We start from the raw sequence: 53749 nt of genomic DNA, 5'->3' as shown, positions 1-53749 counted from the left end.
CGTCGCCTGCAAGGGGCGAGAGCCATTTCTGCCGCGCCCGCCCCTTGCAGGCGGCGCTCGGCGGGCTTATGTCAACCTTCCCGCAATGAGAAGGTTCCGACATGCGCTATTCCGTCCTCGATCTTGCCCCGGTGCCCGAAGGCACCACCACGGCGCATGCGCTGAAGAACAGTGCCGACCTGGCGCAGCAGGCCGAGCGCTGGGGCTATCATCGCTTCTGGCTGGCAGAGCATCACAACATGCCCGGCATTGCCAGCGCCGCCACCGCGGTGATGATCGGCCATATCGCGAATGCCACCACCACGCTGCGGGTCGGCGCTGGCGGCATCATGCTGCCGAACCACGCGCCCTATATGGTGGCCGAGGCCTTTGGCACATTGGCGGAACTCCACGGCCCCCGCATCGACCTCGGTCTCGGGCGCGCACCGGGAACGGATATGGCGGCGATGCGGGCCATGCGCCGGGGGCTTGAAAGCTCCGGCGACCGCTTTCCCGAAGACGTGCAGGAGCTGATCGCCTTTCTCGGCCCGCGCGGCGCCAACAGCGCCCTGCGCGCCATTCCCGGCGAGGGCACCGAGGTGCCGGTCTGGATGCTTGGCTCCAGCCTGTATGGGGCCCAGCTGGCGGCGATGCTCGGCCTGCCCTACGCCTTTGCCAGCCACTTCGCGCCCCAGGCGCTGGATCAGGCGCTGGAGGTTTACAGGCGCCAGTTCCGCCCCTCGCCGCATCTGGACAAACCGCATGTGATGCTGGCGATCAATGTCTTTGCCGCCGAAACCGACGCCGAAGGCCAGCGCCTGCGCACCACCATGCAGCAGGCCTTTGCCCGGTTGCGTCTGGGCACCCCCGGCAAACTGCCCGCGCCGGTCGAGGATATTCACGAGGTGCTGAGCCCGGAGATCCTCGCCGGGGTCAATCAGGCGCTGACCATTTCCGCCACCGGCAGCCCGGCGACGGTTCGCGCCGATCTGAGCCGGCTGATCCGGACATATCAGCCGGACGAGCTGATCCTGACCGGCCAGATCCACGATCACCACGCGCGGCTGCGCTCCTTTGAAATCGCCGCCGGGATCCTGCGAGATCTGCCGCTTCCTCCCGAGACCATGCCCGATCAAAGGCCGGGCCGCAGCGACGGTGCCGCCTGAAGCATCGCTGAAAAAGGGCGCGCCGCAATTTGCGTCGCGCGGGGGGGGTTGGGCCGCCCCAGTGCCCCAAGCCGCAGTCCGCAGTCCGCAGTCCGCAGTCCGCAGTCCGAGCGGTTAGGGGCGGGCAAGCGCCTTGGCAATCCGTGGCAGGCGCGCCTTTTTCAACAGCGGCCGCATCTCCCAGCCTTGCCCGGACAGGCGGTTGGCCTCGGCCAGTACTTTGTCCGCGAGCGCAGCCATCCCGTCGCGATCCTTCAACCAGATCTCGTAGAGCAGCTGATCCGGCCCCAAACGGTCAAGGCCTTCCTCAGACAGCAGGTTGCGGGGAAAATCCTTGGCATTCAGCGTGACAATCGCATCCGCATGGCCGCTGACAGCGGCGGCCAGAACATGGATGTCATTGGGATCGGGCAGCCACAGCCGCGCGCTGAGACCGGCATGGGGCGCAACCACGGCTCCCGGCCAGGCGGCCCGCAGCAGGGCGATCTCCGCCTCGGCCTGCGCCGCGCCGGCCGGCCCCAGCTTGAGCGCCGCGCGGGCCCATTCGCCCAGAATACGGTCTGACCACAGCGGCGTGAAATGGCCAAGGGCAGCAGCCCCCAGCAGCATTTCCCGCATCACTGTTGGATAGAGCACACATGTGTCCAGCAGCAGCTTCATCGGCCGGGGCGCGCTCAGTCCAGCCGGAAGAAAACGGACTTCAGATAGCCGCTTTCCGCCAGTTGCGGCAATTGCGGATGATCCGCCCCCGCCGACCCAGTATGCAAGAGCTGCGCCCGACGCCCGCCCTTGCCGATGCCCCGCGCCGAGGCGTTGCGGAACCGGGTCAGATCCGCCGCATGGGAGCAGGAACACAGGCCCAGATAGCCACCGGGTCTGACCAGAGGGGCGGCCAGTTTCGCCACCCGCTCATAGGCGCGCAGGCCAGCCTCCAGTGCCTGTTTCGACGGTGCAAAGGCCGGTGGATCACAGATCACCACGTCAAATTGCGCGCCCTCCTCACCGAGGGCCGTCAGCACGTCAAAGGCATCGCCCTGCCGGGCGGCAAACCGATCTGCGAAGCCTGAAGCGTCGGCGCCGGCCTGTGCCAGCTCCAGCGCGGGCGCCGATCCGTCGACGCAGGTGGCATGCCCGGCGCCGGCGGCCAGCATCGCCAGGCCAAAGCCTCCGACATGGGAAAACACATCCAGCACCCGGGCCCCCGGCGCCACAAGACGCGCGGCAAAGGCCTGATTGTCCCGCTGGTCATAAAACAGGCCGGTTTTCTGACCGCCGGTCAGATCCGCCATATAGGTCGCGCCGTTCATCACCACGGGCACCGGCGCCGTCGGGGCGCTGCCTTTCAGAACCGCGCTCTGATCGTCGAGCCCATCGAGCGCCCGGGTGCGACCGGAGGCGTTTTTCAGGATCACCTGACAGCCGGTGACCTCGGCCAGCGCGTTCGTCAGCAGTTCCAGATGCACTTCGGCCCAGGCCGCATTGGGCTGCACCACGCAGGTATCGCCAAAGCGGTCGATGATCACGCCCGGCAGGCCGTCGGCCTCAGCATGGACCAGCCGGTAGGCCGGGGCATCATAGAGCTGCGCCCGCAGGGCCTGCGCCTGCGACAGGCGGGCCACGAACCAGGCGTGATCAATCTGGGCGTCGGGGTCGCGGTCCAGCATCCGGGCAATGATCTTGCTCGCGGTGTTCATGGCCACCAGCCCCAGCGCCCGCCCGGCCTCGTCTTCCAGCACCGCAAGGCTGCCGGGGGCGAGGTTGCGGGTGCGGCGGTCGGTCACCAGTTCATTGGCATAGACCCAGGGAAACCCATGGCGCAGGGCGCGGGCATTCGACTTGGGTTTCATCTTGACGCGCGGGCGCGGCAGCGGTGCGGGCGTCGGGTCGGGGGCGTGAGCATGATCTGTCATGCCCTGCACATAGCCTGCCCCGCGCCAATGCCCAAGATGGAAAAACGCGGCGCGCCCCCGACGCGGCGCTTTCTTTGCGGTGTTTTGCGCGGCCGCCCCCTACGTTTGCGCTGTACCACCCGCCAATGCGCCCAGAGGCTGATCCGAGCCCGCCCCGGAGCAAGTCCAAAGCGGATCCAGCGCGCTGTGACCGCCGGCTCCAGGCCGGGACCGAGGCTGCGGTGTCAGCTGTCGTCAAAGGTCTCCAGCTGGTCCAGACGCGCCGCGCGATAGGCATCCGGGTTCAGCAGAACCTGCCGGATCACCTGTGCCAGATGGTCGGTAATGCGGGCCTTCTGGGTCTGTCCCCGGGCCATGGCCCGGACGGCGGCCTGACCGCCCAGACCCTTGAGGTCCGCATCGACCCGGCGCATGTCGGTCAGCGGCAGACCGGTCGCCGCCTCCACCAATTGCATATCAAAAGACACGCTGTGCACGCCGCCTGTGGTCGACCGCGCCTTGTCGGTCAGCGCGTGAAAGCGGGCGACCTGCACCTGAAGCCGGGCATCGACCGGACCGCTCAGCCCGGCCACCCCGCGCGTCATGCCGTCGGCGACGATGGCGCGCACCTGTTCGTGGCGGTCTCCGTCGGGGTCCTCGCGCCAGACAATATCCCCGGCCGGCAGGAAACGATCCGCCTCGAAAACCTGCAGGCTACGCGGCACCACCACGTCAACGCCGGTGACGGTCACGGCCGGGGCGGGAAAGGTGCCGATCACCGGGATCACATTGACCAGCGGTTCCAGCTGTGCATTGCGCGTGGGCAGGTCGACAGAGCCGCAGGCCATGACCGACAAGCCCAAACCAAAACCAATAGCGAGCCGAGCGAATGTCATCGGGTGCCTCCTTCACATGACTGTCCGTGGCTCCGTTTTGCCGGGAAAACGGGGCGGAAATCCGACCAGAACGGGCCATTTTAAGGAGTTGTTAACCTTGTTTGCGGCAAGGCAAAGGCATGAAGGACACCGCACGCAAGGCACAGGGGTGCGGGTCTGAGGGGCAGAGGACGGAGGGATGGGGGACTGAGGGATCCGGACCTGAGGGACGCAGGGCTGGCGTGTACAGGGCCAATGCGCGCCGTTAGCTGCGCGGACGCGACCGCCAGCCGCCCCGCCGTTTGGGCCGCTGGTCGCTGACCAGCCCTTCGCGCAGCACCGCTGTCATCGGGTGCGTGTCCTGGGCGCTGCCGTAGTGATCCAGCAGGGCCGACAGGGCCGCCTGCATATCCACCTCCATCGGCATCGACAGCGCCCAGTCCAGGAAAATGCTGCGGCACTGGCTCGCGTCGATGCCCGCGATCCGGTAGGATTCCCGGATCAGCCCCTTGGGGTCGAACTGTGAAACCGCCGGTTCATCCGCTGCGGTCGTCATCGCGGTCTCCTTTGTCTGCATGTCCCGGCGCCCCCGCCAGGCAGGCGTCGATACGGTTGGCGCAGGTCTGATAGGCCTCTTCCAGGGCCTGTTGCAGACGGCCAATACGGTCGAAGCCGGTGCTGCGCAACAGGAAGGCCGCGCCGCCTTCGCCGCGCACCTCTGTCGCCGGGGCCCGGCCGGAAATCAACCGCATCGCGCTTTGTACCGACCAGAATAGCGCATAGGCCTGCTGCAGGGTCTGTGCATCCGCGTCATCCAGAATGCCAATGGCGACACCGGCAGCCAACCCGGCGGGGGCGCGGTGGCGGGCGGCGCCGCTTTGATGGGCCTTGTCCGCCAGCAGCATACCGGCCTGCGCCAGAAGTTCGATGTCCAGCATGCGGCCCGGACCGGTCTTGGCGTCCCAGCAACTTTCGGGGATCTTGGCGGCGGCAAGGCGGCGGCGCATCTGCGCCACCTCGGCCAGAACCTCGGCCCGGTCACGCGGGCGTTGCAGCAGCCCGTCGCAAAAGGCGGTGACATCCGCCGCCAGCGCCTCGTCGCCCGCAATCGGGCGGGCCCGGGTCAGGGCGAGATGTTCCCAGACCCAGGCGTCCTTTTGTTGATACTGGGTGAAACTGGCCCAGCTGGTCGCCACCGGTCCCTGGCTGCCAGAGGGGCGCAGCCGCATGTCGACCTCGTACAGTCGGCCCTGCGCCATCGGCGCTGTCAGCGCCGTGACAATCGCCTGGGTGAGCCGCGCATAATAAGGACGCACCGCCAATGGGCGCTTGCCATCGGAGGTTTCGGCCGCCTCCGGGTCATAGATCACCACCAGGTCGAGGTCAGAGGTCGCCGTCAACTGCGCCGCGCCGAGAGAGCCCATGCCGAGGATCACGCAGCCGCGCCCCGGCATCGGGCCGTGTTTGGCCGCAAACTGCGCTGCCACCCGTGGCAAAAGACCGGTGATGACCGCATCGGCCAGATCCCCGTAGTGCTGGCCCGCATCGCTGGCGTCGATCAGGCCGCGCAGGTGGTGCACACCAATGCGAAAATGCCATTCCCGATGCCAGCTTCGGGTCAGGTCCAGTTGCCGCTCGTAATCGTCTTCGGCCTGCAACGCCTTGTTCAGGTCGTCGATCAGCGCCGCCCGACCCGGCCAGGGCGCAAAGAACCCGCCATCCAGCACCGCATCGAACACCGATGCATTGCGCGACAGGTATTCCGCCAGCGCCGGCGAGGTGCCGACGATATCGACCAGCAGATCAATCAGCTGGGGATTGGCCTCAAACAGTGAAAACAGCTGAACTCCTGCCGGCATGCCGGCCAGAAACCCATCCAGCGCCAACAGCGCCTCGCCCGGGTTGGCCGCCCGCGACAGGCGGCCCAACAGTTCGGGTTGCAACCGCTCAAAAATCCGCGCCCCCCGGTCCGACCGCAATGCCGGATAGGTCGGCCAGCGGGCAATCACCGCCGCGTCCAGCCCGTCCGGAACTGCGGGCGTTGCGGGTTTGGCAGCCGCGCTGCCGCTTGGAGCGAAGAAATCCTCGGTCAGCCGATGCACCTCTTCCAGCCGGTCACGCAGGGTCGCCACCAACAGCTCTGGCGTCTCGTCCATCAGGCAGGCCACGCGGGCCAGCCCTTCTTCGGTCGAGGGCATTCGGTGGGTCTGGGCGTCGTGGATCATCTGGATGCGATGTTCGACCTCGCGGTGCTGGCAATAGCGCCGCGACAGGGTCTCGGCGACCTCCTGCGGGATCCACTCCGCGGCCGACAGGGCTGCCAGCCCCTCGATGGTGCCGCGCAGACGCAGCGCGGGGTCGCGACCACCGGCAATGAGCTGCCGGGTCTGGGTGAAAAACTCGATCTCGCGGATCCCGCCCCGGCCCAGTTTCATATCATGGCCCAAAACCGAGATCGGCCCGCCGGTGCCCTTGTTCTCGCGGATGCGCAGGCGCATGTTGTGGGCGTCTTCGATGGCGGCGAAATCGAGATGGCGACGCCAGACAAAGGGGGTCAGGGTCTTGAGGAACTGTTCGCCCGCCGCGATGTCACCGGCGGCGGCGCGGGCCTTGATATAGGCGGCGCGCTCCCAGGTGCGGCCCAGGCTTTCATAGTAGCGTTCCGCCGCAACCATCGCCAGCGCCACCGGGGTCACCGCCGGATCGGGGCGCAGCCGCAGATCGGTGCGAAAGACATAGCCCTCCGCGGTGCGGTCATTGAGCGTCGCGCTCATGTTGCGGGTGGCGCGGACCAGCGCCTGGCGGGCCTCGGCGAAATCCTCGCGGTCAAACCGCGTCTCGTCAAAGAGGCAGATCAAGTCGATATCAGAGCTGTAGTTCAGCTCGAAGGCGCCCATCTTCCCCATCGCAAAGACACAGAGCCCGCCAGCGGTCTCCAGGTCGTCCTCGCTCATGCCCGGCAGTTTGTTGCGCCGCAGCAGCACCGCGATTTCGGCCTTGAGCGCCAGATCGACCGCCAGATCGCCAAAGCGGGTCAAGGTGCCGGTGACCTCCATCAACGACCAGTGACCAGACAGATCGCACAGCGCCGACAGCAGCGCGATGCGGCGTTTGGCCTGCCGCAACCCCGATCTCAGCTGGTCCGGCGGACAGGCGCGACAGGCCTGAAACACCGCCTCGCGCGCGGCCACCGGATCGTTCAGCGCCTCTTCGATCCAGCCCTGTTCGGACTCGATCAGCGCCTTCAGATAGGGGCTGCTCCCGGCGGTGCCCGTCAACAGGGCCCGCCATTCGGGAGACACATGGGCCAAGCCCTGCACCGCCTCCGCTCCGATCGAAGGGTCATAGGGGCGCGGGGATCGAAAGACCTGAAGCATTTTTGACATGGCCGCAGAGTGGGTTGCACCGCGAGGGGCGTCAATGCAAAAGCGCCGCGCCACATCGCAAAGGCAGCGCAAATATTTCGCAAACTTAAAGTTAGAGCCGCGAGCGATTGGCCAAGGCGTCTGTCCCGCCTTCCGGAAAACTTCGAAATTTCATCTTTGACGGTGCAAAACCTCGTTAAATTCCCCCTATCCGCCACTTCCACAGATGCAAAAGCACAGATATATTCGACACAGTGGTCGCGTTCCTGTTTCGGGGACCGAGTGAAACGTAGAGAGTACCCCATGTTCGCGGGATTGTTCCGCCGAACGTTATTAAAGAGTCACACGTGGTTTTTGGAGCGTGACCACGCTTGCGATTCTGACGTGTCGTCGCCGCTCGTTTTCTGACTGTTTTATGATCCCGCATATGATCGCACCGATTTCGCCATCGGCACTGAATGTGTGTTCGGGCCGCTGCCTGCTGTGGCCAGCGGATCATCAAAGACCGCCCCCTGATGCCTCTGTCGGCGGCATCCCCCCTGCCCCATATCCCAAAGCACCCGACGATCTGTTTGCGACAGGTCGCGAAGTGAATGTGAAAAACATTTACATCGCCCCTTGAAGCAGCCAGCCCTGCGCCACATATGGGTGATGTAAATGATGTTTACATACACCCTCAAACCAACCCTAACGTTGTGGAGACACCAGATGACGAGTTACACGACCAACCTTCCGCCGGCCCCGCAGCAGGGCTGGTTAGCCAAAGGCGAAGCCTGGCTGGATGCAAAGGGCAAAGGTGCCTGGATCGCGGCCATGGTTCTCGGCTTTGTGTTCTTCTGGCCAATTGGCCTCGCCTTTCTTGCCTATATGATCTGGAGCAAACGTATGTTCAAATCTCACTGCCGCTCGCGCTCGACCCATATGCACCGGGGATTTCACGCGATGAAATCCAGTGGAAACACTGCTTTTGATGCCTATAAGGCCGACACGCTGGCCCGTCTGGAACAGGAGCAAACCGATTTCGAGAGCTTCCTTGCCCGTCTGCGGGCTGCCAAGGACAAGGCCGAATTCGATGAGTTCATGGACGAACGCGTCCGGCGCGGCGACTATGAGGCCGCCGACAGCGACACGGACCACGACGAGACCTCGAACCGCGCCCCTGGCCAGGCCTGATACAGACCCGCGCACCCCGCCGTATCCTGCGGCGGGGGCTGCCCCTTTTTTCTCTTTCAGGAGACCCAAATGACCGCCCTGCCCGATCCTGATGTTCAGGCCGAATTTTACGAAGGTGTTGCGCTGAAACGGCTAATTGCCTTTCTGATCGACGGTGTTTTGATCTTTGCACTTGCCGCCCTGGCGGTGCCCTTCACGGCCTTTCTGGGCCTGTTCATGTGGCCGGCGCTCTATCTGATGGTCGGGTTCGTTTACCGTGTTGCAACCCTGTCGAACGGATCGGCGACGCTGGGAATGCGGTTCTGTGGCATCGAGTTGCGCGAATACGATGGGGCGCGGCTGGATGGGGGCAGCGCCTTGCTGCATACGGTCGGGTTTACCGTGTCGATGGCGGTCCCGGTGCTTCAGGTGATTTCGATCCTGCTGATGCTGACCACCGCACGCGGTCAGGGACTGACCGATCATATGCTGGGCACGGTGATGTTGAAACGCCGCGCCTGAGCCGCAGTTGAGCGGCAGCTGACAGGTCAGAACCCGGGATCGACGCCGCATTGCAGAAAGGCGGCGTTAATCCCTTTTTCACAAGCCCACTTGTCAGCCACGGGACGGTTGGTATCATCGCGCTATTCTTCGACCGCCAACAGAGCATTTCCACCCGACACACACGCCTCACCGATACGTCCAGAAAGTCACCGACACCCGTATGCGCCATACGCTTCCGATTGCCCCCCAGTTCTATGTGACCGCCCCGCAACCCTGCCCCTATCTTGAGGGGCGGATGGAGCGCAAACTGTTCACCGCGCTGCAAGGCGACGGGGTCGATCAGCTGAACAGTTCGCTCAGCCAGCAGGGGTTCCGGCGCTCGCAGAATGTGCTGTACCGGCCGTCCTGTTCGGATTGCTCGGCCTGTATGTCTGCGCGCATCAACGTGGAGGCCTTTGCCCCCACGCGCAGCCAGCGCAAGACCCGCAACCGCAACAAACATCTGGAACGGCGCGCCACCTCGCCCTGGGCGACCGAGGATCAATACGCACTGTTCCGGCGCTATCTCGACCGGCGCCATGCGGATGGCGGCATGGCGGATATGGATGTCTTTGAATATGCCGCGATGGTCGAAGAGACGCCGATCCGCACCCGCGTTGTCGAATATATCGCCCCCGACACCAATGGGCTGACCGCCGTGTCGCTGACGGATGTGCTCGATGACGGGCTGAGCATGGTCTATTCCTATTACGACCCCGATCTGCCGCAGCAATCGCTGGGCACCTTCATGGTGCTTGACCATGTGGAGATCGCGCGGGAGGCGGACCTGCCCTATGTCTACCTTGGCTACTGGGTGCCGGGCAGTCAGAAGATGGGCTACAAGGCGAATTTTTCCGGGCTTGAGGTCTATGTCGCCGGCGAATGGGTGCCGGTGAAAGACCCCGCGCAGTTTGATGCGGCCCAGCACCCGCTGTGCAACGCGCCGATTGCCGAACAGGTGGCCAATATCCAGTTGCCGCAGGACGCTGCGCCCAAAAGGTAGCCCGCGCGACATGCAATCCCTTCATGCCATCTCGCTTGTGGTGCCGGACTATGAGGCCGGACTGGCCTTTTATTGCGGCACATTGGGCTGGACCCTGGCCGAGGATATCGACCAGGGGCGCAAACGCTGGATCCGCATTCTGCCCCCCGGAGCCACAAGTGGCAGCCTGATCCTGGCCCGCGCGGACGGCCCGCAGCAGGAGGCCGCCGTCGGCAACCAGTTCGGCGGGCGGGTCGGGCTGTTTCTGTCCACCGACGATTTCGCCCGCGATCACGCGGCGATGCTGGCGGCAGGCGTCACCTTTGAGGAAGACCCGCGGCATGAGCCTTATGGCACCGTGGCGGTCTGGCGCGATCCCTTTGGCAACCGCTGGGACCTGATCCAGTTCCGGTGACCGCCCCCCCCCGGCGCGGCGACGCGTCCCGGGCGAAGGCGCAACAGTGCCGGACCCGCCCCCGCGCCGAGACCAATCCCAGATCCGAAATTGCCTCCCCACAAAAAAGGGCCCCCGATTGGGAGCCCTTTGTTTTTGTCAGGTCGGCGCCTGGCGTCGATCAGTTCGGGATCAACGCCGGGACAATGGTCACGATCGCCGGGAAGAACCACAGGATCGCCAGTCCGAGCACCTGGATCAGCACGAAGGGCAACACCCCGCGATAGATGTGGCCGGTTGTGACCTCCCTTGGTGCCACGCCACGCAGGTAGAACAGCGCGAAACCAAAGGGCGGTGTCAGGAAGGACGTCTGCAGGTTCACCGCCACCATGATGGTCACCCACTTGGGGTCAAACGACCCGCCGTAGATCACCGGCCCCACGATGGGGATCACGATGTAGATGATTTCCAGGAAGTCGAGCACGAAGCCGAGGATGAACAGCACGATCATCACGATCAGGAACACCGTCAGCTCGTTGTCAAAGCTCTTGAGGAACTGCTGGATATAGTGCTCGCCGCCAAAGGAGATCACCACCAGGTTCAACAACTGTGAGCCGATCAGGATGGTGAACACCATCGAGGTCACCTTGGCGGTTTCCCGGACGATGGGGCTCAGCACGCCACCTTTGAACAGCACCCAGCAGCCATAGAGCAGACCGAACAGGGCAAAGAGGTAGCAGCCATAGGCGAAGAAGAACGCCGCATAGCTTTCTGCCGGCACTTCTTCCTGATTGATCCGGAGGTCAAAGTTCACCCCGGTCAGGATCGCCAGCGCGACCGCGAGGGTTGCCCAGATGATGATATTGCCGGTCTGGCCTTCGTCCTTCAGTCGACGATAAGCGGCCAGCATGATGGCACCACCCGCCCCGAGGGCCGCGGCCGGCGTCGGGTTGGTGATCCCTCCCAGGATCGACCCCAGCACGGCAACAATCAGGACCAGCGGCGGGAACACCACCCGGATCAGATCGTTGCGCGCACAGCGGATCGCCGCTTCCTTGCAGCCATAAAGCGCCAGCAGCGTCGGCAGCAACATCAGCACCACAGTGGCCGAGGGCGATGTCGTCGGCGAGATGGCCACGATATCGACCAGAGCCAGCGCCAGCAGACCGATGGCCCCCAGGATCAGCGGTTTTGGATCGCGCGAAGGCGCGACACCGCGACCGACAGCCAGGGTCAGCCCGAACAGCACGATCATGGTGGCGATACCGGTCCCGATGGGCGCGGCATTGGCGATCTTGTCCGTCAGCGCCGTCGCAAGCTCGTCCTCGGTCAGGCGGGTCGCTTCGGCAACGCCGCCGGCCTCGTCGATGGCGGTTTGCTCGGCAACGGCGGCGTCCCAGGCCGATTGACCGTGCAGATCAATCATCGCCGCCTTGCAGTCCGCGCCGACATTGGTGCGCAGCGATGCCGTCTGGCCCGCGTCAGAGAAGCTGGAGACGGTGACGCTCTGGCTGCCAACAAGCCCGAGATTGCCCAGAAGCACGGTGCCGACGACCAGCGCGACCGGTACGCCAAGGAACCAGGTCAGGCTCTCGCTGCGGGTGATCGGCTCTTCGTTGGCGGCGCCCATGGACACGGCCGGGGCCTTGTGCGGGTTCAACAGCGCATAGCCAAAGGCGTAAAGCGCATAGAGCAGCGCCAGCATGATCCCCGGCAGCAGTGCCGCCTGGAACAAGGTGCCGACCGAAACCACCGCCGGTTCGCCGAGATAGGTCAGAGCATCGGAACAGCCGACATCCTGCGCCCGCGATTCCTGCGCGGTGGAATAGAGATCCCCCGCCAGGGTGCCGAGCAGAACGATCACGATAGAGGGCGGAATGATCTGCCCGAGCGTGCCGGAGGCGGCAATCACACCGGTGGCCAGTTCCGGGCTGTAGTTGTTGCGCAGCATGGTCGGCAGGGCCAGCAGGCCCATGGTGACCACGGTGGCGCCGACAATCCCGGTCGAGGCCGCAAGGAAGGCCCCCACGACGACAATCGACACCGCCAGACCGCCGGGCAGCGGGCCAAAGACCCGTGCCATGGTGGTCAGCAGATCGTTTGCGATCTTCGACCGTTCCAGCGTGATGCCCATCAGAACGAACATCAGCACCGCCAGCAGCGTCTCGATCGAGGCGCCGGCCAGAACCCGTTCGTTGATCCGGTTCACGATGAAGGACACGTTGCGGTCCATCGCCACTTCCCAGCCCTGCGGGAAGACCGGTTCGGCCATCCGGGGCAAGTCCGGGTATCGGAATATCGAGATCACATCGGGTTTGACGCCCGAGTTGACCACATCACGATAGGCCTGGCTCGACGTGTCGATGGCCTGGTGAATGAGGAGCCCGCCGCTGTCGAGCGCGGCAATGATCCCGAAGGAAATGACCCCGGCCCCGCCGATGGCAAAAGCCACCGGGAAACCGGAAAGGATGCCTCCGAAAAGGCAGAAAAAGACGATGATCAGGCCGATTTCGACGCCATCAAGTCCGAATAGCATGTGAGCTGTCCCTTAGTTAATGAGCGCCTTCATAGGCTTCTTCACCTTCGCCAAGCGTATCCTTGTCGAGGTATTTCCCTTCCGATTCTTCGCCTTCGACGAATTCAAGGAAGGAGCGGTAGAAGAAGGCCACAGCATGCAGGAACACCAGTCCCGCAAAGGTCACCAGAAGGATCTTGAACAGGAAGTAACCGTTGAACCCGTTCGGCGAGAACCCGATTGTCTCGACGTTCCACCGCATGGCGCGCGCCTTCATCACGAGGCGGTCGAGCGCATCAGAGGCGGAGGGTTTCGGCACGATCAGGTGGCGCCAGAGGAAGAACCAGCCATACATCCATGTCAGCACGGCCACCGGCATCATGAAGATCAGCGAGCCGATCATGTCGATCACCCGCTTGGCCCGGTGAGAGATCCCGGCATAGATCAGATCAACCCGCACATGGCCGCCCTGCACAAATGTGTAGGTGACGCAGAAACACACCACGAGGGCGTTGTAGAGCTTCAGCTCTTCGGCGAACCAGGAGATGTCTTTTTCCAGCCCGATCCCCAGACCAAAGCTCATGTCGGGGCGGGCAAAGACCCGCTGCATGAACACGATAATGATCTGCTGGATCACCATCAAAAGCCCGGCCCAGGCAAAGAAGCGCCCGCAGGTATTGGCAAAGCCTTCAAGCGCCCGCACCATACCCCACATGAAGCCGCGGAAATAGAGACCGACGGCCGTCAGAACCAGGAAGATGGTGAAGACGACAAAGAAGAATTCGACCGACCCACCGTAATAGACAAAGCGCATCACCGCCTCTTTGTCCTCGGTGCTGTTGGTCCAGGTTATCCAGCCCAGCCACAGTTCGGGATGGGTGATGGCATAGCCAAGGTTGTAAAAGGCGCCGAAAATACTCTGGATCAGCCACCACAGGAAGCCGCCAACCGCGCCAAAAAAGGAAATACTCATGTCGTCCTGCATGGCTCCCCCGGAAGTTCAGAAAACGGTCTGTCGGGTCTGACAACGGCAAGGCCGGAGACGCAGACAGCGACCGCAAGTGCAAAGAGATCCCCCGCGTGAACAGCGGGGGATCCATGATGTGTCCGCAAGGGACCCTTAGCCGAGAACGCGGTCGCGCTGCGCGGTATAGGTGCCGGACGACTGGTTGATCCAGGACGAGGAGGACTTCATCGAAGCCATCGCGCTGTCGTAGACCTTCTTGTAGAGGTCGTCGCCCAGGTTTTCTTCGTGCACTTCCATCGAGGCCTTGCCGAAGGCATCCCAAACGGAGTCAGGGAAGGACATGACCTTGACGCCACCGGCCTGCAGACGCTGCAGCGCTGCACCGTTGTTGGCGAGGAACTGGCTGAGGTTCCACTGGTGGGCTTCGGCGGAAGCGATCTCGATAACCTTCTGGTGCGCGGGGGACAGGCCCTCGAACACTTCGCGGTTGGTCGCAACCGACAGACCTGCGCCCGGCTCGTGGAAGCCCGCAGCGTAGTAGGTCTTGGTGATTTCCTGGAAACCCGCCTTTTCGTCCGCCCAGGGGCCGATCCACTCGGTGCCGTCGATGGCGCCGGAGGACAGGGCCTGGTACACTTCGGAACCGGGGATGTTCTGAACGGAAGCGCCCAGTTTACCCAGCGCCTTGCCACCGAGGCCGGGCATGCGGAATTTCAGACCGTTGAAGTCGTCGGGGCTGTTGATTTCCTTGGAAAACCAACCGCCAGCCTGCGCGCCGGTGTTGCCGCCGAGGAAGGATTTCAGACCGAAGATCTGACCCAGCTCGTCGTGCAGCTCCATGCCGCCGTCCTGGTAGTACCAGTTGGCCAGTTCCTGCGCGGTCATGCCGAACGGCACGGCGGTGAAGAAGGCATAGGCTGGGTGCTGACCAACGAAATAATAGTCGGCACCGTGGTACATGTCAGCCTGACCGGCGGTCACGGCGTCGAACACTTCAAACGCGCCGACGAGTTCGCCAGCTGCTTTGAGGTCAACGGTCAATTCGCCATCGGTCATGGCGGTGATGCTGTCCGCAACGCGCTGTGCGGAGTCATGCACGCCGGCAAGGCCACGGCCCCAGGTGGTGACCATGGTCAGGGTGCGTTTGCCCTGCGCATAGGCCGGAGCGGCCAGTGCGGCGGATGCGACAGCAGCGGAGCCGCCCATTGCAGATGTTTTCAGAAAGGATCGACGATCCATGTGGTATTCCTCCCAAAACGTAATGACCGCCTCGGTGCTTGACGTATGCACCCTACCTCGCGCGGCCTTCTTGAAGTGTGCACAACCCTACTCTGCCCGTGAAACATGTGAATACCAATTACTGCGTAGAAATGCCGCTTTTTTGCCTCCCGCTTGTGCATTCCGGGAATGAAATGTCTTCGGGCCGGCCTGCTTTGGTGTTTTTGGCCTGTCCTGCCTCTTGTTCTGGGGTTTGATTTTCCACCCGCTTGCCGTAACGATTCGAACCGCGCACCCCAGCCCCCCGGCGCCCCCTCGTGCGCGGGGGCGTACATCAGGACGAGCGTTGATGATCCGGTTCCTGTTTCGACCGAATTATGCCCAGAAACTGTCGCTGCTGGCGACGCTGCCGCTGATCATCGCCTGCCTGGCGATTGCGGCGCTGGTGGCATCGCAATCCCGGTCGATGGCCGAACGCGAAATCCAGGTGCTGGAGCGCCAGCTGATCGAGGCCAAGAAGGCCGAGCTGCGCAATTACGTGACCCAGGCCCGCAATGGGTTCATGCATGTCTACGGTCCCGCCGCCCCGGACGATGCCGAGGCCAAACAGCGGGTGACCCAGACCCTCAGCGCGATGATCTATGGCAAGGATGGGTTCTTTTTTGTCTATGACTACGATGGCACCAATCTGGTCAGCCCGCGCCAGACCGAATTTATCAACCGCAACTGGAGCGGGCTGACGGATGCGCGCGGGGTGCCGGTGGTGGATCGTTTCATCGACATCGCCCGCGAAGGGGCCGGCTGGCACAGTTTCATGTGGCAGAAACCCTCAACCGGGGAAGAGGCGCAGATGATCGCCTATGTGGTCGGGCTGCAGGATTGGCAATGGGCGGTGGGCACCGGTGTGTTCATCGACGATGTACTGTCCTCTATCGCCATATCGCGCGCCGAGGTCGAAAACCGGGTGCGGCGGACCTTTCTTTATATCGGGGCGATCACCCTGGTGGCGCTGATCCTGGTCTTTGCCTCCGGGATGATGCTCAACATCCGCGAGCGGCGGCTGGCGGATGCCAAGCTGAAGGAGCTGACACAGCGGGTGTTTGATGCCCAGGAAGAAGAACGCGGCCGGGTGGCGCGCGAGCTGCACGATTCCATCAGCCAGCTGCTGGTCGGGGTGCGCTACGCCTTTGAAACCGTGCGACGGCGGATCGGGAATGAAGAGTATGAGGCAGCGCAGGAGCCGCTGGCAAAAGGCGTCAACAGTCTTGCCACCGCGATCTCCGAGGTCCGCCGCATCAGCCGGGACCTGCGCCCCGGTGTGCTGGACGATCTCGGGCTGGGCCCGGCGCTGAAGGCGCTGACCAGCGAATTTGCCCTGCGCACCGGCATCGAGACGGAATTCTCTACCGTGGTGTTTCGCAACCGCCTGGATCAGGAGGCCAAGATTGCGCTCTACCGGATTGCGCAGGAAGCCCTCACCAATATCGAGCGCCATTCCGGCGCCACCCGTGTCACCATGGATCTGCGCGGCCACGCCAAGGGGGCGACGATGCGGATCACCGACAATGGCACCGGCCTGCCTGCACAGCAGATGCGCAGCGGGCCGGGAATCGGGCTGCGCAATATGCAGGAGCGGATGGAACAGCTTGACGGCACCCTGCGCATTCTGTCATCTCGCAGCGCCGCCACCGGCAGCGGGAGCGGCACCGTGATCGAAGCCAGCCTGCCGCTGAGCCACTTGTTGCCCCCCGGAGACGACGCGCTGGCGCATCGCCTGCCCTAGCCGAGGGCCGCGCGCCACGCGAACCGGGCGTATCTGGCGCCGGGTCAGCCAGGCGCCTCGCCGCCCCCGCGCGGCGGCCAAAGAGGAAGAGACATGCAAAACCCGATGACCCGCGTACTGGTGGTCGATGATCATCCGATGGTGGCCGAGGGAATTCAATCCATCCTCGAAAGCTATAGCGATATCGAAGTGGTCGGGGCCGCCTCTGGCGGACGAGAGGCGATTGCCCAGGCCGAAGACCTGTCGCCGGATGTGATCCTGATGGATCTGAACATGCCGGATGTCGGCGGTCTGAGCGCCACGGAGATCATCCTGGAGCGCCGCCCCCAGATCCGGGTTCTGATCCTGTCGATGCATGACAGCCCGGAATACATCACCACGGCGCTCAGCCATGGCGCTGTCGGCTATGTGCTGAAGGACGTCCAGCCCGAAGAGATCAAGATCGCCATCGATGCGGTGATGCGGGGGGAGCAATACCTCTGCACCGGCGCGGCGGGATCCCTGGCGCCGCGCGACGACCGGATCAACCGCGAGGCCCTGACCGGCCGCGAACAGACCATCCTGCTGGAGCTGGCGCAGGGCAAGTCCAACAAGGAAGTGGCGCTGACGCTGGATATTTCGGTGCGCACGGTGGAGACCCATCGCAAGAACCTCAAACGCAAGCTGGGGATTTCCTCGACCGCCGGTCTGACCCGCTATGCGCTGGAACATGGCGTGCTGCAGGGCACCGGACGCGGCATATAGGAACAGGGGCGGGCTCCCGCCCGTCGCAGGATCGGCGACACCCCGATCCGCGCCCGTTGGGCCGGGCGCCGGGCCGAGGCCCGGCGCGGGCGTGGCTTGGCCCGGCGCGGCGCTCCCTTTGATGACAAAGAGATGCCGCGGCATGGACTTCCCCGCCCTGAACGCTCCAGATTCGCACCTCGAGAACAGGAAAGTGTCGCGATGAGGTGCTCGCGGGTAATAAAATGTCCAAATCTACCCCGAAAACAGTTCTTTTCCCTGTTGACCCTCCCTGCTGTCGCCCATAATGTCCCCGGCAACGCATGATGGAGACCTTTGGGCGATGGCAAGGCTAGTCGTAATTGTAGGACACACGCGCATGGGCCGGTGACGGTAGACCATAATCGAACCCATGCGCCTCCGATCAAAAATCGGGGGCTTTTTTATGCGAAGACTGAGGCGAAGAAAGACGATGTCGTGAACTGGAGCAAAGCAGATGACACGTGAGATGACCGGCGCAAAGATGATTGTTCAGGCCCTTCGGGATCAGGGCGTGGATACGGTATTCGGCTACCCCGGCGGCGCTGTCCTACCGATTTACGACGAGATCTTTCTGCAAAATGACATTCGCCATATTCTGGTCCGTCACGAACAGGGAGCGGTTCATGCCGCCGAAGGCTATGCCCGTTCGACCGGCAAGCCGGGCGTTGTGATCGTGACCTCCGGCCCCGGTGCCACCAATGCGGTGACCGGTCTGACGGATGCCCTGCTGGATTCGATCCCGCTGGTGGTTCTGACCGGTCAGGTTCCGACCTTCATGATCGGCTCCGACGCCTTTCAGGAAGCCGATACCGTCGGCATCACCCGGCCCTGCACCAAGCACAACTGGCTGGTGAAAGACACCGACAAGCTGTCGAGCACCATCCACGAAGGCTTCCACGTTGCCACTTCGGGCCGTCCGGGTCCGGTGTTGATCGACGTGCCCAAGGATGTGCAATTCGCCACCGGCACCTATCAGCCGCCAAAGCCCTCGGCCTCGCATTACCAGCCCATCGTCAAGGGCGACATGGAAGAGATCACCGAGCTGGTCGCCGCCATCGAAACCGCCAAACGCCCGGTGTTCTACACCGGCGGCGGTGTGATCAATTCCGGCCCGGCCGCCAGCCAGCTGTTGCGCGAACTGGTGGAGGCCACCGGCTTTCCGATCACCTCGACCCTGATGGGGCTTGGCGCCTATCCGGCCTCGGGCAAGCAGTGGTTGGGCATGCTCGGCATGCACGGTCTCTACGAGGCCAATATGGCAATGCACGGCTGCGACCTGATGATCAACATCGGTGCGCGTTTTGACGACCGGATCACTGGCCGCATCGACGCCTTCAGCCCGAAGTCGATCAAGGCGCATATTGATATCGACCCTTCCTCGATCAACAAGGTGATCAAGACCGATATCCCGATTGTCGGCGATGTGGCCCATGTGCTTGAGGATATCCTCAAGGTCTGGAAATCCCGCGGCCGCAAGGTGAACCACGAGGCGATTGCCAAGTGGCAGGGTCAGGTCGAGGAATGGCGCAGCGTCAAATGCCTGACCTATGCCACCTCTGAAACCACCATCAAGCCGCAATATGCGCTGGAACGGCTCGAGGCGCTGACCAAGGATCGCAACCGGTATATCACCACCGAGGTGGGACAGCACCAGATGTGGGCGGCGCAATTCCTCGGGTTCGAGGATCCGAACCGCTGGATGACCTCCGGCGGCCTCGGCACCATGGGCTATGGCACGCCAGCCTCCATCGGGGTGCAGATCGCCCATCCCGACGCGCTGGTCATCAACGTCGCGGGCGAGGCCTCCTGGCTGATGAACATGCAGGAAATGGGCACCGCGACCCAGTACAATCTGCCGGTGAAGCAATTCATCCTCAACAACGAACGCCTTGGCATGGTGCGCCAGTGGCAAGAACTGTTGCACGGCGAACGTTACAGCCAGAGCTGGTCCGAAGCCCTGCCCGATTTTGTGAAATTGGCCGAAGCCTTTGGGGCCAAGGGAATTCTCTGCACGGATCCCAAGGATCTGGATGACGCGATCATGGAAATGCTCGACTATGACGGGCCAGTGATCTTTGACTGTCTGGTAGAAAAGCACGAGAACTGTTTCCCGATGATCCCCTCGGGCAAGGCGCATAACGAAATGCTGCTGGGCCAGGCGGAAACGCAGGGCGTGATCCAGTCCTCCGGCGCGGTGCTGGTCTGATCTGAACAGGTTTGTTGCGGGGCGCAGTTGCCGCCCTGCCCCGATATTTCGAGGAAAGGGACTGACATGTCTGCCCTACACATCAAAAAAGGTGCCACCAAGCACTCTGCCTATAACCTGCGGCCGAATTTCTCCGACACGCAGGAACGCCACACGATCACCGTGCTGGTGGAAAACGAACCCGGGGTTCTGGCACGGGTCATTGGCCTGTTTGCCGGGCGCGGCTACAACATCGACAGCCTGACCGTGGCCGAGGTGGATCACACCGGGCACCTCAGCCGGATCACCATCGTCACCACCGGCACCCCGCAGGTGATCGAGCAGATCAAAGCCCAGCTGGGCCGCATCGTTCCGGTGCATGAGGTCACCGACCTGACGGTTGCAGGCCCGTTTGTGGAGCGCGAACTGGCGATCCTCAAGGTGGTCGGTGATGGCGAAAAGCGGGTCGAAGCGCTGCGGCTGGCGGATATTTTCCGCGCCAAAGTGGTGGACAGCACCTTGCACAGCTTCATGTTCGAGCTGACCGGCGCGCCAGACAAGATCGACGCCTTTGCGGATCTGATGCGGCCCCTTGGCTTGACCAAGATTGCCCGCACCGGTGTCGCCGCCCTGTTGCGCGGCGAGTAACCCGCGCGGCGGCCAGCACCAGGCCGCAACAGGCCGGGCCGGACTGTCCTGTGGCAACAAGATGACAAAGCGCAAAACGCACCCTGAATCGGGGTGCGTTTTGTGATTTCAGGATGCCAGTTGTGGCGGTTTGATCCATCCCGACGACCGCCATCGATCTTCGCAAGTGAATGAAATCTCATCAGGATTTCAGGTCACGCCCGCATCAACTCAGGGAACGGGAGGATGGTTGCAGAGACGGTTCGGCGCTCTGGTGCGGCACCGTCGGCGTGCAGAGCCCCCTGCCCTGTCGCCCCCTGCCCCGACGCAGCTTGAGAGACCCGCCGTTCCGGGTTTGCCTCGCGGGATCTCGCGGCGTCATGCTGTGCCAGGTCGCACATCTCGCAGACCTCGGGATCTGCCCCCTCGTGCACCGATCCACGCCCGCCATTGCGCGTGGCGACCGGCAAAGTCGTGACCTCAGCACCGCGAAAACTGCTGTCGTTTTCGTCGCGGTCGCTGTTGGCCTCCTCTCGTCGGTCCGCCGCCTTGCTGTGACGCAATGCATCGGCCAGACCGCTGCGGCTGTCGGTTTCGACAATCTGAACATTCTCCGCAATACGCATCCTGTTTTCGTACCGCGTTTCGAATTCAACCAGATCGCCCTTGCCAAACCGCATGGGTTCTGTCGCCGTTTCCGGCAACAGACAATAAGCCAAATCTCTTTGGTCTTCACACCAGATAACCGCCTTTTTCTTGGCGGAATCTGACCAGACGACAACCCCTATCATGGCGCACCTCGCGTTTGCCTGATCCTATTGTGCGTCAATTCCCTGAATTCAAAAATCCCAAAGTCGCGCTTTGGGAATTGCAATTTGTGTCGAGCTTGATACGCTATGGCGTCAGGTACACTCATTTTGGTGCGAGTTAGCATCAGGACGTGACGCCAAGTCGAAACAGATGCTAGCGAATTGTGGCCCAACATGCTGAAACACAACCGATCTCCTGCCGAACTGAGAACTGTCTTTGGTGAAAATCTGCGCAAACTCTCGCGCGCTTATCCTTCGATTTCAGAACTCTCCCGGCGCCTCGGCATCAACCGGACCCAATTCAATCGCTATATCTCCGGCGAGAGTTTTCCGCGCCCCGATGTGCTGGACCGGATTTGCAGTTTCTTTGCCGTTGACGCCCGCATTCTGCTGGAGCCGGTCGATACGCTCGATCCGCCCAAGGAAACTGTGGTGCACAGCCAATACCTCAAGGATTTCTTTGACACCGGGATCACACGGGTCACCGAGGAGGTTTTTCCCACCGGGTTTTATCGCTTCACCCGCCGCAGTTTCATCAGCGATGACAGTTTTGTCGTCGGCATCGTACATGTGCACCGGATCGAGGGGATCACCTATATCAAGGGCTATGAACCGCGCGCGGGCATGCAGTTTCAGGGGCTGTCCACCTCAGGCCCGACGCGCGAATACCGCGGCTACATGACCTGCCACGAAGATGGCGTCGCCTTTGTGCTCAGCCGTCGCAATACCTTGACCTATTCCTTCAATTACCTGGCGCGGGTCTCGGCGGCAGAAAACAGCCTCTGGATTGGCTATGTCGCGCGCACGATCCGCGAAAGCGAAGGCGGCGAGCGGGTGACCCGGATGCTGTATGAATATCTCGGCCCGACCGTCCGCGACGCCTTGCCCGCGGCGCGCGGCTGCGGCTTTACCAATGCGCCCGACATCATTCCGTTTCACAAGCGGATGCTTCAGCTGGGCACCCCGTTCAGGTAGCGCAGCCGTCGCGCGGTTCAGGTCGCTCGGCCCTCTCGCGCGCCGACCGACGCCTGATGGTAGCATTGGCCCAGCCCGAGCAACGCTGCGTCGCTGCCGGCAGGCCCGATCATTTGCACACCGATCGGCAGCCCCTGCGGGCCGCGCCCTGCCGGCACCGCCAGCGCCGGAAGCCCCAGCAGGCTTGCCGGGACCACCACTTCCATCCAGCGATGATAGGTATCCATAGCAACCCCTGCGATTTCACGCGGATAGTCCCAGTCCGCCGGGAACGGCCAGCACTGCGCCGTGGGCAAGAGCAGCGCATCGTAGGTGTCGAACAATCCCGCCGCCACCCGCATCCAGTCGGACCGCAGATCAGAGGCGTCCTGGATGTCCTGCGCGGTCAGCGCCAGGCCGCGCTCCAGTTCCCAGATGGCGGTGTCTTTCAACTGCGCCCGCCGATCCAGCAGCGGGCGCAGCCCTGCCGCAACCGCAAAGGAGCGCAGGGTGATCCAGGAGTGCCAGATCTTTTCGGCGGCAAAGGGCGGCGCGAGACGGTCAACCCGGTGGCCCTGGCTTTCCAGGGTCGACAGCGCCGTCTCGCAGGTCGCAAGCACACCGTCCTCCATCGGATAGGCACCGCCCCAATCGCCGAGCCACCCCAGCCGCAGGGCGCCTGGATCCTGCAAGGGCTGCACCGGACGGGCGCCACGATGAAGCGGCAAGCGCGGGTCGCCGCCCGCCATCACATCCAGCAAAAGCGCCAGATCCGCAGGGCTGCGCGCCATGGGGCCGTTGGTCGCCAGCGGATGCAGGAACAGGTCGCCTTCAGGTTCGCCAGGGACCCAGCCCCAGGTCGGGCGAAAGCCATAGACCTCGCTCCAGCCGGCCGGGTTGCGCAGCGATCCCATCATGTCTGACCCATCGGCCAGGGCCACCATGCCCGCCGCAAGCGCCACCGCCGCCCCGCCCGAGGACCCGCCGGCCGAGCGGCTCGGATCAACCACGTTGCGCGTGGCGCCATAGACAGGATTGAACGTATGGGAGCCGAGGCCGAATTCGGGCGTATTGGTCTTGCCGATCAGGATCGCCCCTGCGGCACGCAGGCGCGCCACAAAAAGATCGTCCTGCGCCGCCACCTGTCCGGCAAAGATCGGCGACCCCTGCGCGGTGACCAGCCCCTTGGCATTGGCCAGATCCTTGATCGCCATCGGCAATCCATGCAGGGGGCCGCGCGCGGCCTCGGGCACGCGGTCCGCCGCACGCGCCTCGGCCAGAAGCGCGTCGCGCTCCCGCAGGGCAACAATGGCGTTCAATTCCGGATTGCGGCGTGCGATCCGGCTCAGTGTGGCCTCCATCAGCGTTTCCGCTGTCAGGTCACCGGAACGGATGTCTGCCGCCAGATCCCCGGCTGACCGGTCGCAAAGCGTCATGGCGTGTCCTTGTCATTCGCGTCTGATCATCGGATCCTAGGCCGCCGCCAACGCCCTGCAACGCCCCCAAAAAAAGCGTGCAACATCAGCGTCGTGCGCACAGCCGACCGATCGGTCGGCTGCCCGGCCCAACGCCGGGCGGGCCTCTGCGAGGCTCAGGCCCGGTGGCGGGAGAGCCCCCTGGCGTTCAGTCCAACCGGCGCGTCATGGGGCAGGTTTTGTTCTGGATCAGTCGTCGCCCTGGGCGTCGGCGCGGCTCTTGCCGGAGACCTTCATCGCCAGGGTCGCAGCCATGAAGCCATCAAGATCGCCATCGAGCACGCCCTTGGTGTCCGAGGTCTCATGGCTGGTGCGCAGATCCTTGACCATCTGGTAGGGCTGCAGCACGTAGGATCGGATCTGGTTGCCCCACCCCGCATCGCCCTTGGCCTCGTGGGCGGCGTTGATGTCGGCGTTGCGGCGATCCAGTTCCTGTTGGTACAGGCGCGATTTCAGTGCCTTCATGGCGATGTCGCGGTTCTGGTGCTGGGATTTCTCGGAAGAGGTCACGACGATTCCGGTCGGCATGTGGGTGATCCGCACTGCCGAGTCGGTGGTGTTGACGTGCTGCCCCCCCGCCCCGGAGGACCGGTAGGTGTCGATGCGGATGTCGGCCGGGTTGACCTCAATCTCGATATTGTCGTCCACCACCGGATAGACCCAGACCGAGCTGAAGGAGGTATGCCGCTTGGCCGCCGAATCGAAAGGCGAAATTCGCACCAGCCGGTGCACGCCGCTCTCCGACTTCAGCCAGCCATAGGCGTTGTGGCCTGAAATCTTGTAGGCAGCGGATTTGATACCGGCCTCTTCGCCTGCGCTTTCGGACTGCAGCTCGACTTTGTAGCCTTTTTTCTCCGCCCAGCGGACATACATCCGCGCCAGCATCGAGGCCCAGTCGCAGCTCTCGGTGCCCCCGGCGCCCGAGTTGATCTCGAGAAACGTGTCATTGGCGTCGGCTTCCCCATCCAGAAGCGCTTCCAGCTCCTTTTCGGCGGCCTTTTCCCGGAGCAGCTTCAGCGCGTTCTCGGCATCGATGACGACTTCGGCGTCCTCTTCCATTTCGCCAAGCTCGATCAGCTCGATATTGTCGGCCAGATCCTGCTTGATGGTGGAATAGACCTCGATGGCATCCACCAGCATCTGCCGGTCGCGCATCAGTTTCTGCGCCGCCTCCGGGTCGTCCCAGAGGTTGGGATCCTCGACCCGCGCATTGAATTCTTCCAGCCGGAACTGCGCGGTTTCCCAGTCCATCCGCTGGGAAAGAAGGTCGAGCGATTTTTCGATATCAGCCACGATGTTCTGGATCTCGGCGCGCATGGGTGTTCCTTGAGGTCTGGTTTGAAACTGGGTGATACCGCACGACCGGGACCACTACAAGAGCGCGGCAAGGCGGCCAACGCCGCATTGCCGCCCCGGTCAGATCATCGCTGACTAGTAAAGCCCACCGGAGCTGACATCGCCAAAGGTTGCCTTGGGACCAAGCACCGCCGTGCCGCCGCTGGAGGTGGTGACCTGACGGCCGGATTCGCTGACTTCCTCGATCAGCGGCAGATCCGACCCCATGCCAAAGCCACCGTCAAACGCCAGGCCAAAGATCGGCTCTTCGCCATCGCGGAAATATTCCGCCACCACATAGGCGCCGTTGGCCTCGTCCGGCAGACGGCCACCGGTGTAGCGGTCGATCTTGATGAAATGCCCGCCCGGCGGCACTTCGAACGGGCCACCGCCGAATTTCTCCACCGCTTTGGTCATGAACTGCTGAAACACCGGACCGCAGAGTGTGCCACCATAGGCGCCCCGCCCCATGGGCCGGGGTTGGTCATAGCCGATGTAACAGCCGGCCACGATATTGGAGGTGAAGCCCACGAACCAGGCGTCGCGGCTGTCGTTGGTGGTACCGGTCTTGCCGGCCGTCGGCACCGGCAGATCAATCACGCTGGAGGCGGTGCCGCGGTCCACCACGCCCTTCATCATCGAGGTCAACTGATAGGCGGTGATCGGGTCCATCACCTGTTCGCGGTTTGTCACGATCCGAGGCGCGCGGCCCGGGTCCAGCTCGGCCCAGGAACAATCGACGCAATCGCGGTCGTCATGGCGATAGATCGTCTTGCCAAAGCGGTCCTGAATACGATCCACCAGCGTCGGCTCCACCCGCTCGCCGCCATTGGCGAACATCGCATAGGCCGCCACCATCTTGTACAGGGTTGTCTCTTCGGCCCCCAGCGAGTTGGCGAGAAAGGTGCCCATGTTGTCATAGACCCCGAACCGTTCCGCATAGCCCGCAACCACCGGCATGCCGACCTCCTGCGCCAATCGAATGGTCATCAGGTTCCGGCTCATCTCGATCCCGGTGCGCAGCGGGGTCGGGCCATAGAATTTGTTCGAAGAGTTCTTGGGGCGCCACAGCCCCTGCGGCGTGTCGATTTCAATCGGCGCGTCAATCACGATCGTCGCCGGGCTATAGCCGCTGTCGAGCGCCGCCGCATAGACGAAAGGTTTAAAGCTCGATCCCGGCTGGCGCTGCGCCTGGGTGGCCCGGTTGAACACCGAATGCTGGTAGGAAAACCCGCCCTGCATCGCCAGAACCCGGCCGGAGTTGACGTCCATCGCGACAAAACCGCCCTGCACTTCGGGCACCTGCCGCACCGACCAGTGTTGCAGGGTATCGCCGTCCCGAATGGCCATGGCATAGATGACATCGCCAACCGCAAAGTTGTCGCTGAAATCCCCCTTCATCCATTTGATGTCGGAGCGCGGGACCGTTCCGGTGCCACTGACGCTCTCGATACCAAGGGTCAGTTCGTTCTCCGACAGGCCCAGAACCACCGCGGGCAGCCAGGCCCCCTCCATCGTGAGGATATCCCGTGCCACATCCGCCTCGCTCAGCGCGGCGCGCCATTGCTCTTCGTCCTGCAGCACCTCGGCTGGCAACGTCACGTCGGTGCCGCGCCAGACCTGACGGGAGCGGTCAAATTTCTCCAGCCCCTTGCGCATGGCAAGCGCGGCCTCGGTCTGCATTTCCTCGTCGATGGTGGCGCGGATGGTGAAACCGCCGGTAAAGAACTCGCCCTCGCCGAAATCTTCGGACAGTTGGCGGCGAACCTCATCGGTGAAATAATCCCGCGGGGGCAGCGCGTTGCGGAAGCCGTCAAAATCGCCGTTCTGAACCGAACGCAGCGGTTCGGCCACTTCGACCTCGTAGACGGCGTCCGAGATATAGCCGTTCTCTTTCATCTCGCGCAGCACGTAGTTGCGCCGCTGCATCAAACGCTCCCGTTCGCGGACCGGATGGTAATCCGACGGCGCCTTGGGCATCGACGCCAGGGTCGCCGCCTCATGCGGGGCCAGCTCTCCGAGGGTCTTGTTGAAATAGGTCTGGGCCGCCGCCGTCACCCCATAGGAGTTCTGGCCGAGGAAAATCTCGTTCAGGTACAGCTCCAGAATTTTTTCCTTGCTGAGGGAATCCTCAAGCCGGGTGGCCAGAATGATTTCCTTGATCTTGCGTTCGGCCTGCCGGTCGCCAGAGAGCAGGAAGTTCTTCATCACCTGCTGCGTGATCGTCGAGGCACCGCGCACATTGCGCCCGCGCGACTGCACCGCTTCGACGGCGGCGGCCAGAATACCGCGCGCGTCATAGCCGGCATGGCTGTAGAAGTTCTTGTCCTCGGCCGAGATGAACGCCTGTTTCACCAGATCCGGCACCTCGCTCGAGGGGGTGAACAGCCGGCGTTCTTTGGCAAATTCGTCGATCATCTGCCCCTCGCCGGAGTAAATCCGGCTGATGGTCGGTGGCTGGTACTGGGCCAGCGATTCATGGCTGGGCAGATCGCGCCCATAGACCCAGAAGATCGCACCAATCGACAGGGCCAAAACCCCGATTCCAAGGGTTATGGTGCTGAAAACAGCGCCAAAGAAGGACAGAATAAACCTAAGCACTATGTGGGCCTTTCTCGCACGGTGCCGCTTATATAGAGCGCAACATGACAAGCGTCAAAACGTGATACGGCGGCGCAGACGTCGTCTGCGCACGTGGTCGGTGAGATCATAGCAGAGCCTTGCCCGGCTGTATTGTCACTTTCAGATGTTTGGGGCGGGACGGCAAGAAGCAGCACAAGTCGCTGGTGCGCGCCCGGCCGGGACCAGCCGGGTCGGTGGATTTTCGGTCGGTGTCACTGCCGGACCAGCGCGCGCCGCGCCGCATCCGCCTCGCGCCAGTTCAAAAGCCCGTTCAGGATCCCCTGCGCCGCCCGTGCCCGCCATTCCGGATCGGTCAGATGCTCAAGGTCGCGCGGGCTGGACATGAAACCAAGTTCGATCAGCACCGACGGAATATCTGCTGATTTCAGCACCGAGAACCCGGCAGAGCGCAATGGGCGGCGATTGACCGGCCCGCCCTGCTCCATCAGCGCCTCGATGACCGATTGGGCCAGGGCCGCGCTGCGCGGGTGGGTTTCCTGTCGCGCCAGGTCCAGCAACACATCCGTCACCTCGTCATCGACCTTGCTCAGGTCGCTGCCAGACAGCAGATCCGCCCGGTCGTGCCGTTCGGCCAGTTTCGCCGAGGCCACATCCGAGGCCGCTTTCGACAGGGTATAGACGACGGTGCCATGGGCCATCCCCTCGGACACCGAGTCGGCATGCAGCGACAGGAACAGATCCGCGCCCTGACGGTGGGCCATTGCGATGCGGCGTTCGAGCGAGACAAAATAATCGCCCTCGCGGGTCAAGAGCACCTCGAACCCGCCCGAGCGCACCAGCCGTTCGCCCAGATCATAGGCGAAACTCAGCATCAGGTCCTTTTCGGCAATGCCCCCTTCGGCTTCGGCACCGGGGTCGAGCCCGCCGTGGCCTGGGTCCAGCATGACCAGCAGCGGCGCGTCCGCGTCTCGGGGTGGACGGGTCTTTATCGGCGCGGGCTGGGGCAAATCCAGACGGGGGTCATAGGGGGCCCCGGCACCAGCGGCAAAGGCCGCGGCCTCTATCGGTTCCAGCTCCACCACAAGCCTGGCCTCGGCGGATACCGTGTCGATCGTCATCGCCGCTGCGGCGATCTGCATCGGCGTTTCCAGCTCCAGGACCATCCGCGACCAGCCGGGCACATATCCGCCATAACGGATATCTCGTACAATATCCGAGACAATAAAGGGGTCAGCGCGCAGTCCGGTCCAATCCACCTCCTGAAAATCCAGCACCACCCGGCGCGGATCGTCGAGGGTAAAGATCCGGTAAGGCACCCCCTGGCTCAACCCCAGTTCAAGCCGCGCGCCGGCGCGATCGTCCACCAGGCGGCTGTGCTCCGGCAACACCCGCGCGAGGGCGGAAAACCCCTGCGCGCTGGCGCCGATAGGCAGACACATCAGCGCAACAGCGACCGCGAACAGACCTGGTAAAAGGCGCATCAGAGGCGACCCCGCATAAAGATTTCAAGGCGTCTCAGGCCCTCTTCGATGTCCGATGTCGCCCGGGCATAGGAAAACCGCAGCGTGGTGGCCCCGCGTTGAGGGTCGAAATCCAGCCCCGGAGTAACCGCCACGCCCGCCTGTTGTAGGATCTCTGCCGCCAGCGCACGGCTGTCCGTCGTCAGGTCGGAAACATCCGCATAGACATAAAAGGCACCGTCCGGCGGCGCGATCTTGGTGAAACCGGCGCGCGGCAGCCCGTCCAACATCAGCTGTCGGTTGCGCGCATAGACCGCAAGGTTGGCTTCCAGCTCTGTGGTGCATTCCATCGCTGCAAGTGCGGCAACCTGGCTGGCGTGCGGGGCACAGATGAACATGTTCTGGGCGATCCGTTCCACCGTGCGGATGTGATCCTCGGGCACAATCATCCAGCCAACGCGCCAGCCCGTCATCGAAAAATACTTTGAAAAGGAATTGATCACATAGGCCTCGTCCGAGATTTCCAGCGCAGTGACCGCCTTTGCCTCGTATTCCAGCCCGTGATAGATCTCGTCCGAGATGAAGCTGGCGCCTTCGGCCTGCGCCGCCTCCATCAGCGTCGCAAGCGCCGTTCGGTCGAGCATGGTGCCGGTTGGATTGGCCGGCGAGGCCACCATCAGACCGGCAAGATCCAGCCCGCGCAGATCCGCCGCAACCGGCTGCAGGCGGTTTTCCGGAGCCGTTTCAATATCCACGGGCTGCATCCCGAGCGCGTGCAGGATCTGACGATAGGACGGGTAGCCGGGCGCGCCGATGCCAACCCGGTCACCGCTGTCAAACAGCGCCGTGAAGCTGAGAATAAATGCGCCCGAAGAGCCAGGCGTGATCACCACCCGTTCGGGGTTGAGATCGACATTATACCAATCGCCGTAATGCTGCGCGATCCGTCGGCGCAGGGCAGGCAGACCCAGCGCCACGGTATACCCCATGGCGTCCGTTTCCAGCGCATCCGACAGCGCCTGCCGGGCCGCCTGCGGCGCCCCTGTCGAGGGTTGTCCGACCTCCATATGGATGATGTGACGCCCGGCGTCCTCCGCCTGACGGGCGGCCTCCATCACGTCCATCACAATGAAGGGATCGACTTTTGACCGGCTTGAGTTTCGCATGCTGATCTCCCATTGTGCGGCCATGAGTTTTGACCGCGTATTCCCCTCCACGTCAATCCCGGGCGGGTTCTTCCCGGCGCTTCTTTTGGCGGGCGGCCCCGGTTTGACGCGTGGCCTTGGCGCGGTCCTGCGTTTGCCCGTGCTGATGGCCTTGCTGGTTTGCAGCATCGCCCTGCCGCCGTTGTCGGCAGCGGCCCAGTCGATCCGGCTGCTGCGGGATGCCGATATTGAATATGGGTTGTCCCGCCTGGCGGACCCGGTGCTGCGGGCTGCCGGATTGAACCCGCGGCGGCTGCGGGTTCTGGTGGTTGATGACAACAGCTTCAACGCCTTTGTGATCGACCAGAATGCGATTTTTGTAAACCACGGGCTGATCCTCAAGGTGGAAACCCCTGAGATGCTGCAGGCCCTGCTGGCGCATGAAGCCGCGCATATTGCCAACGGCCATATCGGGCGGCGCGGCCAGAACCTGCGTTCGGCCAGTACTGCCGCCGGGTTCGGAACCGCGCTGGCGCTGCTGGCCGGGGTCGCCGGTGGCGGCAAGGCGGCGATCGGGCTGGCGGCAGGCGCGCAATCGGCCGCGACACGGGGCTTTTTGTCCCATACCCGCGCCGAAGAGGCCTCGGCGGATCGCTCGGCGGTGGGCTATCTGACGCGCGCCGGGATTGACCCACAGGGGATGGTCGATCTGCACAGGATTTTTGCCGGGCAAGAGGTTCTGGGCGCCGCCAGCCAGGACCCTTACATGCGCTCGCATCCGCTGACCCGGGATCGCATACGTGCGGCGCAGGCCTATGCCACCAGCGCCCAGGGTCAGATCGAAAATTCGCCCGAAGCCGCCTATTGGCTGGCCCGCATCCAGGGCAAGTTGTCAGCCTTTACCCGCGCACCAAGCTGGTCGAAACGACGATTGGCCACGGAACAGTTTACCGATGTGAAACACATGCGCGCCGCCATCGCCGCGCATCGCCAGAACGACCTCAGACGGGCGCAACAGGAGATGCAGAGCCTGCTGGCCAAGCGACCCGATGATGCCTATTTCCACGATCTTCTGGGTCAGATCCTGTATGAAAACCGGCAATGGCAAAGCGCGGTTTCGGCCTTTTCCACGGCCGCAAAACTGGCCCCGAACGAGCCGCTGATCCTGGCCGGGCTTGGCCGGGCGCAACTGGCTGCGGGGCAATCCAGCGCGGCGCTGACCACCATGGAGCGGGCGCGCGGACTTGATTTTCGCAATGCGACCTTGCTCAGGGACATGTCTCTGGCCTATGCGCAAACAAAACAAACGGGTATGGCAGCTTTGGTAACTGCTGAACGCTATGCTTTGCAGGGACGACTGCCGGATGCCGGCCCCCATGCCAAGCGCGCGGTGGGTCTGTTGCCCAACGGATCGCCGGCCTGGCGTCGTGCCCAAGACGTATTGATTGCATTTGAACAAGACGAGAAAAGGAACAAGAAATGATTGCCCTGACACGCATGGCTGCGGCTGCGGCCTGCGCGCTCTCTCTCTCCGCTCCGGCGGCGCTGGCGTTTGATCTGAGCGCAATGACGGCTGAGGAACGGGACGCTTTCGGCGCCGCCGTGCGTAGCTATCTCCTTGAAAATCCTGAAGTTATTCTCGAAGCGGTAGACGTTCTGGAAGACCAACAGGCCAGCGCCGAAGCGGCGCGCGACGACGCCCTGGTGGCGGCCAGCCTGCAGGAATTGCAGGACGACGGCTATTCCTGGGTGGGCGGCAATCCCGACGGGGACATCACCCTGGTTGAATTCATGGACTACCGCTGCGGCTATTGCCGACGCGCCGCCCCCGAGATCGAGACCCTGCTGGCGCAAGATCCCAACATCCGGCTGGTGGTGAAGGAATTCCCGATTCTGGGCGAAGCGTCAGTATTGTCGTCACGCTTTGCCATCGCAACCAAGCTGGAGGCCGGCGACGCGGCCTACAAGGAGGTTCACGACACGCTGATGGCCTATACCAGCGAGCCAAACGAAGTGGCGCTGCGGCGGATGGCCGAGGGGCTGTCGCTGGATGCGGATGCCATTCTGGCGCGGATGGACAGCGCGGATGTGACCGAACAATTGCAACGCACCCGCGCGCTGGCGCAGCAGCTGTCGATTTCGGGGACGCCGACCTTTGTGCTGGAAGACGAAATGTTGCGTGGCTTTCTGCCTGCGGACCAGCTTCAGCTCATGATCGAAGAGATCCGCGCGGCGCGCAGCTGACGCGCAAGGCTGCTGACAATCAAGGCAGCTAAAAATCAAGACAGCAAACAATCAAGACTGGGTGCGGGGGGGGATGCCCCCCCTACCACTCTGCCAGGAGGGATCTGGCCAGACCACCAAGCCTGTCATCAGAAAGTCACGGAAGCGGCGGATTTATTCTGCCGCTTCAATCTCTTGCGCCGACTGGCTTTCCAGGCTTGCGGCCTTCTTTTCGACTTCCTCGACGATGTGATTGATCATCTGATCATTCGACATCTTGTGGCTGGCTTTGCCCGCCAGATAGACCATACCGGAGCCCGCGCCGCCGCCGGTGAAGCCGACATCGGTCATCAGCGCCTCGCCCGGGCCGTTCACCACGCAGCCGATGATCGACAGGCTCATGGGCGTCTTGATATGTTCAAGCCGCTCTTCCAGCGTTTCCACGGTTTTGATGACGTCAAACCCCTGGCGTGCACAGGAGGGACAAGAGATAATATTGACGCCTCGATGGCGCAGGCCGAGGGATTTTAGGATCTCAAAACCGACTTTCACCTCTTGGACCGGATCTGCCGACAGGCTGACGCGGAGGGTGTCGCCAATCCCCATCCAGAGCAATTGCCCCAGACCGATGGCCGATTTGATGGTGCCGGAGGTAAGGCCGCCGGCCTCGGTGATGCCAAGGTGAATCGGCGCGTCCGTGGCCTCTGCCAGCATCTGGTAGGCCGCGGCGGACATGAAGACATCGGACGCCTTGACCGAAATCTTGAAGTTGTGAAAATCGTGATCCTGCAGGATCCGGATATGGTCCATACCGCTTTCGACCATGGCATCGGGACAGGGTTCGCCATATTTGTCGAGCAGGTGTTTTTCGAGACTGCCCGCGTTGACACCGATGCGGATCGAACAATTGTGATCACGGGCGGCGCGGATGACCTCGGCGACGCGTTTTTCGTCACCGATGTTGCCGGGGTTGATACGAAGACAGGCCGCGCCCGCCTCTGCCGCCTCGATCCCGCGTTTGTAGTGAAAATGGATATCGGCCACGATAGGCACCGGGCTTTCGGCGACGATCTCTTTCAGGGCGCGGGCGGAGGCTTCGTCCGGGACCGAAACCCGCACGATATCCGCCCCGGCCTCTGCCGCAGCGACGATCTGGACAATCGTCGCTTTGACATCGGTGGTCAGGGTGTTGGTCATGGTCTGCACCGAAATCGGGGCATCGCCCCCCACCGGCACGTTGCCAACATGGATCTGGCGGCTTTTGCGGCGTTCGATGTTCCGCCAGGGGCGGATGTGATTCAGGGACATAGTTGCCTCGTCCTGCGTGTCGCTTGGGCCATAGATAGGCCGAGGCTCCGGTGCCTGCAATGGCTGTCCCGGAGATCGGGCAAAGACTCGTCGAAAAAGCCGCGATCTATCGCCGCAAAGCGCGGGGATCCGGGCGGGAACAGGCTGGCGTGCGGAGCGGGGGGCGCAGGATCACTCGGTTGGGGTTGGCGTGACCGTGGTCCGCAACTGAGCAACCAAGACGGCCAGGGCCTCGTTCTGTTCGGCCTGAAGATCGGCAAGAACAAAACGTCCGCTCAGCGCATCCGGCGACAGTTCGATGTTTTTCGTGACCTGTCCGCGTCCACCGACCGGGCCATAGTGCTGGCCGTTGACCGCGAAATAGATCGCACTGCTTTCACCCGTGCGCAGTTTCGGAGCATCTTCGGTCAGCGGAACCTCGAACGATTGCCCAGGTTCCATGGTGGTTTCAAAGATCACAGAGCCGTCGGCGGCGGTGACCTGAACCCAGGACGGGCGCACGGCAAGCATCTGGACGGTTGACGTAACCGGTTCAAGCACCTGTGGCACCGCAAGATCGGGATTGTCCTTTGCCGGCAGGCTGGCATCAGCAAGCAGGAGCCCCGGCTGTTCCGGCGCCGCAAAATTGCCAAGCGCGCGCGGATCAAGCGTGGAAATCGGCGCATCCCGCGCCACCAGAACCGGCACATCAAGCGCCTGTGGCCGGTAAAGCCGGTCGAGCGCCTCTGCCGCCGGATCCTGGGCGCGGTCGCTGGAGACCAGAGAAGCGGAGGCCAGCGGGTCCAGTTCAGCCAGAACCTCGGGCGTTTGTTCCACCGGGGCAAAGGTGACCTGCTGCACCTCACGCAGAACTTTCCAGCCGCCGTAGCCCAAGCCACCGATCACCGCGCAAAGCACCAGCAAAGAGCCGATGGCGCGCGGTTCGATCTGCGCCAGGAACCCATCCGAGACGGGCACAAACGGGGTCGCCGAATTCATGAAGGCATCACTGCCAAGGCCTTTGCCCGTGGTGCGGCGCAGGTCCTTGGGTTTACGGACCGAGGCTTCGGACGACATGCCATGCGCAACGGAGAAGCCGCTTTCGGCGCAAAAGGCATTAAACGCCGTCTCGGCATCCATGTTCAGGTAACGGGCGTAGGAACGCACGTAACCGGCAATAAATCCGGGCGTATCAAAGACAGAGGGGTCGCAGTTTTCGATCGCGGCGATGTAGGAGGCCTTGATCCGCAGTTCGCGCTGCACGTCCAGCAGGGATTTGCCCATCGTGGCGCGTTCGCCGCGCATCGTATCACCGAGGCGCAGTTCAAAATCATCAAAACCCAATGGTTTTGACTCGTCTTCAAGACCTTTCGGGGTGCGCTGAGTTAAGCGCCCGATCATGCCTGCTGTCCCATCAGTACCTGCCGTTTTGCGACATTTACCGCGCCGCCAAACGATTCTCGATTCGTCAGCGCGGTTTCATTGATGAAACGATAACACAAATCCGTTTACAGAACACTTCGCAGTGGCTTATCCGGCCAGTTCGGCGCGATTTAGCGCACAATGCGACCAGAGTTTATCCATCGCCCGCACAAGATGATCCATTTCGCCGGGGCCATGCACGGGCGAGGGCGTGAAACGCAGTCGTTCTGTGCCGCGCGGCACGGTCGGGAAATTGATCGGCTGCACGTAAATGCCGAAATCCGCCAGAAGCATATCGCTCAGTTTCTGGGTATGGACCGGATTTCCGACGATAACCGGAACGATATGGCTGCCATGATCAATGATCGGCAGTCCCATCATCTTCAGCCGCGCCTTGAGATAGCGCGCCTGTTCCTGATGCTTGTCGCGCAGCTCCTGTGCGGTCTTGAGGTGGCGCACCGAAGCCGCCGCCCCTGCCGCCACGGACGGTGCCAGCGATGTGGTGAAGATGAACCCGGGCGCATAAGAGCGGATCGCATCGCACATTTTTTCCGAGGCCGCGATATAGCCGCCCATGACGCCATAGGCCTTGGCCAGAGTGCCATTGATGATGTCAATCCGATCCGCCAGCCCGTCGCGTTCGCTGACGCCACCGCCGCGCGGGCCATACATGCCCACCGCGTGCACCTCGTCGATATAGGTGAGTGCATTGAACTCTTCCGCCAGGTCGCAGATCTCTGCAATGGGGCCGAAATCGCCGTCCATGGAATAGATCGATTCAAACGCGATCAGCTTGGGCGCTTGCGGGTCGTCGGCCGAAAGCAGTTCGCGCAGATGCGCCACATCGTTGTGGCGGAAGATCCGCTTGGCCCCGCCGTTGCGGCGCACGCCTTCGATCATCGAGGCATGGTTCAGCGCATCGGAATAGATAATGAGGCCGGGCAGCAGTTTCGGCAGGGTCGAAAGGGTCGCATCATTGGCGATATAGGCGGAGGTGAACAGCAGGGCCGCTTCCTTGCCATGCAGATCCGCCAGCTCTGCCTCCAGTTCCTTGTGATAGATCGTGGTGCCGGAGATGTTGCGCGTGCCGCCAGAGCCGGCACCGGTCGCGTCCAGCGCCTCGCGCATCGCCTTGAGCACAGAAGGGTTCTGCCCCATCCCGAGATAGTCGTTGCCACACCAGACGGTGATGTCCTGTTCGCTGCCATCGGGCCGGGTCCAGACGGCGTGAGGGAATTGACCGCGCTTGCGCTCGATGTCGATAAACGTCCGATAGCGGCCTTCTTCGTGAAGGCGTTCAATCGCTGCGTCGAGTTGTGCGGTATAGTTCACCGTCATCTCCATAGCTGTCTTCGGCGCCCATCGCGGCTCCGGCTGAGTCTCGATCCCGACCTGCCTTGCCCCAGGCATCTTTCACCGCGATCTGTCCCGCGGTGCCAAACCGGCATCCTTGTCCTGCACCATGTGATAGCGGGCCGCAGCCCCATCCTCCTTGATACAGGTCAAATATTCCTTTCGGTGTGTTTTAGAACCATTCTTAAAGGCAGGCAAGCGCGCGATCCTGCATTCCAGCTATGCAGGGCGACGCAAAATGTCGCATGACGCTCCGGCAGCCCTAGGCGGCCGCGACGGCCCATTCCCGCCAATTGGTCATGGTGCTGCTGTGGGCGCATCCTGCTGCTGGTCCTCGCCAAATCACGCTGATAGGCTCTGCCAAGAGACCCGTTGGCGCGCAGGATTCACGGACCGATCCGGCTTGTCACGCCTGCACGGGCTGCCCTACTCAGGAGATCCAGATGTCCCTTACTTCCGTTCTCGATAGAATCAATTCCGACCTGTCCGCAGCCACCGACCGGCTGCTGGAGCTGCTGCGCATCCCGTCGATTTCGACCGATCCCGCCTATAAGGCGGAGTGCGATGCCGCCGCCGACTGGCTGGTGAAAGATCTGAACTCTATCGGTATCCAGGCCGAGAAACGCGCCACCCCCGGCCACCCGATGGTCGTCGGCCATGTCGGTGGCGAAAACACCGACGCGCCGCATCTGCTGTTTTACGGCCATTATGATGTGCAGCCGGTGGATCCACTGAACCTCTGGAGCACGCCACCCTTTGAACCGCAGCTGGAAGAAACCCCGAACGGCACCGTCATCCGGGGGCGGGGATCGTCGGACGACAAGGGCCAGCTGATGACCTTTGTCGAGGCTTGCCGGGCCTGGCAGGCGGTGAATGGCTCCCTGCCCTGCCGCATTACCTTTTTCTTTGAAGGCGAAGAAGAATCCGGCTCGCCCTCGCTGATCCCCTTCCTTGAGGCGGCAAAGGAAGAGCTTTCGGCTGATATCGCGCTGATTTGTGACACGTCGATGGTTGCCCGCGGCGTTCCCTCCGTTGCGTCGCAGCTGCGCGGCATGATGAAGGATGAATTCACCCTGATCGGCCCGAAAATCGACCTGCATTCCGGTCACTACGGCGGTCCGGGCCTGAACCCCTTGCGCGAAATCTCGAAACTCATCGCGTCCTTCCATGACGACGAAACCGGCGCGGTCGCTGTCGAGGGGTTCTATGAGGGCGTGCACGAGGTTCCCGCCGAAATCCTGCGGCAATGGAAGGGCTGCGGCTTTGACGAGACGGACTATCTGTCGAACGCGGGCTACACCGTTGCCCATGGCGAGAAAAAATATTCGACGCTGGAGCAGCAATGGGCCCGTCCGACGCTGGAAATCAACGGCCTTTGGGGGGGCTATCAGGGCGCCGGCACCAAGACGGTGATCCCGTCAGAGGCGCATTGCAAGATCACCTGCCGCCTGGTTGGCGACATGGACCCCGATGCCCTGCGCGCAAAGCTGCGCAAGCACGTCGAGGATCGCCTGCCCAAGGATTGCACTGTGAAATGGGATCTCGATCTGGACGGCTCGCCCGCCTATGTGATCGACACCACCCGACCGGAGTTTGAGGCCGCCCGCGGCGCGCTGACCGACGAGTGGGACCGCGAGGCGGTGTTTTCCGGCATGGGCGGTTCGATCCCTGTCGCCGGGTACTTCAAGTCGATCCTCGGCATGGACGCCCTGCTGATCGGTTTCGCCAACGAAGATGATGCGATCCACTCGCCGAACGAAAAATACGACCTCAAGAGCTTTCACAAGGGGATCCGGTCCTGGGCCCGCGTGCTGGACGCCCTGTCGAAATAATCTGCCCCCCTGCCCGGCCGCGTTGTGCCGACCGGGCAGGGTCTTTTGCGTCACGGCGCGACACATCACAAAACAGAAGGCCCTGCCTGCGGGTGGGGTCTAGCTGTCTTCGCGGCGGACCGGTCGCGGGCGCGCGGCATCGTCCAGCGCAACAAAGGTAAAGATCGCTTCGGTCACCTGATGCGACTCTTCCTGATGCCTGGCGCGACGCCAGGCCCGCACCTTGATCCGCATCGAGGCGCGGCCGATCTTCAGCATTTCAGCATAAAGCGAGACTTCGTCGCCCACCAGAACGGGCCGGTGAAACTGGATTTCCTCGACCGAGACGGTTGAGGCCCGCCCCTGAGAGACCCGCGCGGCAATGGTGCCCGCCGCAAGGTCCATCTGGCTCATCAGCCAGCCGCCAAAGATATCTCCGGCGGGGTTGGTGTCCGTCGGCATGGCGATCACCCGGATCGTGGGCTGCGTTTCAGGGGGTTGGATGGGCGCGGTCATCGCGGCTCTCCTCTGCGGAAATGGGTTCTGGCAGTCTTGCAGGCTGCGGCGTCCAGAGAAAGGCAAATTGACGCAACACAGCGATCCGTCTCGATGCGGCCGACAGCAGTCCCACTCAACCAACCCTGCACCAGATTCTGCGGCGGCCATCCGCGCAGGCAGATGCGGACAGTGTGGCGGAGTAGGTAAAGCGAGGAAAAGGTGAAAGTGGCGCGGTTGACGGGGCTCGAACCCGCGACCCCCGGCGTGACAGGCCGGTACTCTAACCAGCTGAGCTACAACCGCGCATTTTTCAACGCTGACCGGAGCCAGCAGTGCCCTCCGGGCCGGTCTCTGATGCCCGGTGACAGGCCTTCCAGAGCGAAGGTGAAAGTGGCGCGGTTGACGGGGCTCGAACCCGCGACCCCCGGCGTGACAGGCCGGTACTCTAACCAACTGAGCTACAACCGCTTGCTGCTTACGTTCAACACCGTGGCTGAACGTTGGGGTGTAATATTCGCAGGCCGCGGGGGGCGTCAAGCGCAGAAACGTCATTTTGCGGGCTTTCTGTCGAAAAAAATCGCTCCCCCGAGCAAGCTTTTGAAACTTATCGAGCTTTCTGAGATCCAATGTCCCTGCGGCACCGTCTGGCCCGGCGATGACCGAACCCGGAACCTGCGCAATCTTCTGTGCGACAGCACCCTGTGTGAATTTTCTTCTATCGGTTTTTTACTGCAGGGATAAAGTGTTGCGATGACCGATATCCCTCGATTGCCCAACCCGATTGCCCGCAGCCTGTTTCTGGATCGCCACTTGTTGCTGAGACAGACGGGCGGATCCGGCAAGACCACGGACCTGGAGGGCCTGTTGCACACCCTTGGTTTCGTGCAAATCGACAGTGTGAACACGCTGACGCGCGCCCATGATCTGATCCTGTGGTCCCGTCGGGGGCAATACCGGCCTGCCAACCTTGACGAGCTGGTGGGCAAGCGGCGCAGTGCATTTGAACACTGGACCCATGATGCCGCCGTCATTCCGATGTCCTTTTACCCGATGTGGCGTCTGAAAATGGCCCGAGACGAGGCCAGAATGCAGGCCCGTTGGGCGGCTGGGCGGCGCGCGGGCTGGATACAGGAAATCGACACGGTGCTGACGCATGTGGCCGACAACGGGCCTGCCTCCTCGCGCGATGTGGGCACGGACGAAAAAAAATCCTCGTCCGGCTGGTGGGACTGGCACCCCTCCAAGACCGCGCTGGAGTTTCTCTGGCGCAGCGGCAGGCTGGCGGTCAGCCACAGAGAGGGGTTTCGCAAGGTCTATGATCTTGCCGAACGCGTGATCCCCGACGCAAGTCGCCAACAGCACCTGGAGGACGCCGAGATTGTCGATTGGGCGATGTCCGCCGCCTTGGACCGTCTGGGGTTCGCAACCAGCGGCGAGCTTGCGGCATTTTTCGATATCGTAACGCGCGCCGAGGCGAAAGACTGGTGTGCAAAGGCCCTCGCCCGCAACACCATTCTGGAGGCGGATATTGAAATGGCGGATGGCACCTACCGCCGCTGCTTCACCACCGAACCCACATTGGATCAGTCCAGCGACCTGCCATCGCCGAGCGCCCGCACCCGCCTGTTGTCGCCCTTCGACCCGGCCTTGCGCGATCGCGCCAGATGCGAGCGGTTGTTCGGGTTTCACTATCGGATTGAAATTTTCGTCCCCGAAGCCAAACGGCAATACGGCTATTATGTCTTCCCGGTCCTTCAGGGCACGCGGCTGATTGGCCGGATCGACGCAAAGCGTGTCGGCCCCACCCTGCATGTCCGGGCCTTCTGGCCGGAGGCCGGTGTGAAACTGGGCAAAAACCGCCTGGCGGCCCTGACCTCGGAACTGTCCCGGGTCCAGAATTTGGCGGGAACACAAGCGGTCGAATTTGCCCCGGACTGGCTGCGCGCAAGCGATTAGAACCGGTAGCGCGCGGCGGCGTCCCATGATAGCGCAGGGCGTCCTGCGATTTTCGAAAGTGATTTCAAATGAACGATTTTCCCAAGATCTGGTTTCTGCGCCATGGCGAGACGGAATGGAACGCCGAAGGACGTATTCAGGGCCAGATGGAATCGGACCTGACAGAGCGGGGGATCGCCCAGGCGCACCATCAGGCAGAGTTGGTCCGCCCAATCCTGCAACGGGAGGCTCCGCCTTGCCTGGTCTCGCCCTTGCGACGGGCACAGCAGACCGCGAAGATCGCTCTTGGCGGGGCTGCATTTGATACTGACCCACGACTGGCCGAGGTGCAGGCCGGCGTGTTTCAAGGCCTGACCCGCGCGGAAATCGCAGCCACCTACCCCGAAATCCACGCCAGAGCCCAAACCAACCTCGACCTGTTCTGCGCCGCGCCCGAAGGGGAAGGCTACGCCACTTTCCACGCCAGAGTCCTGACCTTGCTGCAGGCCCTGAAAGCCCCGACCCTGATTGTGGCGCATGGGCTCTGGGGCCAGGTCATGCGGGGTATCATCTGTGGCTTGGACTACGACGAATTGGCCGATCTGCCCAACGAGCAGGGCTGCGTCTACCGGTTGGAGAACGGCTGCGAAACCGCTCTGCGATGACAACTGCGCCCGGTCGTCCGATTTTTTCTGCACAAACACGCGCAAAGCCTCTTGCACTTCTCCGGTGCATTCTCTAAATCCGCGCTCACCGGGTGATTAGCTCAGTTGGTAGAGCGCTTCGTTTACACCGAAGATGTCGGGAGTTCGAGCCTCTCATCACCCACCACCTCCCCCTGAATATAAAGACTTTCGGCATTTTGACGGCTGGAAAATGTGGTGTTCCTGGGTCACTGATCCTAGGCTGATGTTGCAGAACCAAGAGACGACAGCCCCGCCTGATGGCCGGGTTGGTGGGTCTTCGCGAGGACAGGGCAACTTCGGATGGGACGCCATCGAAGACTGTGCCCCGCGAGATTCTGCCGAGGGCCACGGTTCTGTCCGGCCCGATTGCGCCCACAAACGAGCGTCACAAACTATGGCTGAATGCCGGGCCGACCGCACGACCTTAAGGGGCGCAGGTCGGGCGGGCTGAAACCTTTGGTAAACGCCTCTGTGATAGCATCGATGTCGTAAAGAGTTTTGTTGTGAGTGGTAACCATGAAGACCAAGCAAACGATGCGGATCGTTGCTGGCCTCGCATGTCTGTTTGGGGCGGTGATGATTATCGCCCCTCACCTGACAAACTACGTGTCCCGTGCGGCGGTCGTAAATGCTCCCATATTATCGGTCAAAAGCCCCTTTGACGGTTCGCTGCTATCAGATGCCCTGACCCCTGCGACGCCGGTCCTGCCCTCGACCGCCATCGTGAAACTGCGTGCCTCCCGGACCAGCCGAACGGAGCTCGCGCGGTTGGAAGCGCGGATGAACACCCTGACCCGGGAAGAAGAAACCCTCGCCCGGCAAATCGCGACCTTGAGCGCCCTGGACGCCCAATTGCTCGACCGGGTGGAGGAAATGAAAAAACATGCCGAACTGATGCTCAGGGCGCAGCTGGGCGGGCTGAACGGGGAACGCGCCGCGGCACAGGAACGGCAATCGCGGCTTGAACGCGACGGCGAACGGCTGGAACGGCTGGCCGCCAACGGATCAGCGCCGCACACACAGGCCACCAGGGCCACATCGCTCGCGGCCGAAGCACAGGGCGAAGTGATCCGCCTGACCGCCGCAGTGCAGGAAACCCGTCGCGAGATTGCCAGCATCGCCAATGGCATCCTTCCCGGTCTGGGGACAGAGGATGGAAGCTATGCACAGCAACGCCGCGATGAAATCGCGATCCGCCTGGCCGACCTCCACAGTCGAAAGGACCGCATGTCGGCGCAGCACGCAGGTTTGGCCGAAGAGGCCGAGGCCTTGCGCGAAGAAGTCGACCGGCTGGATCTGTTCGCCCCGGTTCTGCCAACGGGCACGGTGGTCTGGTCCGCAACCCCGGCAAAAGGTTCGGTGGTCGCGGCCGGCGACGAGGTCCTGCAGCTTCTCGATTGTTCGCGCCGGTTCGTCGAAGTGTTCATGCACGAATCAGCCTTCGAAGCGATCAGCCCCGGCGACACGGCCCGGGTGCGCCTGCATGGGTCCAACGAGAGCTTCTATGCCACCGTCGAAGCACTGCGGGGCGCGGGCAGTCAACGGGCCATTGGCCAGCTTGCCGCTGAACCGGAAAGCGTCAGCGAAGGCAGCCTCTCGGTGCTGCTCCGTCTGGCCCCTGCCGATGTCGCGAAAAAAGGCGTCGCAGAAAGTTTTTGTGATGTTGGGCGCACCGCAGAAGTGCATTTCGATAGAGGTCTGGGCAACGCGATGACCTTCACGCAACTCTGGCTCAAGGAACTATTCCGCGATCTGTGGCCTTCCGTGGCGACTCATTCGCCGCAGAAAGCGAATTTCTCAGCACATGCAGACTGAGTCCTTTCTCCCCCTGCTGATGATCTCGGCGGCGTTGTTCTTGTTTAGTGCAAGATTGCGAACCGCCGCCTTGGGCGACCAGATCGTTCTTGTCGGTCTGGCGGTGGTCATACTGCGATATTTGAGCTGGCGCATTTTCGATACGGTTTTGCCAGCACAGCTCCTGAGCATCGAAGGGATCTTTGTCTGGTCGATATTCATCATCGAATTCCTGACCTGGATCGATGTGGCGATCCTCTATGCGTTTATGCTGCGACGGACCAATCGCACCCCAGAGGCCGACCTGCATGAGGCACGACTACGTGCTATGGATCCCTACGATCTGCCAGAGGTGGACGTTTTCATTGCCACGTATGACGAGCCTGCAAAAGTGCTCGAAAAGACCATTGTTGGCGCAAGCGCCATGGATTGGCCGCGCAGCCGGATCAACATCTGGGTGCTGGATGACGGACGGCGCGAATGGCTGCGCGATTTGTGCCACCGCCTGGAGGTCGGATATCTCACGCGAGCGGATAACGCGCATGCCAAAGCCGGGAACATCAACGCCGCTGTTGCGCGCACCTCGGCACCCTACTTCCTGGTTCTGGATGCGGATTTCATTCCGCTTCGCAATTTTCTGTATCGGGCGATGGGCTTTTTCCAGGACCCCAGGATCGGCATCGTCCAGATCCCGCATAATTTCTTCAATCCCGACCCGATGCAGGCCTCTTTGAATATGAGCAAGGTCATACCGGACGATCAGCGCTTCTTTTTCGAAGCGGTCATGCCCGGGCGCGACGGTTACGACTGCGCGTTTTGCTGTGGCTCCAACGGCGTCGTCCGCCGCAGCGCGTTGGAAGAAATCGGCAATGCCCTCCCCAGCGGGTCCATTACCGAGGACATGCTGCTGACGCTGGCGTTTCTGCGAAAGGGCTATATCACGCGGTTTCTGGATGAACGGCTTGCATTGGGCATGGCGCCCGAGAACATCAACGCCTTCTTTATCCAGCGGGCCCGCTGGGTGCGTGGTGCGATTCAGATCATGTTTCTGCGCGAAGGCCCATTTGGCGCACCGGGCCTGACCTGGTATCAGCGCCTCTTCTTTGTGCCGTTGCACTGGATCACCCAGTCCCTGGGGCAAACGATGGCAATGGTCACCCCGGTGATTTTTATGTTGGCCAATATCCCGCCACTGGTCAACGCGACGGCCGATACGGTCATTTCCTATCAATTCCCGGCGATTGTTGCAGCAATCGCAGCCCTTCGACATTTTGCCCCAGGCGAATTTCACCCCCTGGCCACGATGGCGCATAGCGTTTTGCAGGGATTCCGGCTGTTGCCTGTGGTGATTGCCACCCTGATCAAGCCACACGGTCACGCGTTCAAGGTCACGCCGAAGGGCCTTGGCGGCGGCGAAGTTCATGACTCGCCCACGGTCATACTCTGCCTGGTACTCTGTCTCCTGATGACATTGGGATTGGCGATCAACGCAAATTTCAACACCCAAATCGTGGTGGCAAGTCACCTGATGCCCGTGGTCGCAATCTGGTCCATTCTCAACATGGTCGTTTTGCTTCTTGTGACCAAGCTTGCCATTACGCCGCCCATGCTGCGCAGCGAAGAACGGTTTGAGATGACCGAGGCGGTGGTGCTTCACCTGGAGGACGCGCAGGAAGCTGCAGACACCGTGGATATGTCGCTGAACGGCATTCAGGTGAAAATTCTCTATTCGCCTTACAACGCACCCAAGCCCGGCGATTGGATCGGCATCGCGATCAACGATGTGGGCGTGGTTCCCGGGCGGGTTCTGCGTGTCGTTGCCGAAGGTCGCGGCCTGCGTTTGTTCATCAACTTTGAGCTGCCGGACGCCGTCCCTGTCGCACGCGACGCCGCGTCGGAAACCGAACCCGAAACCGATCAGCTGGGCGCATTGGATCGGATCCGTCAGAGGTTGATCCGCAAACTTTACACCGAAGAGAGGGAGCGCAAATTTGAAGATCACACCGGTGTGAGCATCGGGCTTACCATGCTCCGTGGCATTGTCTCGGCAGAAAGAACCGATGTCACCAGAAGGAACGCACAAAGCCCTGATACCGCCCCTCCCGTCATTCCGGCCTGGCTCAAATCGCTCGAAGCACAGTCCGAGGAATCGCTCGATCACGCGTGGCGCGAAAAACTACACGTCGATGAGCAGACCACAGGCGGCGAACCCGAAACCTACCCGAAGACTTATGACAATACAGGTTAGAGAATTCGCAGGAACGAGCCGGGCATGATTGCGACCAGTCCGTTGCAGCACCGGCTCAACCGTGGCCGCAAGGCCACTCTCGGGCTGCATCCAAAGCAATACCTTTGAAACCGGCAAGCACCCTGTTTGGAGAGTTCTTGTCGACATCAAAGCGGCGGTGGGATGGTGGGTGATAAGAGATTTGAACTCCTGACATCTTCGATGTGAACGAAGCGCTCTACCACTGAGCTAATCACCCTTGAAGCAGCCTATTACCTTCGGCGTTCTGGCTCTGCAAGAGGGGCCGCCGCAGAATTTTCATCTGGGGCAGAATTTTCCGACCCCACCGTTTTGCGCCGGAGTTTGCAAATATGGACCCGACCGTTCTGGTTCGTCTGGCTGCGGTTGACCCGCAGCTTGCCCATCGGCTCCAGATTGAGGGGGCGCGCGTCTTCGATTGCCTCGCCCAAGAGCGCCAGCACGGCTTCGACGACCGGTTTTGCGTCGCGTTTTTTCACGCCAGTGCGGTCAACCACCTGCTCCATCAGCTCTTTCTGGCGCAACTCAAGCACGGCGCCTGCTGATGCAGTCCCGGGCGACTCTGAATCCGGTGAACTTGCAAGGGGTTTGCGCTGATCCCGGGCTGGTTTCGACCGTTTTTTCCCACTTGCCACACGCGGCGCAGATGGTGTCGTTGTCTTGGGCTTGACCATGCCTGTATCCTTTGACCTTCGGCGAGCGGTCATCGCTGCCGTGGCGCGTTTACCTGATCCGAACAACAGGTGGCAGCGCGCCTCGATATCTATATCAATTGCGCCCGCTGAGCACGCAATTTTCAATGCGGGTCAGGGATTTGTGCCACCTCTGCGACCGGGCAAAGCGCTGCGCTGAACCATTGTGCGCAGGGTGAAACTGGAACGTGTGTTGCGAATTCCTGGCACACACATCAGCCGTTTTTCCAGGAAGTCATCAAAGTCCGACAAGCTCGCCGCGACGACCCGCAGCAAAATATCGCGGGTCCCCGTCATCAGATAGCACTCCATCACCTGGTCAAATTGGCGAACGGCGGCCTCAAACTTCAGCAGGGCATCGCGGGATTGCCGTTCCAACTCGACTGCAACAAAGATTGTCACCGGCAAGCCCAGTTTGGACTGATCCACCCGTGCGCCATAACCGACGATGACCCCGGCTTTCTCGAGGTTGGCGACCCGGCGCGCGCAGGGTGTGGGCGACAGACCGACCTCTTCAGAGAGTTCGGCCATCGTCATACGTCCGTCGCGCTGCAGCGCGGAAATGATCTTTACGTCCAGGCTATCCATGTTTTTCACCATCAGTGGCAGCACTTTTAGCGGAATACTCCAAATCCTATCAGGTTAAAGGACCAATTTGGTGATTTTCTGCACGTTGAGGCGAATAGACTGGGGGCGAGGCAGGAGGAGCAGTCCATGAAAATCACACCAATTCCATCCCGAACCCATGAAGAGATCCACCGCGTCGAAGATCCAGAGAGCGGTCTCTTGGGCATCATCGCGCTGCATTCCACCAAGCTTGGCCCCGCGGCCGGCGGTCTGCGTTTTCGCCCCTACCCCAGTTTTGACGCCGCGCTGGAGGATGTCTGCCGACTGAGCGCCGGCATGACCTATAAAAACGCGGCTGCCGGTCTGCCGCTGGGGGGCGGCAAGGCGGTGATCCTTGCGGACCCGGCCACTCAGAAAACACCGGCCCTGCTGCGGGCGTTCGGACGGGCGCTGGAGACACTGAACGGACGCTATTACACCGCCGAAGACATGGGGGTGACCCCCGAAGATATGGCGCAAATCGCAACCGAAACGGCATATGTCGCGGGCCTTCCCACGGGGACATTCGCCAGCGGCGACCCCTCTCCGATTACAGCGCGGGGCATTTTCAACGCGATTCTGACAACGCATTCCAGACGTCATGGGCACAAGGATTTGTCCGCGCGACGTGTCAGCTTGCAGGGGTTGGGGCATGTCGGCTGGCATCTGGCACAATTGCTGCGGGAGGCCGGAGCGGAGCTGACCGTAACGGACATGGACCCTGAACGGGTTGACGCCGCAACCCGCGCATTCGATGCGACCACCGTTGCGCCGGAGGCCATCTATGCTACGCAGGCGGATATCTTCTGCCCCTGCGCCATCGGCGGTGTGCTCAATAGCGCGACCATTCCGCAGCTGCGGGTTTCGATGGTTGTCGGTGGGGCGAACAACCAACTGGCCACATCTGAGGATGCAGCGCGGCTACATGGGCGGGGAATACTTTATGCACCTGATTTTGTCGCCAATGGCGGCGGCATTATCAATGTCGCGACAGAGATCCTGACGATCTCGGACCGGCCGGGATTTGTAGCTGACAAACTGACAGCCCTGGACCGCACCCTGTCGAAGATCCTGACCGAAGCGACCGCCCAGAACGTCAGCCCTGACACCGTTGCCGTGAGCACGGTCGATGGGATCATCGCCAAGGTCGCCGCAGCCTGACGCAAGCGCGCCGTCATGAAATGGAAAACGAGCGGCCCGAATGGTGCCGCTCGTTTGCTATTTTCAGTGCTCAATAGCGCGCCGGGCGCGCCCATGTCAGATTAGATCGAGCAGGATCAATGAGCGGTCGCATTGCTGGCGTCGCCGCCCTGCAATGCGGCGGCTGCGGCGGCTGCTTCTTCTGCTTCCTCGTCCCACTCGATTGCATCTGGCTGACGCACCAGCGCAATCTTCAGCACTTCGGAGACGTTCTCCACCGGGATGATCTCCAGTCCTTCCTTCACGTTGTCAGGAATTTCCGGCAGATCTTTTTCGTTTTCCTTCGGGATCAGTACAGTTTTGATCCCGCCGCGCAGGGCTGCCAACAGTTTTTCTTTCAGGCCGCCGATGGCCAAGGCGTTGCCGCGCAGGGTCACTTCGCCCGTCATGGCGATGTCCTTGCGCACGGGAATGCCAGTCAGAACCGACACGATCGAGGTCACCATGGCCAACCCGGCCGAAGGACCATCCTTGGGCGTCGCGCCTTCTGGGACGTGCACGTGGATGTCCCACTTGTCAAAGCGCGGCGGTTTGATCCCCAGTCGCGGTGAGACCGAGCGCACATAAGAGCTAGCCGCTTCGATGGATTCCTTCATCACATCGCCCAGCTTGCCGGTAGTTTTCATCCGGCCCTTGCCTGGCAGACGCAAGGCCTCAATCGACAGAAGTTCGCCGCCGACGGACGTATAGGCCAAACCGGTAACCACACCAACCTGATCCTCCATCTCGGCAAGACCGTAGCGATATTTCGCAACACCGAGGAAATCATCAAGGTTGTCGGGCGTAACCGAAACGGTTTCCGCCTGTTTCTTGACGATAGAGGTCAGGGCCTTGCGCGCGACCTTGGCGATTTCACGTTCGAGGTTCCGCACGCCAGCCTCGCGGGTGTAGGTGCGAATGATCTCGGTAAGTGCCTCGTCCGAGAGTTCGAATTCCTTGGCCTTGAGGCCATGGTTTTTCACCTGTTTGCTGACCAGATGCTGCTTGGCGATCTCGCGCTTCTCGTCTTCGGTATAGCCCGACAGCGGGATGATCTCCATCCGGTCCAGAAGCGGGCCGGGCATGTTGTAGCTGTTCGAGGTGGTCAGGAACATCACGTTCGACAGGTCATATTCGACCTCAAGGTAATGGTCCACAAAGGTGGAGTTCTGTTCCGGATCAAGCACTTCGAGCATGGCCGAGGCCGGGTCGCCCCGGAAGTCCTGACCCATCTTGTCGATCTCGTCCAGAAGGATCAGCGGGTTTGTCGTCTTGGCCTTTTTCAAGGCCTGAACGATCTTGCCCGGCATGGAACCGATATAGGTCCGGCGGTGACCGCGAATTTCAGACTCGTCGCGCACACCCCCAAGGGAGATGCGGATAAATTCGCGACCTGTTGCCTTTGCCACAGATTTCCCGAGCGAGGTCTTGCCGACGCCCGGAGGGCCGACGAGGCAGAGGATCGGGCCTTTCAACTTGGCCGAGCGCTGCTGTACTGCGAGATACTCGACGATGCGTTCCTTGACCTTTTCCAGACCGTAGTGGTCCTTGTCCAGAATGTCCTGGGCGCGGTTCAGATCCTTTTTCACGCGGGATTTCGTGCCCCACGGGATCGACAGCATCCAATCCAGGTAGTTGCGCACAACTGTGGCCTCGGCAGACATCGGCGACATGTTCTTGAGCTTCTTGATCTCGGCATCAGCCTTTTCACGGGCCTCTTTCGACAGTTTCGTCGCCTCGATCTTTTCTTCCAGCTCTGCGATTTCGCCGGCGCCATCCTCGCCGTCGCCCAGCTCCTTCTGAATGGCTTTCATTTGCTCATTCAGATAATATTCGCGCTGGGTCTTTTCCATCTGGGTCTTGACGCGGGTCTTGATCTTTTTCTCGACCTGCAGCACCGACAGTTCGGACTGCATCAGGGCATAGACCTTTTCCAGCCGCTCGCTGATGGGCAGGGTTTCCAGCAGCTCTTGCTTGCGATCCACCTCGATCCCGAGATGACCGGCGACCAGATCCGCCAGTTTTGCGGGGGCAGTGGTTTCGCCGACGGCCGTCAGCGCCTCTTCGGGGATGTTCTTGCGCACTTTGGCGTAGCGTTCGAATTCATCGCCGACGGCGCGCAACAGCGCCTCTGTGGTGGTCACATCGCCTGGCATTTCCACCAGCGCCTCGGCGCGCGCCTCGAAGAAGTTGTCATTGTCGAGGAATTCAGTGATCTGCACCCGCGCCTGACCTTCAACGAGCACCTTGACGGTGCCGTCCGGCAATTTCAGCAGCTGCAATACGTTGGCCAGAACACCGGTCCGGTAAATACCGTCGTGATCCGGGTCGTCCTCTGAGGGGTCAATCTGGCTGGACAGCAGGATCTGCTTGTCATCTGCCATCACCTCTTCAAGGGCGTGCACCGACTTTTCCCGGCCCACGAACAGCGGCACGATCATGTGGGGGAAGACCACGATATCGCGCAGCGGCAGTACGGGGTAAGAGGAATTGAGAGGCTCTTGCATACTCGGTCCTTTTTCTTGGCAAGACGGCCAGGTCCCGATCCTTCGGCAACCTCGGTCGTCTCCTCACTCGAATTATTATCTGGTCTGACGGCGCGACATATTCAACCGTCTTGCCTCAAGATTTGGGATCAGCATGCCCCGATGCCCCGGCAACCACAAGGGCGGTTTTATAACTGAGGTAACCATAAGACTAACGCGGGCAAAGGTCGGGTAAAGCTTTGTTTTCGGCGTCTTGGCACGGACCCGCCCCGCGACGCCCCTGCCCTGTCAGGCCCGCAATTATCCTTTTGCGAGATCTTCACGCAACGCGTTTGTTCACACCCATGTGACAGGAAAGATATCAGCCCGCGCGACCGCTCGGGTCACAGCGGCTCAATATCGCCTCGCGCACGCGTTTCGTGGAAATCCGCCTGCCAGGCCGCGAATGTGCCCGCTGCGATTGACTCTCGCATGCCCGCCATGATGTCCTGAAAGTAATGCAGATTGTGCCATGTCAAAAGCATACCGGAGATCATCTCGTTCGACCGGAATACGTGGTGCAGATACGCACGCGAATATTGTCGGCAGGCCGGACAACTGCAGCCCTCATCCAAGGGGCGCGGATCATCCTGATGCCTGGCGTTCTTGATATTGACCACGCCGTGACGGGTAAAGGCCTGACCCGTACGGCCGGAGCGGGACGGCAACACGCAGTCCATCATGTCGATGCCGCGCGCCACTGCGCCGACAATGTCATCCGGCTTGCCGACGCCCATCAGGTAACGTGGTTTGTCCATGGGCAGCATGTCCGGCGCATAGTCCAGACAGGAGAACATCGCCTCCTGCCCCTCGCCCACCGCAAGTCCGCCGACCGCATAGCCATCAAATCCGACCTTGGTCAGCGCCGCGGCACTTTCTTCGCGAAAGTCTTTTTCAAGCCCGCCTTGCTGAATGCCAAACAGCGCGTGCCCCGGACGGTCGCCGAAGGCATCGCGCGACCGTTCCGCCCACCGCATCGACAGGCGCATGCTCTCGGCAATGCGGTCACGATCCGCAGGCAAGGCCGGGCATTCATCGAAACACATCACGATGTCGGACCCCAAAAGCCGCTGAATCTCCATCGAGCGCTCTGGCGTCAGTTCGTGCTTGGACCCGTCGATATGGGATTTGAAGGTCACGCCCTGTTCCGTCAGCTTGCGCAGCCCGGCCAGGGACATCACCTGAAATCCGCCGGAATCGGTCAGAATCGGACGGTCCCAATTCATGAACTTGTGCAATCCGCCCAGCCGATCAATCCGCTCTGCCGTAGGGCGCAGCATCAGATGATAGGTGTTGCCCAGCAGAATATCCGCCCCCGTCGCGCGCACGCTTTCGGGCATCATCGCCTTGACCGTGGCGGCCGTTCCGACCGGCATAAAGGCCGGCGTGCGGATGTCGCCCCGCGGCGTATGGATCACCCCGGTCCGGGCCTTGCCGTCCTGTGCGGACATTTCAAAGTTGAAAAGCTCTGCCATCTCATGTTCCTGCGTCACTGCGGCCACCGCAACCCCGGTGATTCCCACCTAATGCCAAGGAGACGTCCCCATGTCCACCAATGACCCGAACCCGAACCTGCGTCTGGGATGGGAGGAATGGGTGAAGTTACCGGAACTCGGACTGCCCGCCCTGCGCGCAAAAGTCGATACCGGCGCGCGAACGTCGGCGCTTCATGCCACAGACATCGAAACCTTCGGCCCCCAATCGGCGCCCAAGGTCCGCTTTACCGTGCACCCGATTCCCGGCAGCGACGATCTTTTGATCCCCTGCTCCGCCGTGATCAAGGATCGCCGAGAGGTCATTTCGTCCAACGGCGACCGCGAACTGCGCTATGTGATCGAGACCAACCTGGAGATCGGCGGCGACACTTGGCCCGTCGAGGTCACACTGACAGACCGGCGCGGCATGGCTTTGCACATGTTGCTGGGCCGTCAGGCGCTGAACGAGAATATCTCTATCGTGCCGTCCGAGCGCTATTGCCAGCCGGAGCTGGACTACTCCGTCTACGCCACCCCCGCGATCCGCAAAACCGCCCCGAACCGGGCGCTGCGCATTGCGGTGCTCAGCCGCGAAGACAACTACTCCACCCGCCGGCTGGTCGAAGAAGGCGAGCGACGCGGCCATTCGGTCGAAGTGATCGACACCACGCGCTGCTATATGTCGATCAACTCTCTGGCCCCCGAAATCCACTATGACGGCAAACGCCTGCCACGGTACGACGCCGTGATCCCGCGGATCGGGGCCTCGATCACCCAATATGGCACAGCACTTTTGCGCCAGTTCGAGACACTTGGGACCTATTGCGTCAATGGCAGCGCCGGTATCACCGCGAGCCGCGACAAGCTGCATGCCCACCAATTGCTGGCCCGCTACAAGATTGGCATGCCGCCCACCGCCTTTGCGGCCTCGCCCAAGGACACCAATGCGCTGATCGACATCGTCGGCGGCGCCCCGTTGATCGTGAAACTGCTGGAAAGCACCCAAGGCAAGGGCGTGGTGCTGGCCGAAACCAAAAAAGCCGCAGAATCCGTCATCACGGCGTTTCGCGGCCTGAAGGCGAACTTTCTTGTGCAGCAATTCGTCAAGGAAGCCGCCGGGGTCGACATCCGCTGTCTCGTGGTCGGCTCCAAGGTGGTTGCCGCGATGAAACGCTCGGGCGCAGACGGGGATTTCCGCTCCAATCTGCATCTCGGCGGCAGTGCGGTCAGCGTGCGGATCACCAAAGAGGAACGCTCCACCGCGATCCGGGCGGCGCGTTGTTTTGGCCTCGGGGTGGCAGGTGTCGATCTGCTGCGCTCTGAAACCGGCCCGAAGGTGCTGGAGGTGAACTCCTCGCCCGGTCTGGAAGGCATTGAAAAGACATCCAAGAAAGACATCGCCGCGCTGATCCATGATGAGATCGAGGCAAATGTCCGGCCAACCCCGTTGCGCAATCGCAAAGCCCTGGATGCCCCGTCGGACTGAGCCACGGCTGCAAACGCTGCGGATCTGAAACCACGACCTGAGCTTTCCCCTTGACCTTCATCCGGTCAGGGGGGACGTTTCCCGCCATATAGTTTCAGATTGGATCCGCGCCGATGACCGACCAAGACATTTTCAACGCCCTTTCCGGTAATCTGCTTTATATCCTCGGGGCGCTGTTGCTGATTATCGTCGTTTTCAAGGGCATCCGCATTGTGCCCCAATCCGAGAAATTTGTGGTCGAACGCTTTGGCCGCCTGTTGTCGGTGCTTGGACCCGGCATCAACTTTATCGTGCCCTTTCTCGACGTTGTCCGCCACCGGGTCTCCATCCTGGAACGCCAGTTGC

The 53749-nt window shown here is 62.0% G+C and carries 42 protein-coding genes and 4 tRNA genes (1 of these 46 only partly in view); 21 read left to right on the top strand and 25 right to left on the bottom strand.

Features of this window, described 5'->3' with window-relative positions; genetic code table 11:
* The first annotated feature begins 101 nt into the window (after positions 1–101).
* On the top strand, positions 102–1145 hold the full coding sequence (locus tag TRIHO_RS14675) for an LLM class flavin-dependent oxidoreductase (RefSeq protein WP_068245199.1): 1044 nt from the start codon (positions 102–104) through the stop codon (positions 1143–1145).
* A 114-nt stretch (positions 1146–1259) separates the two neighbouring features.
* On the opposite strand, the gene TRIHO_RS14670 is transcribed toward TRIHO_RS14675, so the two are convergent.
* The 5 genes from TRIHO_RS14670 to TRIHO_RS14650 form a co-directional block, all read right to left on the bottom strand.
* Positions 1260–1805, bottom strand: coding sequence for an RSP_2648 family PIN domain-containing protein (locus TRIHO_RS14670; protein WP_068245196.1), 546 nt, complete (start codon positions 1803–1805; stop codon positions 1260–1262).
* Positions 1806–1819: 14 nt separating this feature from the next.
* Positions 1820–3055: an RSP_2647 family RNA methyltransferase gene (locus tag TRIHO_RS14665; protein ID WP_068245193.1), complete on the bottom strand. Its 1236-nt coding sequence runs from the start codon at positions 3053–3055 to the stop codon at positions 1820–1822.
* Between the two features lie 224 nt (positions 3056–3279).
* On the bottom strand, positions 3280–3930 hold the full coding sequence (locus TRIHO_RS14660) for a DUF6778 family protein (protein ID WP_068245190.1): 651 nt from the start codon (positions 3928–3930) through the stop codon (positions 3280–3282).
* A 244-nt stretch (positions 3931–4174) separates the two neighbouring features.
* A complete protein-coding gene (locus tag TRIHO_RS14655; protein ID WP_068245187.1) occupies positions 4175–4465 on the bottom strand; it encodes a hypothetical protein in 291 nt (96 codons plus the stop codon).
* Positions 4446–7295, bottom strand: coding sequence for a bifunctional [glutamine synthetase] adenylyltransferase/[glutamine synthetase]-adenylyl-L-tyrosine phosphorylase (locus tag TRIHO_RS14650; protein ID WP_068245184.1), 2850 nt, complete (start codon positions 7293–7295; stop codon positions 4446–4448). Before TRIHO_RS14650 ends, TRIHO_RS14655 begins: the two co-directional genes overlap by 20 nt.
* Before the next feature lie 687 nt (positions 7296–7982).
* On the opposite strand from TRIHO_RS14650, the gene TRIHO_RS14640 reads away from it, so the two are divergent.
* The 4 genes from TRIHO_RS14640 to TRIHO_RS14625 all read left to right on the top strand — a co-directional run bounded on the left by TRIHO_RS14640 (position 7983) and on the right by TRIHO_RS14625 (position 10366).
* Positions 7983–8447 (top strand): DUF2852 domain-containing protein, encoded by a 465-nt coding sequence (locus tag TRIHO_RS14640; RefSeq protein WP_068245178.1) that lies wholly within the window; start codon positions 7983–7985, stop codon positions 8445–8447.
* A 69-nt stretch (positions 8448–8516) separates the two neighbouring features.
* Positions 8517–8948, top strand: coding sequence for an RDD family protein (locus tag TRIHO_RS14635; RefSeq protein WP_068245176.1), 432 nt, complete (start codon positions 8517–8519; stop codon positions 8946–8948).
* Positions 8949–9150: 202 nt separating this feature from the next.
* A complete protein-coding gene (locus tag TRIHO_RS14630) occupies positions 9151–9972 on the top strand; it encodes an arginyltransferase (RefSeq protein WP_068245174.1) in 822 nt (273 codons plus the stop codon).
* A gap of 10 nt (positions 9973–9982) precedes the next feature.
* On the top strand, positions 9983–10366 hold the full coding sequence (locus TRIHO_RS14625) for a VOC family protein (protein ID WP_068245171.1): 384 nt from the start codon (positions 9983–9985) through the stop codon (positions 10364–10366).
* A gap of 160 nt (positions 10367–10526) precedes the next feature.
* On the opposite strand, the gene TRIHO_RS14620 is transcribed toward TRIHO_RS14625, so the two are convergent.
* From TRIHO_RS14620 to TRIHO_RS14610, 3 genes are all read right to left on the bottom strand, one after another.
* On the bottom strand, positions 10527–12881 hold the full coding sequence (locus tag TRIHO_RS14620) for a TRAP transporter large permease (protein ID WP_068245167.1): 2355 nt from the start codon (positions 12879–12881) through the stop codon (positions 10527–10529).
* A 16-nt stretch (positions 12882–12897) separates the two neighbouring features.
* Complete coding sequence (locus TRIHO_RS14615) at positions 12898–13845, bottom strand: TRAP transporter small permease subunit (protein WP_068245164.1); 948 nt, start codon at positions 13843–13845, stop codon at positions 12898–12900.
* A 135-nt stretch (positions 13846–13980) separates the two neighbouring features.
* Entirely contained in the window at positions 13981–15066 is a 1086-nt protein-coding gene (locus TRIHO_RS14610) for a TRAP transporter substrate-binding protein (protein ID WP_068245161.1), read from the bottom strand.
* Between the two features lie 328 nt (positions 15067–15394).
* On the opposite strand from TRIHO_RS14610, the gene TRIHO_RS14605 reads away from it, so the two are divergent.
* From TRIHO_RS14605 to ilvN, 4 genes are all read left to right on the top strand, one after another.
* A complete protein-coding gene (locus tag TRIHO_RS14605) occupies positions 15395–16828 on the top strand; it encodes a cache domain-containing protein (RefSeq protein ID WP_068245158.1) in 1434 nt (477 codons plus the stop codon).
* A gap of 93 nt (positions 16829–16921) precedes the next feature.
* Positions 16922–17572 carry a response regulator transcription factor gene (locus TRIHO_RS14600; protein ID WP_068245156.1) on the top strand — a complete coding sequence of 217 codons (651 nt, stop codon included), beginning with the start codon at positions 16922–16924 and terminating at the stop codon, positions 17570–17572.
* Positions 17573–18047: 475 nt separating this feature from the next.
* Positions 18048–19799, top strand: a complete 1752-nt coding sequence (locus TRIHO_RS14595) for an acetolactate synthase 3 large subunit (protein ID WP_068245153.1) — start codon at positions 18048–18050, stop codon at positions 19797–19799.
* A 66-nt stretch (positions 19800–19865) separates the two neighbouring features.
* On the top strand, positions 19866–20426 hold the full coding sequence (gene ilvN / locus TRIHO_RS14590) for an acetolactate synthase small subunit (protein WP_068245151.1): 561 nt from the start codon (positions 19866–19868) through the stop codon (positions 20424–20426).
* 194 nt (positions 20427–20620) lie between these two features.
* Here ilvN and TRIHO_RS23580 read toward each other — a convergent pair whose 3' ends face one another.
* A complete protein-coding gene (locus TRIHO_RS23580) occupies positions 20621–21085 on the bottom strand; it encodes a hypothetical protein (RefSeq protein WP_165595920.1) in 465 nt (154 codons plus the stop codon).
* A 303-nt stretch (positions 21086–21388) separates the two neighbouring features.
* On the opposite strand from TRIHO_RS23580, the gene TRIHO_RS14580 reads away from it, so the two are divergent.
* Positions 21389–22189, top strand: coding sequence for a helix-turn-helix domain-containing protein (locus tag TRIHO_RS14580; RefSeq protein ID WP_068245145.1), 801 nt, complete (start codon positions 21389–21391; stop codon positions 22187–22189).
* 17 nt (positions 22190–22206) lie between these two features.
* Here TRIHO_RS14580 and TRIHO_RS14575 read toward each other — a convergent pair whose 3' ends face one another.
* The 5 genes from TRIHO_RS14575 to TRIHO_RS14555 form a co-directional block, all read right to left on the bottom strand.
* Complete coding sequence (locus TRIHO_RS14575) at positions 22207–23604, bottom strand: amidase (RefSeq protein ID WP_068245142.1); 1398 nt, start codon at positions 23602–23604, stop codon at positions 22207–22209.
* A 228-nt stretch (positions 23605–23832) separates the two neighbouring features.
* Positions 23833–24960, bottom strand: a complete 1128-nt coding sequence (gene prfB, locus TRIHO_RS14570; RefSeq protein WP_068245139.1) for a peptide chain release factor 2 — start codon at positions 24958–24960, stop codon at positions 23833–23835.
* A gap of 114 nt (positions 24961–25074) precedes the next feature.
* Positions 25075–27579, bottom strand: a complete 2505-nt coding sequence (locus tag TRIHO_RS14565) for a penicillin-binding protein 1A (protein ID WP_068245136.1) — start codon at positions 27577–27579, stop codon at positions 25075–25077.
* Positions 27580–27812: 233 nt separating this feature from the next.
* On the bottom strand, positions 27813–29042 hold the full coding sequence (locus TRIHO_RS14560) for an N-acetylmuramoyl-L-alanine amidase (protein WP_068245133.1): 1230 nt from the start codon (positions 29040–29042) through the stop codon (positions 27813–27815).
* Positions 29042–30187, bottom strand: coding sequence for a pyridoxal phosphate-dependent aminotransferase (locus tag TRIHO_RS14555; protein ID WP_068245130.1), 1146 nt, complete (start codon positions 30185–30187; stop codon positions 29042–29044). Before TRIHO_RS14555 ends, TRIHO_RS14560 begins: the two co-directional genes overlap by 1 nt.
* Between TRIHO_RS14555 and TRIHO_RS14550 the strand changes: the two genes are divergently transcribed.
* A complete protein-coding gene (locus TRIHO_RS14550; RefSeq protein ID WP_068245127.1) occupies positions 30186–31649 on the top strand; it encodes a M48 family metalloprotease in 1464 nt (487 codons plus the stop codon). The two genes, TRIHO_RS14555 and TRIHO_RS14550, sit on opposite strands and share 2 nt — an antisense overlap.
* The gene (locus tag TRIHO_RS14545; RefSeq protein WP_068245124.1) at positions 31646–32410 is read left to right on the top strand and encodes a DsbA family protein; all 765 of its coding nucleotides are present in this window, start codon (positions 31646–31648) and stop codon (positions 32408–32410) included. The genes TRIHO_RS14550 and TRIHO_RS14545 overlap by 4 nt, the downstream gene beginning before the upstream one ends.
* 153 nt (positions 32411–32563) lie before the next feature.
* Here the strand turns inward: TRIHO_RS14545 and ispG are convergent, their stop codons facing one another.
* From ispG to hemA, 3 genes are all read right to left on the bottom strand, one after another.
* The gene (ispG, locus tag TRIHO_RS14540) at positions 32564–33697 is read right to left on the bottom strand and encodes a flavodoxin-dependent (E)-4-hydroxy-3-methylbut-2-enyl-diphosphate synthase (protein WP_068245120.1); all 1134 of its coding nucleotides are present in this window, start codon (positions 33695–33697) and stop codon (positions 32564–32566) included.
* A gap of 171 nt (positions 33698–33868) precedes the next feature.
* Complete coding sequence (locus TRIHO_RS14535; RefSeq protein ID WP_068245117.1) at positions 33869–35077, bottom strand: helix-turn-helix domain-containing protein; 1209 nt, start codon at positions 35075–35077, stop codon at positions 33869–33871.
* Positions 35078–35206: 129 nt separating this feature from the next.
* The gene (gene hemA / locus TRIHO_RS14530) at positions 35207–36430 is read right to left on the bottom strand and encodes a 5-aminolevulinate synthase (protein ID WP_068245221.1); all 1224 of its coding nucleotides are present in this window, start codon (positions 36428–36430) and stop codon (positions 35207–35209) included.
* A gap of 464 nt (positions 36431–36894) precedes the next feature.
* Here hemA and TRIHO_RS14525 point away from each other — a divergent pair, with 464 nt between their 5' ends.
* Entirely contained in the window at positions 36895–38283 is a 1389-nt protein-coding gene (locus tag TRIHO_RS14525) for a M20/M25/M40 family metallo-hydrolase (protein WP_068245115.1), read from the top strand.
* 99 nt (positions 38284–38382) lie between these two features.
* Here TRIHO_RS14525 and TRIHO_RS14520 read toward each other — a convergent pair whose 3' ends face one another.
* From TRIHO_RS14520 to TRIHO_RS14510, 3 genes are all read right to left on the bottom strand, one after another.
* Positions 38383–38778, bottom strand: a complete 396-nt coding sequence (locus tag TRIHO_RS14520) for an acyl-CoA thioesterase (RefSeq protein ID WP_068245112.1) — start codon at positions 38776–38778, stop codon at positions 38383–38385.
* A 208-nt stretch (positions 38779–38986) separates the two neighbouring features.
* Positions 38987–39063: transfer RNA gene (locus tag TRIHO_RS14515), tRNA-Asp, on the bottom strand.
* A gap of 88 nt (positions 39064–39151) precedes the next feature.
* Positions 39152–39228 (bottom strand) — tRNA-Asp (locus TRIHO_RS14510).
* A 282-nt stretch (positions 39229–39510) separates the two neighbouring features.
* Here TRIHO_RS14510 and TRIHO_RS14500 point away from each other — a divergent pair.
* From TRIHO_RS14500 to TRIHO_RS14480, 5 genes are all read left to right on the top strand, one after another.
* Positions 39511–40716: a winged helix-turn-helix domain-containing protein gene (locus TRIHO_RS14500; protein ID WP_068245106.1), complete on the top strand. Its 1206-nt coding sequence runs from the start codon at positions 39511–39513 to the stop codon at positions 40714–40716.
* Positions 40717–40784: 68 nt separating this feature from the next.
* The gene (locus TRIHO_RS14495; RefSeq protein ID WP_068245103.1) at positions 40785–41360 is read left to right on the top strand and encodes a histidine phosphatase family protein; all 576 of its coding nucleotides are present in this window, start codon (positions 40785–40787) and stop codon (positions 41358–41360) included.
* A 90-nt stretch (positions 41361–41450) separates the two neighbouring features.
* Positions 41451–41526, top strand: a tRNA-Val gene (locus tag TRIHO_RS14490).
* 371 nt (positions 41527–41897) lie between these two features.
* Complete coding sequence (locus TRIHO_RS14485) at positions 41898–43196, top strand: HlyD family efflux transporter periplasmic adaptor subunit (protein WP_082705150.1); 1299 nt, start codon at positions 41898–41900, stop codon at positions 43194–43196.
* On the top strand, positions 43186–45423 hold the full coding sequence (locus TRIHO_RS14480) for a glycosyltransferase family 2 protein (RefSeq protein WP_068245098.1): 2238 nt from the start codon (positions 43186–43188) through the stop codon (positions 45421–45423). The genes TRIHO_RS14485 and TRIHO_RS14480 overlap by 11 nt, the downstream gene beginning before the upstream one ends.
* A gap of 163 nt (positions 45424–45586) precedes the next feature.
* Here TRIHO_RS14480 and TRIHO_RS14475 read toward each other — a convergent pair.
* The 3 genes from TRIHO_RS14475 to TRIHO_RS14465 all read right to left on the bottom strand — a co-directional run bounded on the left by TRIHO_RS14475 (position 45587) and on the right by TRIHO_RS14465 (position 46721).
* Positions 45587–45661 (bottom strand) — tRNA-Val (locus TRIHO_RS14475).
* A gap of 13 nt (positions 45662–45674) precedes the next feature.
* Complete coding sequence (locus TRIHO_RS23575) at positions 45675–45947, bottom strand: HU family DNA-binding protein (RefSeq protein ID WP_068245218.1); 273 nt, start codon at positions 45945–45947, stop codon at positions 45675–45677.
* A 300-nt stretch (positions 45948–46247) separates the two neighbouring features.
* Positions 46248–46721, bottom strand: coding sequence for an Lrp/AsnC family transcriptional regulator (locus tag TRIHO_RS14465; RefSeq protein WP_068245216.1), 474 nt, complete (start codon positions 46719–46721; stop codon positions 46248–46250).
* Between the two features lie 126 nt (positions 46722–46847).
* Between TRIHO_RS14465 and TRIHO_RS14460 the strand changes: the two genes are divergently transcribed.
* A complete protein-coding gene (locus TRIHO_RS14460) occupies positions 46848–47900 on the top strand; it encodes a Glu/Leu/Phe/Val family dehydrogenase (RefSeq protein ID WP_068245095.1) in 1053 nt (350 codons plus the stop codon).
* Between the two features lie 116 nt (positions 47901–48016).
* Here the strand turns inward: TRIHO_RS14460 and lon are convergent, their stop codons facing one another.
* Both lon and tgt read right to left on the bottom strand, forming a co-directional pair.
* Positions 48017–50425: an endopeptidase La gene (gene lon / locus TRIHO_RS14455; RefSeq protein WP_068245093.1), complete on the bottom strand. Its 2409-nt coding sequence runs from the start codon at positions 50423–50425 to the stop codon at positions 48017–48019.
* Positions 50426–50787: 362 nt separating this feature from the next.
* Positions 50788–51918, bottom strand: a complete 1131-nt coding sequence (gene tgt, locus TRIHO_RS14450) for a tRNA guanosine(34) transglycosylase Tgt (RefSeq protein WP_068245213.1) — start codon at positions 51916–51918, stop codon at positions 50788–50790.
* Positions 51919–51988: 70 nt separating this feature from the next.
* Between tgt and rimK the strand changes: the two genes are divergently transcribed.
* Positions 51989–53404 (top strand): 30S ribosomal protein S6--L-glutamate ligase, encoded by a 1416-nt coding sequence (gene rimK / locus TRIHO_RS14445; protein ID WP_068245090.1) that lies wholly within the window; start codon positions 51989–51991, stop codon positions 53402–53404.
* A 113-nt stretch (positions 53405–53517) separates the two neighbouring features.
* On the top strand, positions 53518–53749 hold the 5' end (the start) of the coding sequence (locus TRIHO_RS14440) for an SPFH domain-containing protein (protein ID WP_068245086.1). The gene runs 659 nt beyond the window's last position; 232 of the gene's 891 nt are visible here — the first part of the coding sequence; it begins with the start codon at positions 53518–53520; the stop codon falls past the right edge of the window.

The organism is Tritonibacter horizontis, assembly GCF_001518015.1.
GTDB classification, from domain to species: domain Bacteria; phylum Pseudomonadota; class Alphaproteobacteria; order Rhodobacterales; family Rhodobacteraceae; genus Epibacterium; species Epibacterium horizontis.
This window is presented reverse-complemented; position numbering and strand designations above follow the sequence as displayed.

Bases quoted from the DNA above. Each gene is read 5' to 3' on its own strand.
- TRIHO_RS14675 (WP_068245199.1), top strand. From the start codon at position 102: ATGCGCTATTCCGTCCTCGATCTTGCCCCGGTGCCCGAAGGCACCACC.
- TRIHO_RS14670 (WP_068245196.1), bottom strand. From the start codon at position 1,805: ATGAAGCTGCTGCTGGACACATGTGTGCTCTATCCAACAGTGATGCGG.
- TRIHO_RS14665 (WP_068245193.1), bottom strand. From the start codon at position 3,055: ATGACAGATCATGCTCACGCCCCCGACCCGACGCCCGCACCGCTGCCG.
- TRIHO_RS14660 (WP_068245190.1), bottom strand. From the start codon at position 3,930: ATGACATTCGCTCGGCTCGCTATTGGTTTTGGTTTGGGCTTGTCGGTC.
- TRIHO_RS14655 (WP_068245187.1), bottom strand. From the start codon at position 4,465: ATGACGACCGCAGCGGATGAACCGGCGGTTTCACAGTTCGACCCCAAG.
- TRIHO_RS14650 (WP_068245184.1), bottom strand. From the start codon at position 7,295: ATGTCAAAAATGCTTCAGGTCTTTCGATCCCCGCGCCCCTATGACCCT.
- TRIHO_RS14640 (WP_068245178.1), top strand. From the start codon at position 7,983: ATGACGAGTTACACGACCAACCTTCCGCCGGCCCCGCAGCAGGGCTGG.
- TRIHO_RS14635 (WP_068245176.1), top strand. From the start codon at position 8,517: ATGACCGCCCTGCCCGATCCTGATGTTCAGGCCGAATTTTACGAAGGT.
- TRIHO_RS14630 (WP_068245174.1), top strand. From the start codon at position 9,151: ATGCGCCATACGCTTCCGATTGCCCCCCAGTTCTATGTGACCGCCCCG.
- TRIHO_RS14625 (WP_068245171.1), top strand. From the start codon at position 9,983: ATGCAATCCCTTCATGCCATCTCGCTTGTGGTGCCGGACTATGAGGCC.
- TRIHO_RS14620 (WP_068245167.1), bottom strand. From the start codon at position 12,881: ATGCTATTCGGACTTGATGGCGTCGAAATCGGCCTGATCATCGTCTTT.
- TRIHO_RS14615 (WP_068245164.1), bottom strand. From the start codon at position 13,845: ATGCAGGACGACATGAGTATTTCCTTTTTTGGCGCGGTTGGCGGCTTC.
- TRIHO_RS14610 (WP_068245161.1), bottom strand. From the start codon at position 15,066: ATGGATCGTCGATCCTTTCTGAAAACATCTGCAATGGGCGGCTCCGCT.
- TRIHO_RS14605 (WP_068245158.1), top strand. From the start codon at position 15,395: ATGATCCGGTTCCTGTTTCGACCGAATTATGCCCAGAAACTGTCGCTG.
- TRIHO_RS14600 (WP_068245156.1), top strand. From the start codon at position 16,922: ATGCAAAACCCGATGACCCGCGTACTGGTGGTCGATGATCATCCGATG.
- TRIHO_RS14595 (WP_068245153.1), top strand. From the start codon at position 18,048: ATGACACGTGAGATGACCGGCGCAAAGATGATTGTTCAGGCCCTTCGG.
- ilvN (WP_068245151.1), top strand. From the start codon at position 19,866: ATGTCTGCCCTACACATCAAAAAAGGTGCCACCAAGCACTCTGCCTAT.
- TRIHO_RS23580 (WP_165595920.1), bottom strand. From the start codon at position 21,085: ATGCGGTTTGGCAAGGGCGATCTGGTTGAATTCGAAACGCGGTACGAA.
- TRIHO_RS14580 (WP_068245145.1), top strand. From the start codon at position 21,389: ATGCTGAAACACAACCGATCTCCTGCCGAACTGAGAACTGTCTTTGGT.
- TRIHO_RS14575 (WP_068245142.1), bottom strand. From the start codon at position 23,604: ATGACGCTTTGCGACCGGTCAGCCGGGGATCTGGCGGCAGACATCCGT.
- prfB (WP_068245139.1), bottom strand. From the start codon at position 24,960: ATGCGCGCCGAGATCCAGAACATCGTGGCTGATATCGAAAAATCGCTC.
- TRIHO_RS14560 (WP_068245133.1), bottom strand. From the start codon at position 29,042: ATGCGCCTTTTACCAGGTCTGTTCGCGGTCGCTGTTGCGCTGATGTGT.
- TRIHO_RS14550 (WP_068245127.1), top strand. From the start codon at position 30,186: ATGCTGATCTCCCATTGTGCGGCCATGAGTTTTGACCGCGTATTCCCC.
- TRIHO_RS14555 (WP_068245130.1), bottom strand. From the start codon at position 30,187: ATGCGAAACTCAAGCCGGTCAAAAGTCGATCCCTTCATTGTGATGGAC.
- TRIHO_RS14545 (WP_068245124.1), top strand. From the start codon at position 31,646: ATGATTGCCCTGACACGCATGGCTGCGGCTGCGGCCTGCGCGCTCTCT.
- ispG (WP_068245120.1), bottom strand. From the start codon at position 33,697: ATGTCCCTGAATCACATCCGCCCCTGGCGGAACATCGAACGCCGCAAA.
- TRIHO_RS14535 (WP_068245117.1), bottom strand. From the start codon at position 35,077: ATGATCGGGCGCTTAACTCAGCGCACCCCGAAAGGTCTTGAAGACGAG.
- TRIHO_RS14525 (WP_068245115.1), top strand. From the start codon at position 36,895: ATGTCCCTTACTTCCGTTCTCGATAGAATCAATTCCGACCTGTCCGCA.
- TRIHO_RS14520 (WP_068245112.1), bottom strand. From the start codon at position 38,778: ATGACCGCGCCCATCCAACCCCCTGAAACGCAGCCCACGATCCGGGTG.
- TRIHO_RS14500 (WP_068245106.1), top strand. From the start codon at position 39,511: ATGACCGATATCCCTCGATTGCCCAACCCGATTGCCCGCAGCCTGTTT.
- TRIHO_RS14495 (WP_068245103.1), top strand. From the start codon at position 40,785: ATGAACGATTTTCCCAAGATCTGGTTTCTGCGCCATGGCGAGACGGAA.
- TRIHO_RS14485 (WP_082705150.1), top strand. From the start codon at position 41,898: ATGAAGACCAAGCAAACGATGCGGATCGTTGCTGGCCTCGCATGTCTG.
- TRIHO_RS14480 (WP_068245098.1), top strand. From the start codon at position 43,186: ATGCAGACTGAGTCCTTTCTCCCCCTGCTGATGATCTCGGCGGCGTTG.
- TRIHO_RS23575 (WP_068245218.1), bottom strand. From the start codon at position 45,947: ATGGAGCAGGTGGTTGACCGCACTGGCGTGAAAAAACGCGACGCAAAA.
- TRIHO_RS14465 (WP_068245216.1), bottom strand. From the start codon at position 46,721: ATGGATAGCCTGGACGTAAAGATCATTTCCGCGCTGCAGCGCGACGGA.
- TRIHO_RS14460 (WP_068245095.1), top strand. From the start codon at position 46,848: ATGAAAATCACACCAATTCCATCCCGAACCCATGAAGAGATCCACCGC.
- lon (WP_068245093.1), bottom strand. From the start codon at position 50,425: ATGCAAGAGCCTCTCAATTCCTCTTACCCCGTACTGCCGCTGCGCGAT.
- tgt (WP_068245213.1), bottom strand. From the start codon at position 51,918: ATGGCAGAGCTTTTCAACTTTGAAATGTCCGCACAGGACGGCAAGGCC.
- rimK (WP_068245090.1), top strand. From the start codon at position 51,989: ATGTCCACCAATGACCCGAACCCGAACCTGCGTCTGGGATGGGAGGAA.